This window comes from Streptomyces sp. NPDC048483, from assembly GCF_040651455.1.
In the GTDB taxonomy this organism is placed as follows: Bacteria; Actinomycetota; Actinomycetes; order Streptomycetales; family Streptomycetaceae; genus Streptomyces.
The window spans coordinates 1-55,293 of record NZ_JBEZJZ010000028.1; the positions used below are offsets into that span (position 1 = coordinate 1).

Annotated in this window: 53 protein-coding genes, 1 tRNA gene, 1 pseudogene and 1 riboswitch (1 of these 56 only partly in view); of the genes and pseudogenes, 18 read left to right on the forward strand and 37 right to left on the reverse strand. The window is 70.9% G+C overall.

The window, feature by feature from the left end:
• Nucleotides 1-74: 74 nt before the first annotated feature.
• From AB0D04_RS17025 to AB0D04_RS17035, 3 genes are all read right to left on the reverse strand, one after another.
• Complete coding sequence (locus tag AB0D04_RS17025; protein WP_362703542.1) at nt 75-929, reverse strand: fumarylacetoacetate hydrolase family protein; 855 nt, start codon at nt 927-929, stop codon at nt 75-77.
• A gap of 140 nt (nt 930-1,069) precedes the next feature.
• Nucleotides 1,070-2,098, reverse strand: a complete 1,029-nt coding sequence (yidC, locus tag AB0D04_RS17030; RefSeq protein ID WP_362703543.1) for a membrane protein insertase YidC — start codon at nt 2,096-2,098, stop codon at nt 1,070-1,072.
• Between the two features lie 99 nt (nt 2,099-2,197).
• Nucleotides 2,198-2,503, reverse strand: a complete 306-nt coding sequence (locus AB0D04_RS17035) for a DUF6412 domain-containing protein (RefSeq protein WP_362703544.1) — start codon at nt 2,501-2,503, stop codon at nt 2,198-2,200.
• Between the two features lie 154 nt (nt 2,504-2,657).
• Here AB0D04_RS17035 and AB0D04_RS17040 point away from each other — a divergent pair, with 154 nt between their 5' ends.
• The 3 genes from AB0D04_RS17040 (at nt 2,658) to AB0D04_RS17050 (ending at nt 7,058) form a co-directional block, all read left to right on the forward strand.
• The gene (locus AB0D04_RS17040) at nt 2,658-4,589 is read left to right on the forward strand and encodes an AMP-dependent synthetase/ligase (protein WP_362703546.1); all 1,932 of its coding nucleotides are present in this window, start codon (nt 2,658-2,660) and stop codon (nt 4,587-4,589) included.
• Between the two features lie 260 nt (nt 4,590-4,849).
• A complete protein-coding gene (locus AB0D04_RS17045) occupies nt 4,850-5,524 on the forward strand; it encodes a DUF4142 domain-containing protein (protein WP_362703674.1) in 675 nt (224 codons plus the stop codon).
• A gap of 79 nt (nt 5,525-5,603) precedes the next feature.
• Nucleotides 5,604-7,058 (forward strand): DUF1996 domain-containing protein, encoded by a 1,455-nt coding sequence (locus AB0D04_RS17050; protein ID WP_362703675.1) that lies wholly within the window; start codon nt 5,604-5,606, stop codon nt 7,056-7,058.
• Nucleotides 7,059-7,591: 533 nt separating this feature from the next.
• On the opposite strand, the gene AB0D04_RS17055 is transcribed toward AB0D04_RS17050, so the two are convergent.
• The gene (locus tag AB0D04_RS17055; RefSeq protein ID WP_362703548.1) at nt 7,592-8,392 is read right to left on the reverse strand and encodes a helix-turn-helix domain-containing protein; all 801 of its coding nucleotides are present in this window, start codon (nt 8,390-8,392) and stop codon (nt 7,592-7,594) included.
• Nucleotides 8,393-9,018: 626 nt separating this feature from the next.
• On the opposite strand from AB0D04_RS17055, the gene AB0D04_RS17060 reads away from it, so the two are divergent.
• The 3 genes from AB0D04_RS17060 (at nt 9,019) to AB0D04_RS17070 (ending at nt 12,531) form a co-directional block, all read left to right on the forward strand.
• Nucleotides 9,019-9,786 carry a hypothetical protein gene (locus tag AB0D04_RS17060; protein WP_362703550.1) on the forward strand — a complete coding sequence of 256 codons (768 nt, stop codon included), beginning with the start codon at nt 9,019-9,021 and terminating at the stop codon, nt 9,784-9,786.
• A gap of 70 nt (nt 9,787-9,856) precedes the next feature.
• Nucleotides 9,857-11,389: an NADH-ubiquinone oxidoreductase-F iron-sulfur binding region domain-containing protein gene (locus AB0D04_RS17065; RefSeq protein ID WP_362703552.1), complete on the forward strand. Its 1,533-nt coding sequence runs from the start codon at nt 9,857-9,859 to the stop codon at nt 11,387-11,389.
• Between the two features lie 182 nt (nt 11,390-11,571).
• On the forward strand, nt 11,572-12,531 hold the full coding sequence (locus tag AB0D04_RS17070; RefSeq protein ID WP_362703553.1) for an SCO0930 family lipoprotein: 960 nt from the start codon (nt 11,572-11,574) through the stop codon (nt 12,529-12,531).
• Here the strand turns inward: AB0D04_RS17070 and AB0D04_RS17075 are convergent.
• The 4 genes from AB0D04_RS17075 to AB0D04_RS17090 form a co-directional block, all read right to left on the reverse strand.
• Nucleotides 12,515-14,023 carry a sodium:solute symporter family protein gene (locus tag AB0D04_RS17075; protein WP_362703555.1) on the reverse strand — a complete coding sequence of 503 codons (1,509 nt, stop codon included), beginning with the start codon at nt 14,021-14,023 and terminating at the stop codon, nt 12,515-12,517. The genes AB0D04_RS17070 and AB0D04_RS17075 overlap by 17 nt on opposite strands.
• Nucleotides 14,020-14,253 (reverse strand): DUF3311 domain-containing protein, encoded by a 234-nt coding sequence (locus tag AB0D04_RS17080; RefSeq protein ID WP_362703557.1) that lies wholly within the window; start codon nt 14,251-14,253, stop codon nt 14,020-14,022. The genes AB0D04_RS17075 and AB0D04_RS17080 overlap by 4 nt, the downstream gene beginning before the upstream one ends.
• Nucleotides 14,254-14,283: 30 nt before the next feature.
• Nucleotides 14,284-15,057: a class E sortase gene (locus AB0D04_RS17085; protein ID WP_362703559.1), complete on the reverse strand. Its 774-nt coding sequence runs from the start codon at nt 15,055-15,057 to the stop codon at nt 14,284-14,286.
• A 62-nt stretch (nt 15,058-15,119) separates the two neighbouring features.
• Nucleotides 15,120-16,460 (reverse strand): DUF445 domain-containing protein, encoded by a 1,341-nt coding sequence (locus AB0D04_RS17090; RefSeq protein ID WP_362703561.1) that lies wholly within the window; start codon nt 16,458-16,460, stop codon nt 15,120-15,122.
• Between the two features lie 279 nt (nt 16,461-16,739).
• Between AB0D04_RS17090 and AB0D04_RS17095 the strand changes: the two genes are divergently transcribed.
• Complete coding sequence (locus AB0D04_RS17095) at nt 16,740-18,050, forward strand: SGNH/GDSL hydrolase family protein (protein WP_362703562.1); 1,311 nt, start codon at nt 16,740-16,742, stop codon at nt 18,048-18,050.
• Nucleotides 18,051-18,063: 13 nt separating this feature from the next.
• Here AB0D04_RS17095 and AB0D04_RS17100 read toward each other — a convergent pair whose 3' ends face one another.
• The 4 genes from AB0D04_RS17100 to AB0D04_RS17115 form a co-directional block, all read right to left on the reverse strand.
• Nucleotides 18,064-18,747 carry a DUF1707 domain-containing protein gene (locus tag AB0D04_RS17100; protein ID WP_362703564.1) on the reverse strand — a complete coding sequence of 228 codons (684 nt, stop codon included), beginning with the start codon at nt 18,745-18,747 and terminating at the stop codon, nt 18,064-18,066.
• Between the two features lie 203 nt (nt 18,748-18,950).
• Entirely contained in the window at nt 18,951-19,919 is a 969-nt protein-coding gene (locus tag AB0D04_RS17105; protein ID WP_362703565.1) for an ATP-binding cassette domain-containing protein, read from the reverse strand.
• A 10-nt stretch (nt 19,920-19,929) separates the two neighbouring features.
• Nucleotides 19,930-20,694: an ABC transporter permease gene (locus tag AB0D04_RS17110; RefSeq protein WP_362703677.1), complete on the reverse strand. Its 765-nt coding sequence runs from the start codon at nt 20,692-20,694 to the stop codon at nt 19,930-19,932.
• Between the two features lie 76 nt (nt 20,695-20,770).
• Nucleotides 20,771-21,568 (reverse strand): ABC-2 family transporter protein, encoded by a 798-nt coding sequence (locus tag AB0D04_RS17115; RefSeq protein ID WP_362703679.1) that lies wholly within the window; start codon nt 21,566-21,568, stop codon nt 20,771-20,773.
• Between the two features lie 315 nt (nt 21,569-21,883).
• On the opposite strand from AB0D04_RS17115, the gene AB0D04_RS17120 reads away from it, so the two are divergent.
• Nucleotides 21,884-24,112, forward strand: coding sequence for a transglycosylase domain-containing protein (locus AB0D04_RS17120; protein ID WP_362703567.1), 2,229 nt, complete (start codon nt 21,884-21,886; stop codon nt 24,110-24,112).
• A 30-nt stretch (nt 24,113-24,142) separates the two neighbouring features.
• Here AB0D04_RS17120 and AB0D04_RS17125 read toward each other — a convergent pair whose 3' ends face one another.
• Entirely contained in the window at nt 24,143-24,463 is a 321-nt protein-coding gene (locus AB0D04_RS17125; protein WP_362703568.1) for a multidrug efflux SMR transporter, read from the reverse strand.
• Between the two features lie 38 nt (nt 24,464-24,501).
• Nucleotides 24,502-24,566, reverse strand: a riboswitch (guanidine-III (ykkC-III) riboswitch).
• An 89-nt stretch (nt 24,567-24,655) separates the two neighbouring features.
• Nucleotides 24,656-24,958: a co-chaperone GroES gene (locus AB0D04_RS17130; protein ID WP_362703681.1), complete on the reverse strand. Its 303-nt coding sequence runs from the start codon at nt 24,956-24,958 to the stop codon at nt 24,656-24,658.
• 213 nt (nt 24,959-25,171) lie between these two features.
• Here AB0D04_RS17130 and AB0D04_RS17135 point away from each other — a divergent pair, with 213 nt between their 5' ends.
• Nucleotides 25,172-26,278: a hypothetical protein gene (locus tag AB0D04_RS17135; protein ID WP_362703569.1), complete on the forward strand. Its 1,107-nt coding sequence runs from the start codon at nt 25,172-25,174 to the stop codon at nt 26,276-26,278.
• Nucleotides 26,279-26,339: 61 nt separating this feature from the next.
• On the opposite strand, the gene AB0D04_RS17140 is transcribed toward AB0D04_RS17135, so the two are convergent.
• Nucleotides 26,340-26,660 (reverse strand): DUF3618 domain-containing protein, encoded by a 321-nt coding sequence (locus AB0D04_RS17140; RefSeq protein WP_362703571.1) that lies wholly within the window; start codon nt 26,658-26,660, stop codon nt 26,340-26,342.
• A 225-nt stretch (nt 26,661-26,885) separates the two neighbouring features.
• Here AB0D04_RS17140 and bcp point away from each other — a divergent pair, with 225 nt between their 5' ends.
• Nucleotides 26,886-27,353 carry a thioredoxin-dependent thiol peroxidase gene (bcp, locus tag AB0D04_RS17145; RefSeq protein WP_362703573.1) on the forward strand — a complete coding sequence of 156 codons (468 nt, stop codon included), beginning with the start codon at nt 26,886-26,888 and terminating at the stop codon, nt 27,351-27,353.
• Between the two features lie 211 nt (nt 27,354-27,564).
• Here bcp and AB0D04_RS17150 read toward each other — a convergent pair whose 3' ends face one another.
• Both AB0D04_RS17150 and AB0D04_RS17155 read right to left on the reverse strand, forming a co-directional pair.
• On the reverse strand, nt 27,565-28,851 hold the full coding sequence (locus AB0D04_RS17150; RefSeq protein WP_362703575.1) for a HAMP domain-containing sensor histidine kinase: 1,287 nt from the start codon (nt 28,849-28,851) through the stop codon (nt 27,565-27,567).
• A complete protein-coding gene (locus tag AB0D04_RS17155; protein ID WP_362703577.1) occupies nt 28,851-29,357 on the reverse strand; it encodes a hypothetical protein in 507 nt (168 codons plus the stop codon). Before AB0D04_RS17155 ends, AB0D04_RS17150 begins: the two co-directional genes overlap by 1 nt.
• A gap of 390 nt (nt 29,358-29,747) precedes the next feature.
• Between AB0D04_RS17155 and AB0D04_RS17160 the strand changes: the two genes are divergently transcribed.
• Both AB0D04_RS17160 and AB0D04_RS17165 read left to right on the forward strand, forming a co-directional pair.
• On the forward strand, nt 29,748-31,283 hold the full coding sequence (locus AB0D04_RS17160; RefSeq protein WP_362703578.1) for an MFS transporter: 1,536 nt from the start codon (nt 29,748-29,750) through the stop codon (nt 31,281-31,283).
• A gap of 888 nt (nt 31,284-32,171) precedes the next feature.
• Nucleotides 32,172-32,254, forward strand: a tRNA-Leu gene (locus AB0D04_RS17165).
• 40 nt (nt 32,255-32,294) lie between these two features.
• On the opposite strand, the gene rdgB is transcribed toward AB0D04_RS17165, so the two are convergent.
• From rdgB to AB0D04_RS17185, 4 genes are all read right to left on the reverse strand, one after another.
• Nucleotides 32,295-32,930 (reverse strand): RdgB/HAM1 family non-canonical purine NTP pyrophosphatase, encoded by a 636-nt coding sequence (gene rdgB / locus AB0D04_RS17170; protein WP_362703580.1) that lies wholly within the window; start codon nt 32,928-32,930, stop codon nt 32,295-32,297.
• Between the two features lie 31 nt (nt 32,931-32,961).
• Nucleotides 32,962-33,384: a hypothetical protein gene (locus AB0D04_RS17175; RefSeq protein WP_362703581.1), complete on the reverse strand. Its 423-nt coding sequence runs from the start codon at nt 33,382-33,384 to the stop codon at nt 32,962-32,964.
• A gap of 164 nt (nt 33,385-33,548) precedes the next feature.
• Nucleotides 33,549-34,280 carry a ribonuclease PH gene (rph, locus tag AB0D04_RS17180; RefSeq protein WP_362703583.1) on the reverse strand — a complete coding sequence of 244 codons (732 nt, stop codon included), beginning with the start codon at nt 34,278-34,280 and terminating at the stop codon, nt 33,549-33,551.
• A gap of 88 nt (nt 34,281-34,368) precedes the next feature.
• Nucleotides 34,369-34,728 carry a PTS glucose/sucrose transporter subunit IIB gene (locus tag AB0D04_RS17185; protein WP_362703683.1) on the reverse strand — a complete coding sequence of 120 codons (360 nt, stop codon included), beginning with the start codon at nt 34,726-34,728 and terminating at the stop codon, nt 34,369-34,371.
• A 124-nt stretch (nt 34,729-34,852) separates the two neighbouring features.
• Between AB0D04_RS17185 and AB0D04_RS17190 the strand changes: the two genes are divergently transcribed.
• Both AB0D04_RS17190 and AB0D04_RS17195 read left to right on the forward strand, forming a co-directional pair.
• A complete protein-coding gene (locus AB0D04_RS17190; protein WP_362703584.1) occupies nt 34,853-36,178 on the forward strand; it encodes a PTS transporter subunit EIIC in 1,326 nt (441 codons plus the stop codon).
• Nucleotides 36,179-36,414: 236 nt separating this feature from the next.
• Nucleotides 36,415-37,686, forward strand: coding sequence for a PTS transporter subunit EIIC (locus AB0D04_RS17195; RefSeq protein ID WP_362703585.1), 1,272 nt, complete (start codon nt 36,415-36,417; stop codon nt 37,684-37,686).
• A 75-nt stretch (nt 37,687-37,761) separates the two neighbouring features.
• Here AB0D04_RS17195 and AB0D04_RS17200 read toward each other — a convergent pair whose 3' ends face one another.
• The 9 genes from AB0D04_RS17200 to clpS form a co-directional block, all read right to left on the reverse strand.
• A complete protein-coding gene (locus AB0D04_RS17200) occupies nt 37,762-38,514 on the reverse strand; it encodes an MBL fold metallo-hydrolase (RefSeq protein WP_362703586.1) in 753 nt (250 codons plus the stop codon).
• Nucleotides 38,515-38,806: 292 nt separating this feature from the next.
• On the reverse strand, nt 38,807-38,944 hold the full coding sequence (locus AB0D04_RS17205) for a hypothetical protein (protein WP_362703587.1): 138 nt from the start codon (nt 38,942-38,944) through the stop codon (nt 38,807-38,809).
• 197 nt (nt 38,945-39,141) lie between these two features.
• Nucleotides 39,142-40,092 carry a cysteine synthase gene (locus AB0D04_RS17210; RefSeq protein ID WP_362703588.1) on the reverse strand — a complete coding sequence of 317 codons (951 nt, stop codon included), beginning with the start codon at nt 40,090-40,092 and terminating at the stop codon, nt 39,142-39,144.
• A 2-nt stretch (nt 40,093-40,094) separates the two neighbouring features.
• Complete coding sequence (locus AB0D04_RS17215) at nt 40,095-40,373, reverse strand: MoaD/ThiS family protein (RefSeq protein WP_362703590.1); 279 nt, start codon at nt 40,371-40,373, stop codon at nt 40,095-40,097.
• A gap of 135 nt (nt 40,374-40,508) precedes the next feature.
• Nucleotides 40,509-40,682, reverse strand: coding sequence for a putative leader peptide (locus AB0D04_RS17220; RefSeq protein WP_107426016.1), 174 nt, complete (start codon nt 40,680-40,682; stop codon nt 40,509-40,511).
• 107 nt (nt 40,683-40,789) lie between these two features.
• The gene (locus AB0D04_RS17225; RefSeq protein ID WP_362703592.1) at nt 40,790-41,215 is read right to left on the reverse strand and encodes a M67 family metallopeptidase; all 426 of its coding nucleotides are present in this window, start codon (nt 41,213-41,215) and stop codon (nt 40,790-40,792) included.
• Nucleotides 41,216-41,295: 80 nt separating this feature from the next.
• Entirely contained in the window at nt 41,296-42,726 is a 1,431-nt protein-coding gene (locus tag AB0D04_RS17230; protein ID WP_362703593.1) for an amino acid permease, read from the reverse strand.
• Nucleotides 42,727-43,087: 361 nt separating this feature from the next.
• The gene (locus AB0D04_RS17235) at nt 43,088-43,678 is read right to left on the reverse strand and encodes a DUF2017 domain-containing protein (protein ID WP_362703594.1); all 591 of its coding nucleotides are present in this window, start codon (nt 43,676-43,678) and stop codon (nt 43,088-43,090) included.
• Nucleotides 43,678-43,989, reverse strand: coding sequence for an ATP-dependent Clp protease adapter ClpS (gene clpS, locus AB0D04_RS17240; RefSeq protein ID WP_362703597.1), 312 nt, complete (start codon nt 43,987-43,989; stop codon nt 43,678-43,680). Before clpS ends, AB0D04_RS17235 begins: the two co-directional genes overlap by 1 nt.
• Before the next feature lie 108 nt (nt 43,990-44,097).
• Here clpS and AB0D04_RS17245 point away from each other — a divergent pair, with 108 nt between their 5' ends.
• Both AB0D04_RS17245 and AB0D04_RS17250 read left to right on the forward strand, forming a co-directional pair.
• A complete protein-coding gene (locus AB0D04_RS17245; RefSeq protein WP_362703600.1) occupies nt 44,098-45,426 on the forward strand; it encodes a nicotinate phosphoribosyltransferase in 1,329 nt (442 codons plus the stop codon).
• A gap of 198 nt (nt 45,427-45,624) precedes the next feature.
• Complete coding sequence (locus AB0D04_RS17250) at nt 45,625-46,221, forward strand: isochorismatase family protein (protein WP_362703602.1); 597 nt, start codon at nt 45,625-45,627, stop codon at nt 46,219-46,221.
• A gap of 64 nt (nt 46,222-46,285) precedes the next feature.
• Here the strand turns inward: AB0D04_RS17250 and AB0D04_RS17255 are convergent, their stop codons facing one another.
• Complete coding sequence (locus tag AB0D04_RS17255; protein WP_362703685.1) at nt 46,286-46,666, reverse strand: hypothetical protein; 381 nt, start codon at nt 46,664-46,666, stop codon at nt 46,286-46,288.
• Between the two features lie 122 nt (nt 46,667-46,788).
• A complete protein-coding gene (locus AB0D04_RS17260; protein WP_362703605.1) occupies nt 46,789-49,188 on the reverse strand; it encodes an immune inhibitor A domain-containing protein in 2,400 nt (799 codons plus the stop codon).
• Nucleotides 49,189-49,619: 431 nt separating this feature from the next.
• Here AB0D04_RS17260 and AB0D04_RS17265 point away from each other — a divergent pair, with 431 nt between their 5' ends.
• Complete coding sequence (locus tag AB0D04_RS17265) at nt 49,620-49,904, forward strand: hypothetical protein (protein WP_362703607.1); 285 nt, start codon at nt 49,620-49,622, stop codon at nt 49,902-49,904.
• A 16-nt stretch (nt 49,905-49,920) separates the two neighbouring features.
• Here AB0D04_RS17265 and AB0D04_RS17270 read toward each other — a convergent pair whose 3' ends face one another.
• Together AB0D04_RS17270 and AB0D04_RS17275 are read right to left on the reverse strand one after the other, a co-directional pair.
• Nucleotides 49,921-50,613, reverse strand: a complete 693-nt coding sequence (locus AB0D04_RS17270; protein ID WP_362703610.1) for an RDD family protein — start codon at nt 50,611-50,613, stop codon at nt 49,921-49,923.
• 151 nt (nt 50,614-50,764) lie between these two features.
• The gene (locus tag AB0D04_RS17275) at nt 50,765-52,339 is read right to left on the reverse strand and encodes an RDD family protein (protein WP_362703613.1); all 1,575 of its coding nucleotides are present in this window, start codon (nt 52,337-52,339) and stop codon (nt 50,765-50,767) included.
• A gap of 239 nt (nt 52,340-52,578) precedes the next feature.
• On the opposite strand from AB0D04_RS17275, the gene AB0D04_RS17280 reads away from it, so the two are divergent.
• Complete coding sequence (locus tag AB0D04_RS17280) at nt 52,579-53,055, forward strand: SsgA family sporulation/cell division regulator (RefSeq protein ID WP_362703615.1); 477 nt, start codon at nt 52,579-52,581, stop codon at nt 53,053-53,055.
• A gap of 12 nt (nt 53,056-53,067) precedes the next feature.
• Here the strand turns inward: AB0D04_RS17280 and AB0D04_RS17285 are convergent, their stop codons facing one another.
• The 3 genes and pseudogenes from AB0D04_RS17285 to AB0D04_RS17295 form a co-directional block, all read right to left on the reverse strand.
• Entirely contained in the window at nt 53,068-54,519 is a 1,452-nt protein-coding gene (locus AB0D04_RS17285; RefSeq protein ID WP_362703618.1) for an NAD(P)/FAD-dependent oxidoreductase, read from the reverse strand.
• A 73-nt stretch (nt 54,520-54,592) separates the two neighbouring features.
• Nucleotides 54,593-54,895, reverse strand: coding sequence for a hypothetical protein (locus AB0D04_RS17290; RefSeq protein ID WP_362703620.1), 303 nt, complete (start codon nt 54,893-54,895; stop codon nt 54,593-54,595).
• Nucleotides 54,896-54,979: 84 nt separating this feature from the next.
• Nucleotides 54,980-55,293: pseudogene (locus AB0D04_RS17295) on the reverse strand (transposase) (it continues 778 nt past the right edge of the window).

Below are 55,293 nucleotides of genomic sequence, written 5' to 3' on the forward strand. Positions count from 1 at the left end.
GCTTGACGAGTGTCCAGCGGCCGGACTCGGACGCCAGGACCGTGGCACGGCGGGAAAGCCAACAACGTGGGACGTCAGCCGTCCGCGAGGACTTGGCGCTGGCGGCCCAGCCCGTCGATCTCCAGTTCCACGACATCGCCGGCCCGCAGATACGGCTTGGGCTCCGGTCGGCCCATTGCGACGCCGGCCGGGGTGCCGGTGTTGATGACATCGCCCGGGTAGAGGGTCATGAACTGGCTGACGTAACGGACGACTTCGGCCACCGGGAAGATCTGCTCGGCGGTGGTGCCGTCCTGCTTCAGCTCGCCGTTGACCCACAGGCGGATGCCCAGGGCCTGCGGGTCGGGCACCTCGTCGGCGGTCACCAGCCAGGGGCCCAGCGGGTTGAACGTCTCGCAGTTCTTGCCCTTGTCCCACTGGCCGCCGCGCTCTATCTGGAACGCGCGCTCGGAGACGTCATGTGCCACCGCATAGCCGGCGACCGCCGCCAGCGCCTGCTCGTCGCTCTCCAGGTAGCGGGCGGTACGGCCGATGACGACCGCCAGCTCCACCTCCCAGTCGGTCTTCACGCTGCCCCGCGGTACGAGCACCGTGTCATCGGGGCCGACGACCGTGTCCGGAGCCTTCATGAAGATGATCGGCTCCTCGGGGGTCGCGGCCCCCGCCTCCTTGGCGTGGTCGTGGTAGTTCAGCCCGATGCACACGACCTTGCCGATCCCGGCCACCGGGGCGCCGGTGCGCAGCCCCGGGTCGAGTGCGGGCAGCTCACCGGACAAGGCGGCGGCGCGGATCCGCGCCAGCGCCGCCTCGTCCGCGAGCAGTGCCCCGTTGATGTCCGGGACCAGGTCCGACAGGTCCCGCAGAACCCCGGCCTGGTCGAGCAGCGCCGGGCGTTCCGCCCCCACCGTTCCGACTCGCAGCAGCTTCATCGGTACAACTCCCGTGGTCGAAGGGTCGGCCCTGGAAGGGGTCTTCCGGGGCCGGCCGATGGGGGACGGCCATCGAGCGATTTGGCTGATCGTCCAAGAATGGCGTCCAGTCCGCAAGACCCCGTTCAGGGAGTGGACCGTTACTGAGGGGTAGTAACGGTCTGCTGCGGCAGGGTGTCCCCGGGGGACGTGCCGTTGACCGCCCGCCCGGCATGGGCCCTGGCGCGTGCCGCCCGCTGCCGGGCGGCACGGGTCTTGGGGCCGCTCCGCTTCCGGGGCGCCGGCTCCTCCTTGGGCGGGGCGGCTTCGGCGACCGGCTCCGGCTTGGTCTCCTGCCCCTTCTTCCGCCCCTTCGCCTGCTCCGTTTCCGTGCCGCCGTCCCGCGTCCGGTCCCGCTTGCCTTCCCGCGTCCGGTCCCGCTTGCCTTCCCGCGTCCGGTCCCGCTTGCCTTCCCGCTTCCGGTCCCGGTGCAGCAGCGCCCGCTCGCACGCCGTCCAGATCGTCGTCGTCACCGTGTAGAGCCCGGCGGCCAGCGGCACCACGGCCACGGTGATCAGCATGCCGAACGACAGCAGCGGCATCACCTTCGCCAACCCGCCCAGGCCCGGCATCGCGGGCCCGGCGCCCGCAACCGGCTTCGGGGCGGCGGCAGCGGCGGCCCGTGCCCGGCGGAAGTTCCAGGTGGCGACCGCGGCGATCAGGGCGAACAGGGCGAGATAGACCAGGCCGTGCGGCCCGAGGACCCCGCCGTCGGCGAGCGCCTCGCTCCAGTGGCCGCCGAGCGGCGCACCCAGCAGCGTGTGGTCGAGCAAGGCGCTGCCCCCCGTGGAGAACAGGTGGTACATCAGAAAGAAGACCGGCAGTTGGAGCAGTGACGGCAGACAGCCGGCCAGCGGCGAGGCGCCGGCCTTGGCGTAGAGGTCGGCCGTCGCCTTCTGCATCCGCTCCGGGCTGCCCTTGTGCTTGCGCTGGAGTGCGGCGATCTGCGGGGCCAGCGCGGCGCGGGCCTTCTCGCCGCGGGCCGCGGCGCGGGCGAGCGGGTGCAGTGCGGCGCGTACGGCGAGGGTGAACAGGACGATGGCGGCGGCCGTCGCCGCGGTGCCGAAGAGCGGCGTGATGGCGTCGGCGCCACGCGCCAGCCCCTCGCCGAGAATGCCGAAAACGGACATGGGTGAGCCCTCCACGGGTCTCGTCGTGCCGGAAGACATGCGGATGTCGGCGTGACGAGCGGCGTGGACGCGGTGAGCAGGAAGAGGTGCCCGAGGCGTCTACGCGGCCGTCGGGAGGGGACGGCCCGGTGCTCGGGGGCGCGGCCGGCCGGCCGCGTCGGGATCGCGCTGTGGCAGGAATGCCGTACGGCGCTCGCGGTCGCGGATGGCGGTGCGGATCCGGCCCGGTGGTACGGGGCGGGCACAGTCGGCGAGGAGGAAGACGCTGCACAGGAACAGGACCGCGGCCATGGTGGCGGCGGCCGTCAGAGCGGACGTCAGACCCGTCTGGGCAAGCAGGAGTCCGGCGAGCAGGAAGAAGAGGGCACAGGTGTAGAGGCGCCAGGCTTGCGCGATGCGGTACATGCGCTCCCCTCCCCGTGCATCGTCCTTGTCGGCTTCCGCTCAAGAGTAGCCGCAGACCTGGGCAACACGGTGACGGGTGGGTAACTTGCCCTCCCTGCCGTCGGGGACGGGCGGCAGATCAGGGGGAATTCAGGGGGAACACCTAGGAGGTGCTGTGCGCGACATCAGCGTTCCGGCCCTGGCGGCGCCACTGCGGACCGGCGGACTGGCCGACTCCGTCTTCGACACCGCCGCCTACCAGCCGGACTTCGCCCAGCTCGCCCGCCGCGACGCCAGAGCCCCCGGGACCTGGCGGGAAGTGAGTGCGGCACAGTTCCGCGACGAGGTCATGGCCCTGGCCAGAGGGCTGCTGACGGACGGGATCCGGCCGGGCACACGGGTCGCGCTGATGTCCCGTACCCGCTACGAGTGGACGCTGTTCAGCTATGCCCTCTGGGCGATCGGCGCGCACCTCGTACCGGTCTATCCGACCGCCTCCGCCGAGCAGCTGCGCTGCATCCTCTCCGGGGCGCGGGTCGCGGCGATCGTCGTCGAGAACGAGGCACAGGCCATGACCGTGGCCGCCGCCTGCGACGAGACGTCACGGCTGCGGCGGCTGTGGCAGCTGGACCTGGACTGTGTCCGGCGGCTGAACGAGGAGGGCACCCGGCTGACCGACGCGGACGTCCACCGGCTGCGCCGCGCGGTCACCCCCGGCTCCATCGCCGCCATCGTGCACACCTCGGGGACCACCGGCATCCCCCGCGGCTGCGTCATCACCCACGCCAACCTCGCCGCCGAGTGCGACACCCTCTACGCCGGCTGGGGCGGCCTCCTCGCCGCCCCCGGGGAGCGCCCGTCCCTGCTGGCCTTCCTCCCTCTGGCGCACGTCTACGGGCTGATGGTGCAGGTGGCCTGCCTGCGCGGCGGCGTACTGCTCGGCCACCAGCCGGATCTGTCGACGGACGCGCTGCTGGCGGCGCTGGCCTCCTTCCGCCCCACGTTCCTCTTCGCGGTGCCGTACATCTTCGAGAAGATCTGCGACCGCGCCCGCCGGGCCGCCGAACAGGCCGGGCGGCGGCGGATGTTCGACGCCGCGATGACGGTGGCGGTGCGCTATGCGGAGGCGCTCGCGGCAGAGACACAGGGCACCGGGCGCGGTCCCGACCCGTTCCTGCGGGCCCGGCACGCGCTCCACGAACGGCTGGTGTACTCCCGTCTCAGGGAGCTGCTGGGCGGGCGGGTGCGCACCGCGGTCTCCGGCGGCTCGCCGCTGCGGCGCGAGCTGGGCCTGCTCTACGCGGGCGCCGGGATCACCGTCTACGACGGATACGGCCTGACGGAGACCACCGGGGCGGTCACCTCGCAGCCGCCGGGGCGGGTGCGGTACGGGACGGTGGGGCTGCCGCTGCCGGGGAACGCGGTGCATCTGGCGCTGGACGGCGAGGTGTGGGTGCGCGGCCCGGTGGTGTTCGCCGGCTATCTGGACGAGGCGGGCACGCCGGGCGGCGGGCTGTACGACGGCTGGCTGCCGACCGGAGACCTCGGTCATCTGGACGACGACGGCTATCTGGTCATCACCGGCCGCAAGAAGGACATCATCATCACCAGCGGCGGCAACAGCGTGGCCCCGCAGGGGCTGGAGGAGCGGCTGCGCGCCCACCCCCTGGTCTCGCAGTGCGTGGTCGTCGGCGACAACCGGCCGTATGTGACGGCCCTGATCACCCTGGACCCGGAGGCGCTGGCGCACTGGCAGCGGCTGCGCACCGGGCACGACGAGGCAGCGTGCCAGGAAGCCGCCGGGCCGGATCCGGACCGCCCGGACCCGTCGCCGGAGGAGCAGCTGCAGGCCGAGGTCCGGCGGGCGGTGGCACGGGCCAACAGCGCGGTCTCGCGCGGCGAGTCGATCCGCGCCTTCCGCATCCTGCCGGGCGAGTTCAGCCAGGAGGCCGGGCTGATGACACCGTCGCTGAAGCTGCGCCGGGCGGCGATCGTACGGGCGTATGCGGCGGAGATCGACGCCATGTACGCGCAGGGGGAGCGCGACCTGCGCGAATCCCGCGCGGAACGGCGGAGGGCGGAGGCCGTGGGGCCGTACGGGCGGTGAATTCCGCGCAGCGCACGCGGCCGTCCGGGACCCTGCGGGCGGCAGAACACGCGCAGCGCGCGCAGCCGTGTGCCCGCGCAGAGCCCGCCCGGGTCCCGCCCGCGGAACGGTAGCAGCGCCGCGCCGGGCCCGGCCGTTATTTGTCCAGGGGTGAGGACCCCGGACCACGGGCCCGGCGCGGCACTTAGCGTCCGGTGGCAGTCCGGTGGGCCCCACCCGGGGGCCCACCACGGAACGAACCGGGAGGCCACGTGCGGTCGATCGTCCGCAACTCCGCGGTATCCAGAATCGCCGCGAGGTCCGCAGGCTCCGCGGTATCCGGACGGACCATCGCCACCGGCCTGGTGGTCTGCGCCCTCGTCGCCACCCTGGCGGCGCTGCTGCTGCCGGTGCAGCTCTTCGGCGAGAGCGCGGCGGCGGCGACGAACACGGTCGCGTACGACGATGACGGCGGCGGCACGGTGAACACCCGCTACGGGCCGCTGACCCCGCTGGACCGGGACTTCGTACGCAAGGTCAGGCTGGCCGGACTGTGGGAGCTGCCGGCCGGCCGCCAGGCACAGGAACGCGGCACGACCGCCGCAATGCGCACGGCGGGCAACCATCTCGTCGCCGGGCACACCGAGCTGGACCGGCGGGCGGTGGAGGCCGGACGGGCGCTGCGCATCTCGCTGGCCAACCAGCCCAGCCCCCAGCAGCAGAGCTGGCTCGCCCAGATGAACGCCGCCCAGGGCGACGACTTCCCCCGGGTCTTCGCGGAGCTGTTGCGCCGGGCACACGGCAAGGTCTTCGGCCTGATCGCGCTGGTCCGGGACCAGACCCGCAACTCGATGGTGCGCGCGCTGGCGACCCGTACCAATGCCGTCGTGCTGGACCACATCACGGTCCTCGAGAAGACCGGACAGGTCGACTTCACCACCCTCCACAACAGCTGAACACCGGACGAAGCGAAGTGATTCCATGAGGCAAGGACAACGCCAACAGGCGCACAAACGCTCACGTTTGACGAACAGAATGGTCGTCGCCGCGGCCGCTCTCCTGCTGGGCGGCGGCGGCCTGACGGTGGTCGCCACCACCGCGCTGGCCGGGAACTCCGACACCGAGGCGGCCGCCGGCCATCAGCACACCGCCGCCGCGACCACCGTCTCCTGCCCCGACGTGGGTGACGGGCTACGGCAGGTCCCGCGCAGCGCCCGCCTCCAGGTCTCCAAGGGGCTGGCCGCGCTGGACCGTCAGGTACACGACGCCTACCACCAGATGATGAAGGATGGCGACAGCACCGTTTTGACCACGCTCAAGCGGCAGCGGGCGCGCACCATCGGCACGATGGTCACCGCCATCGACAAGGACGCCAAACGGCCCGGCTATCTGACCAAGATGAGCGGCTGCACCACCAAGCCCGTCGACGAGGGCGCGGGCGCCGACGGCTTCGACTCCACGAAGTCCACGGCGCAGGGCTGGTATCAGGGGCAGACCCCGCAGCAGGACCAGCAGCAGGGCCAGGGGGACCAGGAACAGGACCAGAGCCAGCAGCAGGGCCAGGACGGCGGACAGCAGCAGGACGCCGGGCAGCAGGGCCAGCCCGGCGGTCCCGTGCCCGACGACTTCGTCGACATCACCAGCGTCCAGCCGAACGCCGACGCACCGCCGTTCGCCGCGCCCAGGGGCGGCAACGCCACGACCGGTACCTTCACCACCGAGTGCGGCCGCAACGAGGAGGGCCACTTCAACCCCGACAACGTCATCGTCACCCCGGGCGTCAGCAACGGCGCCCACCACACCCACGACTACGTCGGCAACGAGTCCACCGACGGCTTCTCCACCGACGACTCACTCGCGGCCTCCGGCACCACCTGCGACAACGGCGATCTGTCCACGTACTACTGGCCGGTGCTGCGCAAGCTGGACGGAAACGCGGAGCAGAAGCCGGGTGCCGCGCAGGACGCCAACGTCGGCTCGGTGGTGACCCCGGCCACGGTCAACCTCACCTACCGCGGCAGCCAGGCCGGCCAGGTGACGGCGATGCCGCGCTTCCTGCGCATCATCACCGGTGACGCCAAGGCCTTCACCAACGGCACGGACAACGCCAACGCGTCCTGGAGCTGCACCGGCTTCGAGGACCGCCAGCTCAAGGACAAGTACCCGCTGTGCCCCCAGGGTTCGCAGGTCGTCCGCACCTTTGCCTTCCAGAACTGCTGGGACGGCCGCAGCACCGACAGCGCCAACCACCGTACCCATGTGACCTTCTCGGACAACAACGGCAACTGCCCCCAGGGCTTCAGGGCGATACCCCAGCTGGTGCAGCGGATCACCTACGACGTGCCGCAGGGCAACAGCTTCGCCGTGGACAGCTTCCCCGAACAACTGCACAAACCGGTGACCGACCACGGCGACTTCATCAATGTGATGCCGGAGGACCTGATGAACAAGGCCGTCGACTGCATCAACCGCGGGCAGGAGTGCACGTGAGGCCCTGAGCCCCTGACCCGGGTGCGGGCCTGAGCCCCGACTCGTGTCCTGTACGGCCCGCTCGCATCCTTTACGGTTCGCTCGCATCCCCTACGGCTTGGGAGAACAGCTCCCGTAGGGGATGCGAGCTGTTGCGCTGCCTCCTTCGACTCCCACAGCAGGACGGCCCCCCAGCTGTAGGCGTCGGGGCCGGAGACCCCCGGCGGGGCCGGAGACCCCGGCGGCGCGCCCACTGCCTTCCTGCCTGCGTCGCCCCCCGGACCGCCCAGGGTGGTGGCTGCTGGTCGCCGGCGTGCGCCGTCGCGTCGTGTCCGGCGGATCGTGGCCCACCACGCGGTGGGGCTGGGCGCCCCCGTGCCGTACGCCGGGAAGTCCCGCGCCACGCCATGGCGATTCGCCCCACACCACAGCGGCCCCGCACCGGATTTCTCCGGTGCGGGGCCGCCCCTGTGTGCCGTGAAACCGATTACCTCACGGCCGTCCGAGGCTCTGATGGTGCGGCGGTCGGGCGGAACCGATGACCCGGCGGCCCGTCAGAGGCCGTTCACCCGCGCCTCCCTCGCCATGCCGAGTGGTCGGATGGTGGAGGCGACGGCGCGGGCGCGGCGGCCGGCACGGGCGCGGTAGCTGCGGACGTGGGCCATCAGGCGGCGGCTGCGGAGGGCCATTTCCAGTTCGAAGCGGCTGCGGGGGTCACGGAGCACCGGGCCGAAGAGCTTCTCGATCTGGCGCAGGCGGTAGCGCACCGTCTGCGGGTGGACATGCAACAGCTTGGCCGCTTCGGGTGCACCGCCGCCCTCGAGCCAGGCGAGCAACGTGACCTCCAGGCGCTCGCTTTGACGGGGTGTGAGCTGATCCAGGGGGCCGAGCCATCGGGAGGTGAGGGCGTCGGCGAGGGACTCGTCCTGGAGGAGCAGCAGCGCCGAGAGATGGTCGTCGACGAACGCGGGCCGCGACTCGGGGCCGACCCGGCTGGGGCCCAGGGTCAGCAGATAACGGGCCCAACGCAGCGAGGACGCCGTGTCGGTGGACGGTACGACGTGCCCGACGGCCGACGCCCTCCCTTTGAGCGCCGCCTCGAGGCGGGGCCTGGTCTGGGTGGCGGGGTCGGGGACGAACAGACAGGTGTCGCCCTCGACCGTGCCGATGAGCGCATGGCCCAGGGCTGCGGCCAGTTGGGGCGCCTCGGCCGGCGTGGCGAGGACGACGGCCTGGACGGTTTCCGGGACCGGCCAGCCGGCCGCGCGGGCCAGCCCTGACAGGCCCTTGTCCGGCACCTCGCGCTGCCCGGCGAGTACGTCGAACAGGTCCTGGCGGGCCTTTGCGACGGGCATGGGGGTGACCACGGACGATACGGCCGGACGTTTACTCTGCGACTCTTTTTGGTACCCGAGACATGTCAGCAGGGCCTGTTCCAATGCCCATTGTGCCTCTTCTACGGGGGTATTCCCGAGAAGTGCCGACAATGCGGGAAAACCGCGTTGCAACTCCGCGACGACCTTCTCCGTGAAGTCCGGGAGTTCCATTCTCACCACGCGGCTCCACTCGCCTCGGGGGCGCGACCAGATGTGGTTCAAGAGATCAGACATCGCTACCTCGATCCTGGCGGGGATTGCGGCTGGGACAGGCGTTGAACTCCCCCGTACGCCTGAGTCGGCATCATCCGGAGTCGGTCCGGGGGACCGCGATGCCGGTGCAGGAATTTGTCACAGCGCGATAAAGCTTACGAAATCCCAAGGGCGTTCGGAGATGCTTTTGCACATCCGGATTACGGCCCTGCGTACTCGCCCGGTCACAGAATGTCTACTGTTACCGGCGGTCACCAAAAAGTGTTACCGGCGGTCACCCGCACAAAATTCCGACCCGGATACCGCCATTACCGCTAATAGCGCCAATGCCGCAGCCGGGAGATTTCAGCAAATTTGCAGCCGCGCACCCCTGCCCGCCACCAGGAGGTCCGATGCCCGCCCCTCGCCTGCAGAGCCAGCACCCGAACAACCGCCCCAGCCACCGTGCACCGCGTGCCCGGCCCTCGCCGTCCCTGCCCCGCCCCCGCCGGCCGCCCCGAGAACCCGGGCCGCCGACGAACCGCCCCGCCGGCGGCCGCCTCACCCCCACCGCAACAACCGCCGTACTGCGCCCGGCACTTCCGGCCGCGCTGCTCCTCTTCCTCGCGGTCACCGTGCACGCCGGCGCGATGGACACCGCAATGCGCTTCCTGGACTTCGGCGCCGGGGTGCTCGCCCTGGTCTCGCTGTCCGTCACGGTGCTGTGGGGGCTGGCCGCCACCGACCGCATGGTGCTGCACTCCGGCCACCGCCTGCTGGCGCAGGCCGTGCACCGCGGCACCGGCGTCGCCGGACTCGGCTTCCTCGGCCTGCACATCTGGGTGAAGGTCGCCGAGGGACACACCGGCGCACTGTCCGCCGCGGTGCCGTTCACCGACGGCGCCCGGCCCTTCCTCATCGGCCTGGGCACGCTCGCCGCCTATGTCTTCCTCGCGGTCGCGGTGACCGGCGCGGTGCGCGGCGCGTTCACCGGCATCAGCGGCTCCCGCTGGTGGCGCGCCCTGCACATGAGCGCCTACGCCGCCTGGGCGCTGGCCCTCGTCCACGGCCTCAAGGCCGGTCGCCAGGCCGCCGGTTGGGCGACCGCCGGATATGTGCTGTGCCTGGCGGCGGTGGCCGTACGCCTGGCGCTGCGGATGCGCGCCGCGCGACGCGGCTGACGCCCGGCCGGCTCACGGCGGCACGGCCGACCGCCACCCCCGCACAGAGCAGGAAACTCAGGAGAACCCCATGACCGCCCCCGCCCCCACCCGCCCGCTGCCCGTCGTCCCCGCCCCCGATCCCGTGCCGACGCTGGCGTCCCTGGGGCCGCCGCGGCTGCTGGCCGGGCTCGACGAGGCGCCGCGGCTGGACCGGGTGGCGCATCTGGCCCGGCACGGCGGCCTGCCCCCGCTCACCGCACAGGAGTTGGTGGCGCTGGCCGAGGACACCGATCTGCGCGGCCGCGGCGGCGCCGGCTTCCCCTTCGCCCGCAAGGTGACCGCCGTCCTGGACGGTATGCGGCGCTCCGACGGCAAGGCCACGGTGGTCGTCAACGGCAGTGAGGGCGAGCCCAGTTGCCTCAAGGACACCGCCCTGCTGCTGCACGTACCGCATCTGGTGCTGGACGGCGCACTGCTGGCCGCGGACGCACTGGGTGCGCAGGAGGTCGCGGTCGGGGTGACCCGGCAGGACGTGGCGGACTCGGTACGGCGCGCCATCGGCGAACGCGGCCCGGTGCGCCCGGCGTTAAGGGTGACCCTGCTGACCGAACGGTTCGTCACCGGCGAGGGGTCCGCCATGACGAACGGGCTGGGCGGCGGCCCCGGCCTGCCCTCCGGCCGCAAGATCCGCTCCAGCGAACGGGGCCTGAACGGTCTGCCGACCCTGCTGTCCAACACCGAGACCTACGCCCAGCTCGCCGTCGCCGCCCGGCTCGGCGCGCTCGGCTACCGCGCCACCGGCCTGCCCGCCGAGCCCGGCACGCTGCTGCTGACCGTCGCCGGCAGCCGGGTGGTGGAGGCCCCGTACGGCGTCCCGCTCGCCCGGGTCCTCGCGCTGTGCGGGCTGGACCAGGGGCAGGGCGTGCTGATCGGCGGCTACCACGGCACGTTCATCTCGCCGGCCGACGCGCAGACCGCGACCCTGTCCCGCGATGCGCTGGCCGCCTACGGCGCGGTCCTCGGCGCCGGGGCGGTGCTGCCGCTGCCGTACGACACCTGTCCGGCGGGCGAGACCGTACGGGTCGCGCGCTGGATGGCCGCCGAATCGGCGGGCCAGTGCGGGCCGTGCGTCCTGGGCCTGCCCGCCCTCGCCGACCAGCTCGACCTCGCCGTACGGGGTGGCGGGGACGCCGCCCTGCAAGCCGTGCAGGCCCGGATGCGCGCCGTGGAGAAGCGCGGGGCCTGCAGCCACCCGGACGGTACCGCGCGCTTCGTGGCCTCGGCTCTCGCCGCCTTCCCCGAGGAGTTCGAGCGCCATGCGCGGGGGTTCGGGTGCGGCCGCCCGGTGACCGGGGCGCTGCCGGTCACCGGGCACCAGCCGCCGCCGGCCACCGGCCCGGCACCCAAGCCGCTGCGGCCGCAGGAGAGGCTGCTGGTCGACTGGACGCTGTGCCGCGGCCACGGCCTGTGCGCCGACGTCGTACCCGGCATCGTCAAGCTCGGCCCGGACGGCTACCCGCAGCGGGCCAGCATGCCGCTGCCCGCCCGGATGCGGCGCCGGGCACAGCTGGCGGTACGGCGCTGCCCGGCGCTGGCGCTGCGCGTCCAGGACGGCAACTGACGTCCGCCGTACGGGATGTGTCACCGGAGAGAAATTTTCCCGCCCGCTGAACGCGGCACCCCCGGCGCCGCGTATCCCCGCACGACACCCCACGTGTCCCACCCACCACCGCAACCGGGCCGAGCCCAGCCGGCCCAGCCATCCAGCCACCCAGCCGAGCCACCACCGACAGAGGAGAGACCATGACCATCACCCGACGTCGCGCCGGACTTGCCGCCACCACGCTCGCCACCCTCGCGCTCACCGCCGCCTGCGGCAGCAGCGGCAACCAGAGCGCCGACACCCCCACCACCGACCTCGTCCAGCCCGCGGGCCAGGGCACCAGCGACTACGGCTCCTCCGGCTCCGGCCAGGGCGACGACGGCTACGGCGGGGAGGCGGGCGGCAACGACGGCAAGGCGGCAAAGAAGTGGCCGAGCGCGGGCACGCTCGCGCTGCGGGACGCCGACCAACTCGGCCCCGTGGTCACCGACTCCAAGGGCATGACCCTCTACCGCTTCGACAAGGACACCCCGAAGCCCCCGAAGTCCAATTGCTCCGGCTCCTGCGCCACCACCTGGCCGCCGGTCCCCGCCGAGGGCGCCGAGGCCCCCGCCGGGATCGCCAAGAGCGCGCTGGGCTCGGTCACCCGCGCCGACGGCACCGAGCAGCTCACCATCGGCGGCTGGCCCGCCTACCGCTACATCAAGGACAAGAAGGCCGGGGACACCAAGGGCCAGGGCGTCGGCGGCACGTGGAACGCGCTGGCCGCCGACGGCAAGAAGGCCGGCGCCCAGGAGTCCGGCGATGTCGGGGTCTTCAACCAGCCCGAGCTCGGCGAGATCCTCGTCGACGGCGAGGGCCGTACCCTCTACCGCTTCAACAAGGACAGCGCCTGGCCGATGAAGTTCGGCTGCAACGACGCCTGCCTGGAGACCTGGAAGCCCGCCAAGCCCGCCGACCGCTCGAAGCTGAACGGCATCGCGCCCAAGCTGATCTCCACCGTCACCCGCCCCGACGGCACCCGTCAGCTGGCCGTCGACTGCTGGCCGGTGTACTGGTTCACCGGCGACAAGCAGCCCGGTGACATCAACGGCCAGGGCAAGATGGGCCTGTGGTTCGCGGTCTCCAAGGACGGCAAGAAGATTACGACGACGCCCTGACCGGTCCCTTGTCCGCGCGGGGGAACTCGTCGTCCAGCGCCAGCACCTCGGCATCCGGCCGCTCGTCCCTCTCGCGCGGTCCCAGCCAGGTCACCAGCAGCGCCACCGCCGCATTCACGGCGAGCGAGACCAGCCCCGCGTTCATCCCCCACAGCGGGTCGTGCCCGGTGAACACCAGCACACAGACCAGCGTGAAGCCCGCCACCAGGCCGCTCACCGCGGCGTGCGCCGTCAGCCGCCGCCACACCAGCCCCAGCAGCAGCATCGGTACGAGCTGCGCCATGCCCTCGTACGAGATCAGGGACAGCCGGACGAGGGTGTTGGGGGCGGTGTAGGTCAGCAGGAGCGCCAGCGCTCCGGCGGCCACCACGACCACCTGGGACGAGAGTTTCTGGCGGTTCGCCAGGCGCGGCACCGCGCCCAGCACGCTCCTCCCCCACATCGTGCCGATGACCAGCATGAACACGGCCATCGGCACGATGGAGGAGAGCGCCGCGGCCACCCCGATCACCCCCACCGCCCAGGCCGGAAGGGAGTCCACCACCAGCTTGAACAGCGCGAGGTTGGAGTCCGCGCCGACCAGCCCCGGCACCACGAACAGCGCGGCCAGGCCCAGCAGCATCGGTACGTACAACAGCACGTTGTAGAACGGGAGATACATGGCATTACGGCGCAGCGCGTCGGCGTTGCGGGCGCCGAGGTAGCCGGCCACGGTCGTCGGGAAGATCACCACGGTGAGGGAGTTGACGAGGGTGGTGGTGAGGAACCAGCTGCCGCCCAGTCCGCCCGACGCATGGCCGGGGAAGGTCAGCCACTGCGGCTTCTCGGCGACGATGCGGTCCAGGAAGGCGCCGTAGCCGTCGAAGTAGTGCAGCGGTACATAGATGGCGAGGAAGCCGAGGGTCGCGATGACCAGGATGTCCTTCAGTACGGACACCCAGGCGCTGCCGCGCAGGCCGCTGATGACGACGAAGGCGGTGGTGACCGCGAAGGCGAGGAAATAGGCCCAGTTGAGGCTGATGGCGCCGTAGGAGATGGTGGAGACGACCACGCCCATGCCGGTGATCTGCAGCTGGATGTACGGCAGCAGACAGACGGTGGCGAGGACGGCCACGGCGGCGCCGAGCCAGGGCCGGCGGTAGCGGTGGGCGACCATGTCGGTGATGCCGACCAGGCCGTGGCGGCGGGCGTAGGCCCACAGCATCGGGCCGACGACGTACCCGATCGCATAGCCGCAGGACATGTACGCCAGGACGTAGAGCACCGGCGCGCCGAAGTTGTAGCCCCAGCCGGCCGCGCCGAGATAACTGAAGCTCGTATAGCTCTCGCCGGCCATCAGCACCCAGATGAAGACGGTGCCCAGACTGCGGCCGCCCACCGACCACTCCGTCAGTCCCCCGCCGGAGCCGCGGCCCCGTACGGCGAGCAGGCCGAGGACGACGGTGAGCGCCATGAAGCCGCCGAAGACGGCGGTGGCGACGGTCGCGTTCATGCCTGGCCCCGCTTGCGGTCACCGCGTCGCGCCAGCCACACCGACAGCGGGGTGGCCAGCGTCGCCAGCAGCATCCAGAAGAACAGGAACGGCAGCCCGAACACGGTGGGCGTCACCCGGTTCACCAGCGGCAGCGCCACCAGGAACAGCACATAGGGCAGCAGCAGCCACAGCAGCGCGGGGCGCCTTCTCGAACCCGGGGGCCGGCCACCGGAGGACTGATTTCGCACCGGGAGAGCCTAGGCCCTGGGCGGCCGCGTTCACCGTGACTGTGTCGACCGCAACACCGCCCACACCACCAGCCGGTAGGTGGAGGTGTATTCCGGCGTACAGGTCGTCAGGGTCAGGTAGGCGCCGGGGGCGGTGAAGCCGTAGGCGGGGTGGACGGTGCTGTGGGGGACGGCCGCGAGGACGGTGCCGTCGCCGGGGGTCGTCTGCGGGAGGGTGCGGCGGACGGTGTAGGTGAAGCGGGCGTCGGCGGTGTCGAGGGTCACGGTGTCGCCGGGGCGCAGCCGGTCCAGGTGCCGGAACGGCTCGCCGTGGGTGTTGCGGTGCCCGGCCAGCGCGACATTGCCGGGGCCGCCGGGCTGCGCGGTGTGCGGATAGTGCCCCGCGTACCCCTTGTTGAGGACGGCTGCCTTGCCCACGCCCTGGGCCACGGGGGCGGCGATGCCGATGCGGGGGATGCGGAGGACGGCGTAGGCGAGGTCCGGTGGGGGCGGCGGGGCGGCGGCGCCGGGCTTTTCGGGCGGCGCGGCCGCGCCGGCACCGCGCTGACCGGCGGGCGAAGGGACGGCGGCGGGCGGCTTGGGGTGTGCCTGCGGCCGCGCCGCCCACTGCCGCTCCAGCCGCGCCACCTGGTCGCGGGCCTCGTCTCGCGCCTGACGGTTCGTCCACCAGAGCTGATGGACGACGAGCAGCAGCACCACGGCGCCGAGCGTCACGGCCAGCTCCGCGCCGGTCCACAGCGCCCGCGCGGCGAGGGAGCGGCGGGTGCGCCGCCCCTGTACGACCACCGGTATCCGCTCCCGCACGGGGCGCACGGTAGGCCCTGGGAGCGGCGATCACCAGAGGTACGGAGGGGATACGAGCGGGCTCAGCCGCCGAACGTCTGTGAGACCGCGTAGATGGCAAGGCCCGCCAGGGCGCCCACCACCGTGCCGTTGATACGGATGAACTGCAGGTCACGGCCGATATGGGCCTCGATCTTCCGCGAGGTGTGCTCGGCGTCCCAGCCGGCGACGGTGTCGGTGATCAGGGAGGTGATCTCCCCCTGATAGGCCGTCACCACATAGACGGCCGCGCCTTCCAGCCAGCCGTCCACCTTGCTCTGGAGCCGCGCGTCGGAACCCATCCGCCGGCCCAGGGACAGCAGCGAGGCCCGTAGCCGCAGCCGCAGCTGGCTGCGTTCGTCCTCGGCGGCGGCCACGATCATGGCGCGTACCGAGCCCCAGGCGGAGGCGATCAGGTCCTGCACCTCGCCGCGGCCCAGCACCTCGGACTTGAGGCGTTCCACCTTGGCGCGGGTCTCCGGGTCGGCCTGGAGGTCGCCGGCGAAGTCCGTCAGGAAGCGGTCGAGGGCGCCGCGGGCCGGGTGCTCGGGCATGTCGCGCATCTCGGTGACGAAGCGGAGCAGCTCCTTGTAGACGCGGTCGCCGACCTTGCGGTCGACGAACCGGGGGGTCCAGCCGGGGGCGCCGCCGGAGACCGCCGCCATGACGGAGTCGCCGTGTTCGACGAGCCAGTCGTGGGCGCGGGTGACGACCAGGTCCACCGCCCGGGTGTGGCCGCCCTCGGCGACGACCTTCTCCAGCATGGCGCCGATGCCGGGGGCGATCTCCTGGGCGTCGGCGCGGCGGGTGATCGCCTCGCCGACGACGGCCTGGACGTCGGAGTCGCGCAGCACGGTCAGCGCACCGCGCAGCGCGGTGGACAGCTCGGCGGTGACCCGGTCGGCATTCCCCGGCTCGCCCAGCCAGCCGCCGAGCCGTCTGCCGATGCCTGCGGAGCGCAGACGGCGGCGGACGACCTCGCCGGAGAGGAAGTTCTCACCGACGAAATCACCCAGACTCTGCCCCAGTTGATCCTTTTTGGTAGGAATGATGGCGGTGTGCGGGATCGGCAGACCCATCGGCCGCTTGAACAGCGCGGTGACCGCGAACCAGTCGGCCAGCGCACCGACCATGCCCGCCTCGGCCGCCGCGGCGACGAAGCCGCTCCAGCCGCCCGCCCCGGAGGACTGAGCCCATTTCGCCAGGACATAGATCAACGCCACGGCCAGCAGCAGGCCGGTGGCCAGCGTCTTCATCCGCCGTACGCCGCGCCGCTTCTCCTCGTCGGCGGCGCTGCTGCCGAAACCGCCCAGGGGTACGGCCCGGCCCAGCGGCTCCGGCACCGCCTCCGCCCTCGTCGCCGTATCCGTCTTCGTGCGTTCCATGCGCTCCACCGTTCCCACCGATCCCCCCGCCCTCCGTACGCCGTCCGTCCGTACGGCGGCTGTCCCTACGCCGTATGTCCCACTGTGGCCTACTCCCGGAACGAACCACGAGTTCCCTGCGTCCACGTCATGAGGGGCCATCGCCAGGGCGCCGGGCGGTGTCCCGGAGGGCCGTGGGATCATGAAGAAACGATCGGACCGCAACGGTGCCGCTGGTCACTCGCTGCCCTTGCCCGCCCGGAGCGCCGCGCTCCGCCTGCCCCAGGAGAACGCTCCCGCATGAACAAAAGTGTGGGTTACGCCCTGCTCGCCGGTCTGGCGGCAGTGGTGGTGCTGGTCTCGACGGCCATATTCGTCGGCTTCGGCGGCGGCAACGGCGGCGCGGGCGGCGCCCCGCACAAGCCGCGCGACCCGGCGGCGCCGGCGGTCTCCGGGCAGTGGGTCGGCACCTGGGCGGCGGCCGCCGCGGCCGCCGAGCCCGGCACCCTGGACGGCTATGCGGGGATGTCCATACGCAACGTGGTGCACACCAGCGTCGGCGGCTCCGGCGCCCGGATCCAGCTCTCCAACCTCTACGGCACCCGCCCGCTGTCCGTCAGCCACGCCTCGCTGGCGGTCGCCAGCGCCCCCAGCAACCCCACGGCCGCGGCCGGCACCATGCGGCGGCTGACCTTCGGCGGCAAGCCCGCGGTGACCATACCGGCGGGCGGCGCGGTCACCAGCGACCCGGTCCGGCTCAAGGTCCCCGACAACGCCGACCTCCTGGTCACCACGTACTCCCCGTCCCCCTCGGGCCCGGCCACCTATCACCCGTACGCCCGCCAGACCTCCTACCTGGCGCGCGGCGACCGTACGGAGGACGCCACCGGCGCCGCCTATACGGAGCAGAGCCCGTACTGGCGCTATCTGACCGGCGTGGACGTGTGGAGCGCCGAGGCCCACGGCACGGTCGTGGCCATCGGCGACTCCATCACCGACGGCATCACCTCCACCGCGGGCGCCAACCACCGCTGGACGGACTTCCTGGCCGAGCGCCTGCGCACCGAGCGCGGTGCGCCCCGCTACGGCGTCCTCAACCAGGGCATCAGCGGCAACCGGCTCCTCGTCAACGGCAGCCGCTTCTCGCCCAACAACGGCCCCAGCGTCCTCACCCGACTGGACCGCGACGCGCTCTCGCGTACCGGGGTGAAGGCGGTCGTGGTCGAGATCGGGCTGAACGACCTGTTCAAGTCGCCGCGGCAGTGGGACCCGCGGAAGATCGTCGCGGGCATGCGGGCGATCGTGCACGAGGCGCACGACCGCGGGCTGCGCGTCACCGGCTCCACCCTGACGCCGTTCGGGGGGCACCGCGGCTACTCCACGCGGATGAACCAGGTACGCGAACAGGTCAACCGCATCATCCGGTCCGGCGCGGTCTACGACGAGGTCGTGGACTGGGACAAGACGCTGCGCGACCCGGCGGCGCCGGTGCGGCTGCGGCCCGTGTACGACTCCGGTGACCATCTGCACCCGAGCGACGAGGGCTTCCGGGCGATGGCCCATGCGCTGAACCTGGACCATCTCAAGCGGTCGGCGCCGGCCGAGCTGTAGGGCCCGGCGCCGGTCAGCCGAGTTCCTTGCGCGGCCGCTTCCCGAGCTCCACGCGCCGCGCGCGCTCCGCCTCCTTGAGCCGCTGCCGCTCGGCCTTGGTGGCCTTGCGCTGGGTGTCCACGCCGCCCTGGAAGACGAAGCCGGTGATGTTCACCACCGGGGCGCCCGGTTCGCCGGTGCCGTCCTCCGTACGGCTGAAGCGGCCCATCAGGGCGAACCCCTTGACCCGTACCTGGACGCCGGGCGGCACCACGACCTCGATGCCGCCCTGTACCGCGATACAGCGGATGGTGATCTCGGACGCCTCGAAGTCCGCCTCACGCAGGTCGATCTTGCCGCCGCCCTGGAAGGTGACCGCCGTGAACAGCCGCGGCGCGGTCCACCGCCCCTTGCGCCGGAACCCGCTCCACATCGCGAACGCACCCCGCGAGGTGGCGGTGCCGCCGATCCGCTCCGCCCAGCCGGCCGGCACACCCGTCGCGGCCGGCCGTCCGCCCGCCGAACTCTGCGTCGTCACCGGCAGATCGGCGGTCAGCGGCGTCAACTCCCCGTACGTACGGGCCCGGTAGGCCGCATCCAGCCGCTCCTCGAACTCCGTCATCTCGAGCCGCCCCTCGGCAAGGGCGTCCCGCAGGATCTCGGCCACCCGCTCACGATCGGCATCGGCGGCCCGCAACTCGGGGATTCTGTCGGTCATATGAACAGATTACGGGGACGCCGCGCCCGGCCGCTCACCTTCACCCCCACCGTCTTTTCCCCACCCCCAACGGGAGGGGGCGGACCGCAGGACGGAGTCCGGAGGTCCGGTCCCGCACCCGAACAGCCCCGCGCAGCGGCAACAACCCGCCGCAGGCGCAACGGCGGGAAACCCCCACGGCGGGCCGGCCGAAAACGTGGGGCTCAGCCCGAGCGCAGCGAATACAGCTTGGCGATGACATCCTCGATGTCCGGCTCGCGCACCGACAGATCCACCAGCGGATAGCGCTCCGCGATGGCCGTGACCAGCGGCGCCGCGCTCTGCCCCGCCGGGAACGCCAGCCACTGCCGCGGCCCCTCCACCTTGACCGTTCGGGCCCCGGGGACACCGTCGATCGGCGGCAGCTCCCGTTCCAGGTCCACCACCAGCGTCCGCTCGCCGTCCCCGGCCGCCCGCAGCCCGGCCAGCCCGCCGTCGTAGACGAGACGGCCGTGGTCGATGACCATCACCCGGCGGCACAGCTGCTCGATGTCGGTCAGGTCATGGGTGGTCAGCAGGACCGTGGTCCCGCGGTCGGCGTTCACCTCGCGCAGGAACTCCCGGACCTTCGCCTTGCTGATGACGTCCAGGCCGATGGTGGGCTCGTCCAGATAGAGCACCTCGGGGTCGTGCAGCAGCGCCGCCGCGATATCGCCGCGCATCCGCTGACCGAGCGACAGCTGCCGCACGGGGACGTCCAGCAGGGGCCCCAGGTCCAGCAGTTCGACGCAGCGGCTGAAGTTGGCGCGGTAGACGGACTCCGGGACCCGGTACATACGGCGCACCAGTTCGTACGAGTCCTTCAGCGGCAGGTCCCACCACAGGGTGGTGCGCTGGCCGAAAACCACCCCGATCCGCCGGGCCAGCCGGGTCCGTTCGCGCGCGGGGTCGATGCCGGCGATCCGCAGCCGGCCGCCGCTGGGCACCAGAATGCCCGTCAGCATCTTGATCGTGGTGGACTTCCCGGCGCCGTTCGGGCCGATGTAACCGACCATTTCGCCGCGCGGCACCCGGAAGGTGATGCCGTCCACGGCCCGTACCTCGTGCCGTACCCTCCGCAGCCGGCCCGCCTTGCGCCGTACCGAGAAGACCTTCTCGACGCCGTCCACCTCAATGAGCTGCTCTGTCGTCATATGCCGTGTCTCAACTCCCCGTACTCCGGTACGCACGCAGTCCGCAGCGCCAGGCCAGCCCCGCGGCCGCACACATCAGCGCCGCCACCGCCGGCCCCAGGAAGTCCACCCAGCCCGGCAGCCCCAGCGGGTCGGGCCGGTCCAGCAGCCGCAGCGCGGGCAGCCAGTTCACAAAGGCCAGCGGGATGATGAAGGTGACCCCGCGCACCAGGTCCCGGGCGAAGACGGTGGGCGGGTACTGGAGCATGTTGTTGCCGCCGTAGGTGAAGGCGTTCTGCACCTCGGCCGCGTCCTGCGCCCAGAACTGGAAGGCCGCCCCCGCCGTGAACACCGCCGCGAAGATGGCCGCACCGCACACCGTCATCAGCGGCACCAGCAGCACCCGGCCCGCCGTCCAGTCCACGTCCAGCCGGGTCAGCGACCAGCCCAGCACCAGCAGCGCCTGGCCGAGCCGGCCCAGCCGGCGCAGCGCGAAACGGTCCGCGGCGATCTGCGCGAAGACCGGTACGGGGCGCAGCAGCAGGGTGTCCAGGGTGCCGTCGCGCACCCGCGCCCCGAGCCGGTCCATGCTGCCGAGCGCCAGGTCCGCCAGGCCCAGCGAGAGGCTGGACGTGCCGTAGAGAAAGGCGACTTCGGGCAGCGAGAAGCCGCCGAGGACACCGGTCTGGGAGAACATCAGCAGGATGGCGACGAAGTCCAGGCCGCTGGCGGCGAAGTTGCCGACCGCCATCAGCACGAACGAGGTGCGGTAGGCGAGGGTGGAGCGGATCCACATCCCGACGATCAGGGCGTAGGCGCGCAGGCCGTGCACGAGCGCCGCCGCCCGCCCCGTCCGCTCCGTCGCCGCTTCGCTAACCACCCTGCACCACCACCTTGCGGGTGGCGGCCCGCTGCACCAGCCGGCCCAGCATCAGCAGTGCCACCGCCCACGCCGCCTGGAACGCCAGCCCCCGCAGCAGCGATCCGCCGCTGCGGGCGCCGAGCAGCACATCGGCCGGAACCTGGAGGATCGCCGCCCACGGCAGCAGCTGGGCGATCTCGGCGAAGGAGCCGGGGAAGGCCCGCAGCGGCAGCACCATCCCGGAGAAGAACAGACAGGCCAGACCGCTGATCAGGGCCAGGCCCCCGCCGTCGAGCAGCCAGAACGACGCCAGCGCGACGAGATAACGCAGCCCGAAGCTGACCAGCACCCCGAGCGCCACCGAGAACAGGAACAGCAGCCAGGTCCCCGCGTCGGCGGGCAGGGCGAGCGGGAAGCAGAGCGCGCCCACCGCCAACGGCACCACCCCGCGCCCGATCAGCTGCAGCGCGGCCCGGCCCAGGTCCGCGGACAGCCACCACAGCTGGAGGTCGGCGGGCCGGTAGAGGTCCACCGCGATGTCGCCGCTGCGGATCCGCTCCTGCAGCTCGTCGATCCCGCCGCCCTGCAGCAGTGCCGAGGCCGCCAGCAGCGCCTGCGCGGTCCATACGAACGTCAGCGCCTGGGCCTGGTCGTAGCCGCCCAGGTGCGGGCGTTCGGCCCACAGGGCGAGGTAGGTGTAGGCGAGGATGAAGCCGAAGACGGTGTTGGTGAAGACGCCCGCCGCGGTGGCGGTCCGATAGGTGGCATACCGGCGGAAGCTGCCGGCCGCCACGGCCGTGTACCACACCTCCGCGGTCCCCCAGCTCTTGTCATCCGACGGCAAAGCATCGGAGCCTAGTAGGGCAATCGCGGACCGCACCATCGATTTATCACCGGTTCGGGTGAGACGGGGGCGCCATCCGGCCGGTCAGGGAGCGGTCACAGGTGCGCGCCACCCCTCGGGACCGGGACGCATGATGCGACAGTTCTCCAACAGGACCTTCGGGATCTTCAGGTCCTTATCGGGTGAGTACGCCTTTTCCGGTTCAGCGCGTGATTCCCCGACACCCCATCAATCCGCCGCAGCACAACCTTTGGCGGCCGCCGAGGAGTCCATACAGACATGAGCGACGGTCCGGAGGACACAACGACCGCCGGGGGCAGCACCTCCCGCCCCCGGCGCACCGGCTGGCGCCGCGCCATCCCCACCTGGCGGACGGTGCTGACCGCCGTACTGCTGTTCCTGCTGGTGGTCGTGGGCGGCCTCGTCGCCGGATATCTCCTCGTCGACATCCCGCCCGCCAACAGCGCCGCCAAGGCCCAGAGCAACATCTATCTCTACTCCGACGGCTCCTTCCTGGCCCGCGACGGCGACGTCAACCGCGAGAACGTCGCGCTCAGCCAGATCCCCAAGTCCACCCAGCAGGCCGTACTGGCCGCCGAGGACCGCGACTTCTACTCCGAGTCGGCCGTCGACCCCGCCGCCATGGTCCGCGCCGCCTGGAACACCGTCACCGGCAAGGGCAAGCAGTCCGGCTCGACCATCACCCAGCAGTACGTCAAGAACTACTACCTCGGCCAGGAACAGACCGTCACCCGCAAGGCCAAGGAGTTCTTCATCGCCATCAAGCTCGACCGCGAGGAGACCAAGGACCAGATCCTCGAGGGCTATCTCAACTCCAGCTACTACGGCCGCAATGCGTACGGCATCCAGGCCGCCGCCCAGGCCTACTACGGCAAGAACTCCGAGCGGCTCACCACCGCCGAGGGCGCGTATCTCGCCACCCTCCTCAACGCCCCCAGCGCGTACGACATCACCGCCCACCCCGAGAACAAACAGCGGGCCCTGGCACGCTGGAACTACGTCCTGGACGGCATGGTCAAGAAGAAGTGGCTCGGCCGCGCCGAACGCGCCGCGATGAAGTTCCCCGAACCGGGACCGGTCAAGGCCTCCGCCGGGCTCTCCGGCCAGCGCGGCTATCTCGTCGAAGCCGTCAAGGACTATCTGACCGGCAACAAGATCATCGACGAGAACACCCTGCGGGCCGGCGGCTACCGCATCACCACCACCCTGTCCAAGAACCGCCAGGACGCCTTCGTCGACGCCGTCACCACCCGCCTGATGGACCAGCTCGACCGCTCCCGCAAGGTCGACACCTATGTCCGGGCCGGCGGCGCCTCCATCGACCCCGCCACCGGCCGGGTCGTCGCCATGTACGGCGGCATCGACTACGCCAAGCAGTACGTCAACGGCGCCACCCGCCGCGACTACCAGGTCGGCTCCACCTTCAAGCCGATCGTCTTCGCCTCGGCCGTACAGAACCGCGCAACGACCCAGGACGGCATGCGGATCACTCCCGAGACCGTCTACGACGGCACCAACAAACGCATGACGCTCAGCCACGGCTCCCCCACCGGCTTCGCTCCGGCCAACGAGGACGACCGCTCCTACGGCCCGATCACCGTCACCGAGGCCACCGACAAGTCCGTCAACGCCGTCTACGCCCAGATGGGCATCGACGTCGGCCCCACCAAGGTCAAAAACACCGCCGTGGACCTGGGCATCCCCGCCGACACCCCCAGCCTTTCCTCGTCCCAGGGCGCCATCTCGCTGGGCACCGCCACCCCCAGCGTGCTGGAGATGACGCAGGTGTACGCCGGCTTCGCCCACCACGGCAGACAGCGCCCGTACACCCTCGTCGACAAGGTCGCCAAGAGCGGCGGGACCCTCCCGCTGCCCGAACGCGCCGAGCACGCCGCCCTCGACCGCAGCGCCGCCGACACCACCACCTCGGTCCTGCGCAGCGTCGTCGACGGCGGCACCGGCACCGCCGCCCAGGACGCCGGACGCCCGGCGGCCGGCAAAACCGGCACCGCGGAGAACGACAAGGCCGCCTGGTTCGCCGGCTACACCCCCGAACTCGCCACCGTGGTCGCCGTATTGGGCCAGAACCCCAAGAGCGCCGCACAGGAGCCGCTGTACGGGGCGGCGGGCCTGCCGCGCATCAACGGCGGCGGCTTCCCCGCCCAGATCTGGGCCGACTACACCGCCGCCGCCCTGGAGGGCCATCCGGTCACCGACTTCGACCTCCGGCTGGAGACGGGCGCCGGCCCCCCGCCGAGCGCGCCCACGACCTCGGGCCCGCCGCCCGCATCGCCCGGCGAATCCGGCTCGCCGACCACCGGACCGACGACCGCACCCCCCACCTCCGGCCCGCCGACCGGCATCCCCACCACACCGACCGTCGAACCGCCCACCCCCACCTTCCCGACCGAGCCACCGCAGCCCACCACCGAGCCCACGGAGGACTTCCCGACCGTGGGCCCCGAAGGGGCGTGGTGGGTGGGGTGAGCGGGGCCCGCGGGGTGCCGGCCCCGCCGGTCAGTGCCCCGACGTCGCCTTGAGACCCACCACCGCCACCAGCAACAGACCGATGAAGAAGATCCGGGCCGCGGTCACCGGCTCCCCGAGGACCGCCATCCCCACCACCGCCGCACCGGCCGCCCCGATGCCGACCCACACGCCATAGGCCGTACCGATCGGCAGGCTCCGGGCCGCATACGAGAGCAGCAGCATGCTGGCGACGATGCCCGCGCCGGTGAACACGCTGGGCCACAACCGGGTGAACCCCTCGGTGAACTTCATCCCGACCGACCAGCCGACCTCCAGGGCACCGGCGACGACCAGCAGAATCCATGCCATGACGGCACCTCCGTAAACGCTGCAAGAGCTTCAACAGGGGTGCGTCGTCTTGTCGTGACCCGGTACGGCGCGTCTCGTCGGGTGCTTACGAGGCTAGCAAGCGGCGGACCGGCTCCAGACGGAACGGGCGGTGACCTCGGTCACCGCCCGTCAGGGACAACAGCTTCAAGGGACCGGCGCAGGCCCCGGGGGCTAGAGGTAGAGCCCCGTCGAATCGTCCGCGCCCTCCAGCCGCTCCGCGGCCACCGCATGCAGATCCCGCTCCCGCATCAGCACATACGCCACACCGCGCACCTCGACCTCGGCACGGTCCTCCGGGTCGTAGAGCACCCGGTCCCCCACCTCGACGGTCCGCACGTTCTGCCCGACCGCGACCACCTCGGCCCAGGCCAGGCGGCGGCCGACCGCCGCGGTCGCCGGAATGACGATGCCCCCGGTCGAGCGCCGCTCGCCCTCGGGGATGTCCGTCCGGACCAGCACACGGTCGTGCAGCATCCGGATCGGCAGCTTGTCGTGGGTGTCCTTGGTGTTATTCGGGCTCACGGCATGACCGTACCTGCCCGGCGGCGCACACCACGCACCGACGGCCGACGACGGACCGCCCGGGGCCCTTCCGGCGCCGGCGGGGGCATCCCGGGCAGGGACCGCGGAGGTAACAGAACGGGCAAGCGGGACCGTTTCTTGATCGTTCTGTCTAGTCTCCGGAGCATGGGCGGAATCGATGTTGCCAATGGAGTGCTCGGCGCTGTCATCGGCATGGTGTTGGCCACGCTGTTCCAACAGCCGCTGCAGGACGCCTGGTTCAAGATCCGTAGGCGCTCGGCGTATGCGCTGCGCACCCTGCGAAGGCATCCGGAGGAGCCCGCCAGCACCTGGACGACCTTCTCCCTGGGGCCGCTGCACACCGCCGCCTTGATCGTGGAGGGCGACGGTGAGTCGGCGATCACTCCCGAGGCGATCCACATCCAGGTGCTGGACGAGGAGATAGCCCTGCCGGCGGAGATGGCCGACTGGCATCAGGAGATCGCGGAAGAGAGCGCTCAGCTCCAGGCGGAGGGCCGCACTCCGGTGTGGAACGGCCTGCGGTACGCCGTCGAGTCGTTCGATATCTCCAGAACCGCCCTCGACGAACAGCCGGAAGTCCATCTGAGGCTGCGGCCCACGGACTACTACACGTTCCTCGCCGCCCAGCAACTCGACCGGCGCCTGCCCAGCGGCACCACCCCGCGGTCCCGCTACCTCGACCCGGACCGCCCGCTGGCCGCCCCGGCCTTCCTGCAGTGCAGCTTCGCCGTCAACGTTGCCGTGGTGACCGCCGACGACATGCTCGTCGTCACCCGGCGCAGTGACCGGGTACGGATGGCGCCGGGCGTGTGGAACTCCTCCGTGAACGAGGGGCTCTCCCGGCACATCGACTCATCCGGCAGGAACGCACCGGACCTGTACGCGGTGGCCCGGCGCGGTATGCGCGAAGAGCTGTCGCTCGAACCGCACGAGTCCCAGCTCACCCTGCTGGCGTTCGTGCTCGATGTGGAGCGGCGCCATTGGAGCGCCCACTTCTACGCGAGGCTGACGGAGCTGACCCGCGATGGCCTCCAGGCGCGTATGAGCAGAGGTGTCGCCGACAGATGGGAACACCAGACGGTCGACCATGTGCCCTTCCGCCCCGCGGAGGTGGCCCGCTACCTCCTGCGTACGGACCGCATCCACCGGTGGGCTCCACTGGCCCCGGCGCTGTTCCACCTCGCGCTCGTCCATGTCCACGGCCGTACCGCGGTCGAGCGGGCGGAGGCACAGGCCGTCCGACGCCTCTAGCGGTGTCGGCCCCGTCCGGGCCCCACACCGCCGGCCCCCGTCCGGCCCCGGCCCACACACTTTAGGAGCGGCGCCGCTTGGCGGTCAGCGCCAGCAGGCCCACCACGGCCACACCGATCATGGCCACCGGAACGATCCGCTCCAGCCGCGGCGCCCCTTCCTCCGACACCAGCTGGGTCCGCACACCCGACACCGCACGGTGCGCGGCCACATACGCCCGCCCCGCCGTCCGGTCCACCGCCGCCGCGGTCGCCGCCTTCGCATCGCCGATGATCGTCCTCGGGTGCAGCCGCACACCGATCTCGTCGAGCGTCACGGCGAGCTCCTGCCGCCTGCGGGCGATGTCCGCCTCGATCTGCGCAGGGGTCCTGGCTTCCGACACCGCGCTGCCTCCGTCGTCTCGGGCCGATGCGTACGAGGACGGGACAAGTCCCCGTACGGAACCGGCCGCCTTGCTCCATGCCGATTCGTGATGGACAGTCTGTCAGCTCGCACCCGCCCGCGCCCCACAGCACCCCCGTTTCGGGCAGCCGCGGCGCCCGCGCCCCCCCTTGCCCGCCCCACCTGGTTAGTGTCGGGGCATACGGATCCACGTAGGAGGAGAACCATGACCGAGCGACTGCAGCCCGGCGACACCGCCCCCGCCTTCACCCTGCCCGACGCCGACGGCAAGCAGGTCTCGCTCGCCGACCACAAGGGCCGCAAGGTCATCGTCTACTTCTACCCGGCCGCCCTGACCCCCGGCTGCACCAAGCAGGCCTGCGACTTCACCGACAACCTCGACTTCCTCGCCGGCCACGGCTACGACGTCATCGGCATCTCCCCCGACAAGCCGGAGAAGCTCGCCAAGTTCCGCGAGAAGGAAGACCTCAAGGTCACGCTCCTCGGCGACCCCGACAAGGCGGTCCTGGAGGCATACGGCGCCTTCGGCGAGAAGAAGCTCTACGGCAAGACCGTCACCGGCGTCATCCGCTCCACCGTCGTCCTCGACGAGGAGGGCAAGGTCGAGCGCGCCCTCTACAACGTCAAGGCCACCGGCCACGTCGCCAAGATCATCAAGGATCTGGCGCTTTAACCGGCCCGGGGCCAGGCCCCGCGCGGCGCCCCGCGCCGGGGCGGCCCGGGGCAGGAGCCGTTGTCGACTGCGGTGAACGGCATACCGGTACCCGGCAGCTGCAGCACGGCCGGCGCCCCGCGTCAGGGTGACCCCGGGCAGGAGCCGTTGTCGGCTGCAGTGAGCGGCATACCGGTACCCGGCAGCCCCAGCACAGCTTCGGCACCCCGCGTCAGGACGACCCCGGGCAGGAGCCGTTGTCGGCTGCAGTGAGCGGCATACCGGTACCCGGCAGCTCCAGCACGGCTTCGGCGCCGCCCTCCGTGGCGGCGCCGAAGTCCAGCCGCGCCCCCAGCACATCCGCCTGGCCGACCGCGATCGTCAGCCCCAGCCCGTGCCCGGTCCCCCGCTCCGGCGCCGCCGTACGGAACCGCCGCGGCCCCTCCGCGCACAACTCCGCCGGATACCCCGGACCGTGATCGCGCACCACGATCCGCGTCCCCTGCACCACGACCTCGATCGGCGGCCGCCCGTGCTTCGCCGCGTTCGCCAGCAGATTCACCAGCACCCGCTCCACCCGGCGCCGGTCCGTCTCCACGATCACCGGCTCGCCCTCGACGGACACCGACACCTCGTCAACCCCCCGCTGCCGCGCCGCCCGCCGCACAATGCCCCGCACCAGCGACGGCAGCTCACAGGCATCCAGATCCGCCCGCTCCACCCCCGCATCCAGCCGCGAGACCTCCAGCAGATCCTCCACCAGCCGCCGCATCGCCTGCGCCCGGTCCTGCACCATCTCCACCGCCCGCGGCTGCGGCAACAGCTCCGCCGCCGCCACCAGCCCGGCCACCGGCGTCCGCAGCTCATGTGCCACATCCGCGGTGAACTCCCGCTCCGCCTGCGCCTGGGCCGCCAGCGACATCGCCATGTGATGCACACTGCGGCCCAGCTCGGCCACCTCGTCCCGGCCATTACTGGCCAGCGCATCCGCATCCGGTGCGGCCCCCGCCGCGATCCGCCGCGCCGCCGCCGCACTCAACCGCAGCCGCCGGGACAGCCGCTGCGCCACGAACCACGACACCGCCGCCATCAGCGCGACCGTGCCGAACCCCGCGATCACCAGCGCCCGGTCCAGCGCCACCTGCGCCGGATCGTCGTCCGGATACGCCGCCGACACCGACAACGACCGCTTCGGGCGGCCCCCGCCACCGTCACCGACCCCGGTCGCCGCCCACACCCGCGGATCCTCGCCGCCGCTGACATACGTCCCCGACCGGTTCTTGAACACCGCCTCCCGCAGCGGCAACGGCAAGGCCGCATCGTCCAGCTGCGCTCCCAGCGCCCGCTTCCCGTCCCGCTCGTAGATCTGCAGCGCACTGCTCAGCCGGTCGTCCTGATAGGCCCGCGCCGACCGTTCCCGCTCCGCGTCCGCTATGTGGTGCACGGCAAAGCCGAGCACCACCACGGCCAGCGCCGTCATACACGAAATGGCCAGCGCGATCCGGCCTCTGATGCCCATCACGCGAGGTTGTACATCTCCGTCGTGTCCCCGAGCGGCGTCGAGCCCTCGTACGTCACCTCGAGCCCCGTGAAGGCCCGCGCGCCGTCGACCGTCTTGGCGCCGTAGAGCCGGAACGTCGCCGGGAACCCGGCATCCGCCCCCACGCCCGCGGCCGTCTTCACCACCTGCACCACGCCGGTGCCCTCCGCCTCCTCGGATCCGTACCGGTCCCAGGTGATCGCGGTCGCCACCATCCCCGCATCCGCGCAGGCCAGCGTGATCACCTGCGGCTTGACCGCCGGAGCCCCGATCCCGCAGTCCCGCACGCCCGGCAGACCGCCGGACTCCCTGCCGTCCTCCTTGACGTCCCGCGCCGCCGCCGTCTTCGGCGCCACATCCACCGCCGACGCGCGGTCCGAGGCCTGGCTGAACCACACCCCTCCGGCCGCCAGCGCCGTCACCACGGCAAACGTCGCCAGAGCGGTACGCCCACGGGCCCAGCGGGACCCCGCGCGCTCGGTCATCACGTTCTCCTCCCGGGGCTCCCACCCCGTACCCCCACCAGCACACACCGGCGCGCCCGCACCCACCGAAGAGGAGCCGACGCACAGCGCCACACGCTACGAAAGAGCGGTTTCCGGACCGCCACGTTCCCCTCTCACCCCCACAAGCTGATTGCCCGCACGCTTCAACGACCGCGCGGCTGTGTACCAGTCCTGTAACAGACCCGCCGATCCCCTGACTCACGGCACCGCGCCCCGCCCGCCTGCTCTGCCACCCCTGACCCACCTCGCCGATGACGTGGATTTCGGCCAAAGTGGTTTGGATCCGCCTTCCACCGCGCAGGCGCACCTGTCGTATCTGTCGTATCCCCACCGCGCATCACCGCGCCGACCGACCGAGAGGACCGCCTCGTGGCCAACGGGAGCACCGCAGCAGAGCACGTACCCGAGGACAAGGAAGCCCTCCGCCGGCACCGTGTCCTCTTCCGCGCCATCGCCCGGCGCAAAAACCCCAGGCTGCGGCGCACCGATATCACCATCACCGACGAAAAGGTGGTCCGGCGGGCCGTAAAGGCGGCCGCCCTCGGTAATGCCATGGAATGGTTCGACTTCGGGATCTACAGCTATCTCGCGATCACCCTCGGCCAGGTCTTCTTCCCCGGCGGCAGCGACACCACCAGCCTGCTGTCCTCGTTCGCCACCTTCGCCGTCGCCTTTCTCGTACGGCCTCTCGGCGGCGCCTACTTCGGCCCGCTCGGCGACCGTATCGGCCGCAAGAAGGTCCTCGCCCTCACCATGATCATGATGGCGCTGGGCACCCTCTGCATCGGCCTGATCCCCTCCTACGCGGCCATCGGCTTCTGGTCCCCGGTCCTGCTCATCCTCTTCCGCCTCGTCCAGGGCTTCTCCACCGGCGGCGAATACGGCGGTGCCTCCACCTTCATCGCCGAATACGCCCCCGACAAAAAGCGCGGCTATTTCGGCAGCTTCCTCGAAATGGGCACCCTCATCGGCTACACGGGAGCGGCCGGCATCGTCCTGCTCCTCAACACCACCTTGGGCGCCGACGCCATGTCCGCCTGGGGCTGGCGCCTGCCGTTCCTGATCGCCGGCCCGCTCGGCCTCATCGGCCTCTACCTCCGGGTCAAGCTCGACGAAACCCCCGCTTTCCAGAAACTGGAAGCGGCGCAGACCCACACCACCACCGACTCCGTCGTGGAAACCGAAGCCGCGTTCTCCCACCTCTCGGAAAACGCCCCCAAGAAAAAACTGGGCGAAATCTTCGCCCAGCAGTGGCCCACGCTCATCCTCTGTATCGCGCTGGTCGGTGCCTACAACATCACCGACTACATGCTGCTCTCCTACATGCCGACGTATTTGACCGACACCCTCAAATACAAGGAGTCGCACGGCCTCCTGATTCTCCTCGGCATCATGGTCGTCCTGATGTGCCTCATCAGCACCATCGGCAAACTCAACGACCACTACGGCCGCAAGCCCCTCCTGATGACCGGCATGCTCGGCTTCTTCATCACCGCCATCCCCGCCTTCCTCCTGGTCAAGCAGGGCAGCATGGCCGCGGTCATCGGCGGCATGACCCTCCTGGGCCTCTCCCTGGTCTGCCTCCTGGGGACCATGTCCGCCGCCCTCCCCGCCCTCTTCCCCACCAACGTCCGCTACGGCTCGCTCTCCATCGGCTACAACATCGCCGTATCCGTCTTCGGCGGCACCACCCCCCTGGTGATCACCGCCCTCATGGACGTCTTCGACAAGAACGTCATGGTCCCCGCCTACTACACGATGGGTGCCGCCCTGGTGGGCGTCATCGCCGTGGCCTGCATGAAGGAAACGGCCCAGCAGCCCCTGGAGGGCTCACCGCCTTCGGTCGCCACGAAGGAAGAGGCCGTGGAAATGATCACGGCACAGACCGCGGAGCCGCGCTTCTGAGACAGCTGTGGCCGGTGGGGCCTTGGGGTTTTTCTCCCCCGAGGCCCCTTTCCCTTTCCCTTTCCCCCTTCCGGACGTAACCGACTCCACGTTCGATCGTTGATGTGTTCGGGAGGACGGGAATGCGCCGGGGGTGGTCCCGGCGCACGGGACGAGGGGGAAGCATGCCGGTCAGTCCGTACACCCGGGAGCGACTGGAGGCCGCGGCGTCCTCGTCGCGGACGCTGTCGGAGGCGTGGGCGAAGGTGGGGGTGGATCCGCGGAGATGTGCGAAGTCCTGCGCCCTCTCGGGGTTGAGGTCGTCGGTGGGCACCACACGCACCTCAGCCGCCGCATCAAGGCGTACGGGATCGACACCTCGCACTTCCGCCCCTGCGGAAGGACTCCCCGGCCCACCCCCGATGAGTGGCGAGTGGCGGTCGCCGAGTCGGTGTCCATCGCCGAGGTACTGCACCGCCTGAGCCGGACGAACACTGGTGGGCAACGCGCCATGTTGCGCAGGTGGATCGCCGACGACCATCTGACGACTGAGCACTTCCTCGGTCAGGCTCATCAGCGGGGAAAGCCAGGCACGAACGCCAAAAACGGCCGGAAGACGTTCTGGTACGGCACAGCGGCCGTCACCGGATCGCCACCAAGCGCCTGCGCCGTGCGCTCCGCGAAGTCGGCGTGCCTGAGCGCTGCGCCAGGTGCAAAGTCGGCCCGAGTGGCTCGGCAAGCCCATGACGCGGGAGATCGGTCACGTCAGCGGGGACTGGCACGACAACCGACGGGAGAACCTGCGGTTGCTGTGCCCCAACTGCCACGCAATCACGAGCACGTGGTGCAGAGGCGGAAGCCGACATCGCGTGAAGACAAGGCTCACCTACCGGTAGCATTGGCGGATACGCGGCCGTTGCTGAATGGTATAAGCAGAGGTTTTAGGTGCCTCGGGGCATTTGCCCATGTGGGTTCGACTCCCATCGGCCGCACACACAGGGGCCACCCGCCGGGTGGCCCCTCTTGCGTTCCTCAGCCCATCAACTCCCTCACCACCGGCACCAACGCCCGGAACGCCTGCCCCCGGTGGCTGATGGCGTTCTTCTCGGCGGGGGTCAGTTCGGCGCAGGTACGGGACTCCCCCAGGGGCTGGAGGACCGGGTCGTAGCCGAAGCCGCCGGTGCCCGAGGGGGTGTGGCGGAGGGTGCCCTTGAGCCGGCCCTCGACGACTCGCTCGGTGCCGTCGGGGAGGGCGAGGGCCGCGGCGCAGGCGAAGTGGGCGGCGCGGTGGTCGTCGGAGATGTCGGCGAGCTGGGCCAGGAGGAGAGAAAGGTTGGCCTGGTCGTCGCCGTGGGTGCCGGACCAGCGGGCGGAGAAGATGCCCGGCGCGCCACCGAGGACGTCGACGCAGAGGCCGGAGTCGTCGGCGACGGCCGGGTGGCCGGTGGCCTGGGCCAGGGCGTGGGCCTTGAGGAGGGCGTTCTCGGCGAAGGTGACGCCGGTTTCCTTGACGTCCGGGACGTCGGGGTAGGCGTCGGCGCCGACGAGTTCGACGCCGAGCTCGGCCGCGTCCAGGATGGCCCGGAGTTCGGTGATCTTGCCGGCGTTCCGGGTGGCGAGGATGAGGCGGGAGCGGGATGCGGGGCGCCCGCTGGTTCGAGGCTGCATAGGGAGTGATTATCCCGGTGCGCGGGAGCGGTCAGCCCGGGGTGCAGACCTTGGTCATTTCGCCGGCGGCATCGGAGATGGGCTCGAGGTTGGGCGCCTTGGCGTCCTTGATGTCCTTGCGGGCGTCCTTGATGCCGGCGTTCATCTTGTCGACGGCGGCGGCGAGGTCGGGGTCGCTCGACTCGTCGCGGACCTTCTTGAGCTTCCGGTCGATGGAGTCGAGGGTCTGCTCGGCCAACTGGGGGTCGTCGAGGGAGTCCCCGACGGCTCGCTGAAGCTTGTCGACGGAGTCGACGACGGCACCGGCCGTATTGGCGCAGTCCATCGCCTTGTTGACGGCGCTGCAGGCGGAGAGTGCCGGTATCGCGAGGGCGGCGGCGGTCAGCACGGCGAGGGCGGTGGCGACGGGACGGCGGGTGCGGCGGGTGGTCGGGCTGGTCTCACGCGGGGACATGGAGTGGATTCCTCCCTTGGGTCATGGGGGTCATGAGCGGGCAACGGAAGAAACGCGTGGCGCCCCGCTTTGGTTGCCGGGGCGGGAGGAAATGGGCGGGAAAGGGGAAGGAAGGGGAGGCCGAGGAGGGGGCGGGGCGGGGCCCCACCCCGGCCCCCGCTGCCTCAGAGTTCCCGTGCCAGCGCCTCCCGCTGGGCCGTGTCGAGGTCGCGGCAGCCCGCGACGGCGAGGTCGAGGAGGGCGTTGAGTTCGTCGCGGGCGAAGGGTTCGGCCTCGGCGGTGCCCTGGACCTCGACGAAGCGGCCGTCGCCGGTGCAGACGACGTTCATGTCGGTCTCGGCGCGGACGTCCTCCTCGTAGCAGAGGTCGAGGAGCGGGACGCCGGCCACGATGCCGACGCTGACGGCGGAGACGGTGCCGGTCAGCGGCTGGCGGTTGTGCTTGATGAGCTTCTTGCCCTGGGCCCAGGCGATGGCGTCGGCGAGGGCGACATAGGCGCCGGTGATGGCGGCGGTGCGGGTGCCGCCGTCGGCCTGGAGGACGTCGCAGTCGAGAACGATGGTGTTCTCGCCGAGGGCCTTGAAGTCGATGACGGCGCGCAGTGAGCGGCCGATGAGGCGGCTGATTTCGTGCGTGCGGCCGCCGATCTTGCCGCGTACGGATTCGCGGTCGCCGCGGGTGTTGGTGGAGCGGGGCAGCATCGAGTACTCGGCGGTGACCCAGCCTTCGCCACTGCCCTTGCGCCAGCGCGGGACGCCCTCGGTCACGGAGGCGGTGCAGAAGACCTTGGTGTCGCCGAAGGAGATGAGCACGGAGCCTTCGGCGTGCTTGCTCCAGCCGCGTTCGATGGTGACCGGGCGGAGCTGTTCGGGGGTGCGGCCGTCGATGCGAGACATGGCGTAGACCCTATCGGGAATGGCGAGGGCCCCGTTCCGGTACGGACGTATGCACCGGGCGGGGCCCTGGGTGAGCGCTGGGCTCAGCTCACATCATGTCTTCGATTTCGCCGGCGATGGGGTCGGCGTCGGTGCCGATGACGACCTGGATCGCGGTGCCCATCTTGACGACGCCGTGGGCGCCGGCGGCCTTGAGGGCGGCCTCGTCGACGAGGGAGGCGTCGCTGACTTCGGTGCGGAGGCGGGTGATGCAGCCCTCGACCTCTTCGATGTTGTCGAGTCCGCCGAGCCCGGCGACGATCTTCTCAGCCTTGCTGGCCATGTCCACTCCTGCTTGTCTCGGCCGTCGGCGGCTCCGCCGAGCGGTTTTTCCACCGCAGAGCACGCGGAGGAGCGTTCTGTGCGGCTGTGCACGTTCAGCCCAACTATGGGGGCGGTCGGGTGCCATCTGGCGAAGGATGGCGATCACCCGGGGTGTGTGCCGGGCGTCCGACGCACACCCCCAGTGGTCTACACCATCAGTATGCGGTACGCGCCGGTCGGCGCACCGGCCGGCGGGAGGGAGGAAGCCGATGAGTTCGGACGCAGCGGCGGCGGCGCCGGGGAAGAGGCCGGTGAAGTCGCGGGCGTCGGCCGTCTTCCAGGGGATGCAGAAGCTGGGCCGCAGCCTTCAGCTGCCGATTGCCGTGCTACCTGCCGCGGGCATTCTCAATCGCCTGGGCCAGCCGGATGTGTTCGGCGCGGACGGGCTGGGCTGGGACGACGTCGCCAAGGTGTTCGCGGGGGCGGGCGGCGCGCTGCTGGATTCGGGGCTGGGGCTGCCGCTGCTGTTCTGTATCGGTGTCGCGATCGGGATGGCGAAGAAGGCGGACGGGTCGACGGCGCTGGCCGCGGTGGCGGGTTTTCTCGTCTATTACGCGGTGCTGCATCAGTTCCCGGCGATCTGCGGTCCGGGGCAGACGTTCACGCAGGCGGGGCCTTGGGGCGGGGTGTGCGTCGACAAGGGCGGGAACGCCGCCCAGGCGACATTCCAGAATCCGGGGGTTTTCGGCGGCATTGTGATGGGCTTTCTGTCCGCCTGGTTCTGGCAGCGGCTGCACCGGGTGAAGCTGGTCGACTGGCTGGGGTTCTTCAACGGCCGCCGGCTGGTACCGATCGTGATGGCCTTCATCGGCCTGGTCTTCGCGGTGGCGTGCCTGTGGGTCTGGCCGCCGATCGGTGACGCGCTGACCGCCTTCAGTAAGTGGCTGACCGATCTGGACTGGCTCGGTTCGGGGCTTTTCGGTGTCGCCAACCGTGCGCTGCTGGTGATCGGGCTGCACCAGTTCCTGAACACCTTTGTGTGGTTCCAGTTCGGCAGTTATACGGAGCCGGACGGCACGGTCGTCCACGGTGACATCAACCGGTTCCTGGCGGGCGATCCGACCGCGGGTCAGTTCACCACCGGCTTTTTCCCGATCATGATGTTCGCGCTGCCGGCGGCGGCGCTGGCCATTGCGCACTGCGCCAAGCCGCACCGCCGTAAAGAGATCTCCGGGATGATGCTGTCCGTCGGGCTCACCTCGTTCGTGACCGGGGTCACCGAGCCCATCGAGTATTCGTTCCTTTTCGTCGCGCCGCTGCTGTATGTGCTGCATGCGCTGCTGACGGGTGTGTCGATGGCGGTGAGCTGGGCGCTGGGCGTGCACGACAGCTTCAGTTTCTCGGCGGGGCTGATCGACTACGTCATCAACTGGGGGCTGGCGACCAAGCCCTGGCTGATCATTCCGATCGGGGCGTGTTTCGCGGTCGTCTATTACGCCGTCTTCCGTTTCGTGATCACGAAATTCAACCTGCCGACGCCGGGACGCGAGCCGGACGAGGTGGGGGACGCCATGGAGGAGGCGAACATCAAGTAGGCGGGCGGCGCTTCGTCGCGAAAGGCTCACGGACCTCCGGGCCCGTGGGCCTTCGTCGTGTGGTCCACGCCACTTGGGACAGCGGATTCCATTGCACCGGGACGGCATGCTAAGAATGGTCTAAACCACCAGTGGTGTAGACCAAGGTGTAGACCAAGGTCGAGACCAGGACCAGGGTAGACCAACCAGCGGGCCGTCCCCCTCTTCCGAGTGCCCGCCTCACCAGGAGGAATCCGATGAGTTCGGCCACCGCGAAGGCGGATCCCGGCAAGAAGAGCCGCGGCTCCGCAGCCATGGCAGTGGGTCAGCGCATCGGCCGCAGCCTCATGCTGCCGATCGCCACCCTGCCCGCCGCCGCGCTGATGGTCCGCCTCGGCCAGCCGGACCTGCTCGGCCGGGAAGGGTTTCCCGCCTTCTTGAACAAGCTCGCCGAGTTCATGGCGGCGGGCGGCGGCGCCCTGCTCGACAACATGCCCCTGCTGTTCGCGGTCGGCATCGCCATCGGCTTCGCCAAGAAGGCGGACGGCTCGACGGCACTCGCGGCCGTCGTCGGCTACCTGGTCTTCAGCAAGGTGCTGGGCACCTTCACCGACAGCAATCTGCCCAAGGTCCCCCAGGTCGTCGACGGGAAGATAGTCCAGGTGGCGCCGCCGGTGAACGCCGGCGTCCTCGGCGGCGTGGTGATCGGCATCGTGGTCGCCCTGCTCTACCAGCGCTACAGCCGCAAGAAGCTGCCCGACTGGCTCGGGTTCTTCAGCGGCCGGCGCCTGGTCCCCATCCTTGCCTCGTTCGCCGGCCTGCTCATCGGCATCGCCTTCGGATACATCTGGCCGGTCCTCGGTACGGTCCTGCACAACTTCGGTGAATGGCTGGTCGGTTCGGGCGCCGTGGGCGCCGGCATCTTCGGCGTGGCCAACCGGGCGCTGATCCCGGTCGGCATGCACCACCTGCTCAACTCGTTCCCGTGGCTCCAGGCGGGCGACTTTGCGGGCAAGCACGGTGACATCGCGCGCTTCCTGGCCAAGGACCCGAGCGCCGGCCAGTTCCTCACCGGCTTCTTCCCGATCATGATGTTCGCGCTGCCCGCCGCCTGCCTGGCCATCACACACTGTGCCCGTCCCGAGCGGCGCAAGGTCGTGGGCGGCATGATGGTCTCGCTCGCGCTGACCGCCTTCGTGACCGGCGTGACCGAGCCCATCGAGTTCACCTTCATGTTCATCGCGCCGGTGCTGTACGCGATCCACGCGGTGCTCACCGGTGTGTCCATGGCCCTGACCTGGGCGCTGGGCATGAAGGACGGGTTCGGCTTCTCGGCCGGCGCCATCGACTTCGTACTCAACCTCGGGATCGCGACCAAGCCGTGGCTGCTGGTGCTGGTCGGCCTGTGCTTTGCCGTCGCCTACTACGCGATCTTCCGGTTCGCCATCATCAAGTTCAACCTGCCGACGCCGGGACGCGAACCGGAAGAGGACGTGCAGGAAAAGGAGAAGGAGAAGGTGGCGGCGTAGCACGCGCCTGCTCCACCGGAACAGCGGCGGCCGCCCTCGTGTCAGCACGAGGGCGGCCGCTGTTGCCGGGCGGGTTCAGATCTCGTACACCGCGCCCGCCTTGGCGACCTCAACCGGGCCGTCGTACACCTTCTGCGCATCGCGGATGTTGATGTCCGGGTCGGTCCACGGGGGGATGTGGGTCAGGACCAGGCGGCCGGCGCCGGCGCGGCGGGCGTGTTCGCCGGCCTCGCGGCCGTTGAGGTGCAGGTCCGGGATTTCTTCCTTGCCGTGGGTGAAGGACGCCTCGCACAGGAAGAAGTCGGTGCCCGCGGCGAGGGTGTCCAGCGCGTCGCAGGGGCCGGTGTCGCCGGAGTACGTCAGGGACCGGCCGCCGTTCTCGATGCGGAAGCCGAACGCCTCCACCGGGTGGCTGACCCGTTCCGTACGGATCGTGAACGGCCCGATGGCCTGGGTGCCGGGCGTGAGCGTACGGAAGTCGAAGACCTCGCTCATCGCACCGTCGTACGGCAGATCGGCGTGCGCGACGGTCAGCCGGCGCTCGGTGCCGGCCGGCCCGTAGACCGGCATCGGCGCACAACGGCCGCCGTCCGGGCGGTAGTAGCGCACGACGAAATAGCCGCACAGGTCGATGCAGTGGTCGGCGTGCAGATGCGACAGCAGTACGGCGTCCAGGTCGTAGAGACCGATGTGGCGCTGCATCTCGCCAAGGGCGCCATTGCCCATGTCGATGAGCAGCCTGAAGCCGTCGGCCTCCAGGAGGTAGCTCGAGCAGGCCGATTCCGTGGAAGGGAACGACCCCGAGCATCCGACGACAGTGAGCTTCATGCGGGCGTGAACCTCCGTGGGCGGGGGCGGCGGGATCGGGGGCTCCCCTGCTCATCGGGTCCTTCTGCTCGCGAGGTCGAGAGCTTGGGGGAGCCGTTGAGAGCTCGGGGACGGGTCCATGCGGGTGTCTCGGCGGGTCGTTGCCGGTATGTGCCGGGTCATGGGTGGTCTGTGCGGTGCCCCCGAGCGTAAGGCGCAAAGGGTCCTGTGGCGCCTCCGGCGGGGCGAGCTGTGGGCGGAATCACCAGTCCGGGTGGGGCCGTACGTCCCGGTTTCTCCGGTCTTCGATTCCTCACCGCTGCGGCGCGGCGTCGCGGCGCCGGGGAACGCTCCTGCGGGGGCGCGCTCGGCGCTCACCGGCCGTCAGCGCCGCCGCGGACGGACCCTCCGAGGCGACCCCGCACCCGCCGTGGTCACTGTCGGCGGACATGCCTGGATTCTCACCGCACGGTGCGATCGCCGCGATGGCGGACATGTGTTCCACGGGGCACACCGGGAACCTGCCGTGGCGGCCGGAGAAGGACCCCGCCGCCACGGCGGCGAGGGGCCGGGGGATCTCCCGGCGCCGGCCGGGAGAAACAGCCGGCGGCCGCCCGCACACCGTGCGGCGGCCGCCCAGAACGCCGGCTAGGCCCAGAGCTGACCCTGCAGCGCAGCGATCGCGGCCTCGGTCGATTCGGCGGTGTAGACGCCGGTCGAGAGGTATTTCCAGCCGCCGTCGGCCACGACGAAGACGATGTCGGCGGCCTGTCCGGCCCGTACCGCCTTCTTGCCGACGCCGATGGCGGCGTGCAGGGCCGCGCCGGTGGAGACACCCGCGAAGATGCCTTCCTCGGCGAGGAGTTCGCGGGTGCGGCGGACCGCGTCCGCGGAGCCGACCGAGAAGCGGGTGGTCAGGACGGACTCGTCGTAGAGCTCGGGGATGAAGCCCTCGTCGAGGTTGCGCAGCCCGTAGACGACGTCGTCGTAGCGGGGCTCGGCGGCGACGATCTGGACGCCGGGGACGTGCTCGCGCAGATAGCGGCCGACGCCCATCAGGGTGCCGGTGGTGCCCAGGCCCGCCACGAAGTGGGTGACGGAGGGGAGGTCGGCGAGGATCTCCGGGCCGGTGGTGGCGTAGTGCGCACCCGCGTTGTCGGGGTTGCCGTACTGGTAGAGCATGACCCAGTCGGGGTGCTCGGCGGCCAGCTCCTTGGCAACGCGGACGGCGGTGTTGGAGCCGCCGGCCGCGGGCGAGGAAATGATCTCGGCGCCCCACATGGCGAGCAGTTCGCGGCGCTCGGAGGAGGTGTTCTCCGGCATGACGCACACGATGCGGTAGCCCTTGAGCTTGGCCGCCATGGCGAGCGAGATGCCGGTGTTGCCGCTGGTCGGCTCGAGGATCGTGCAGCCGGGGGTGAGCCGGCCGTCCTTCTCGGCCTGCTCGACCATGTGCAGCGCGGGCCGGTCCTTGACCGAGCCCGTGGGGTTGCGGTCCTCCAGCTTGGCCCAGATGCGGACGTCGTCGGAGGGCGAGAGGCGCGGGAGGCGGACGAGAGGGGTGTTCCCGACCGCCGCCAGCGGGGAGTCGTACCGCACTGTCAGACCATTCCGCCGGCGACGGCCGGGAGGATCGTGACGCTGTCGCCGTCGGCCAGCTTGGTGGAGATGCCCTCGAGGAAGCGCACGTCCTCGTCGTTGAGGTAGACGTTCACAAAGCGGCGCAGCTGCTCGCCGTCGACCAGGCGCTCGCGGATTCCGGAGTGCCGGGTCTCCAGGTCGGTGAAGAGGTCGGCGAGGGTGTCGCCGCTGCCCTTCACGGCCTTCTCGCCGTCGGTGTAGGTGCGCAGGATGGTCGGGATTCGGACCTCGATGGCCATGGGAGTGCTCCAGTCGGAGTGAGTGGCGGGTGCTGTGCGTCCCGGGTGCACGGCGGTACGGCGTGTGCCGGGGGCGTCGGGTGACGCGGGAGGTGCGGGGGTGCCGGGCGGGCCGCCCGGACGGGGTGTGCCGGGTCAGGCGGCAGCGCAGCGCGGACAGATCGCGCTGGAAAGGCGGCACAGATCGACGTGCAGCCGTGCGGCTCCGCAGCCGAACGCGCCCAGCAGGGCAGATGCGGAGCGACGCGTGGCGAGCGGAGCGAGCAGCAGCATGCCCGGCCTCTTCTCGCTCACGTCGTGGTCAACCATGCGGTCATCGTATCGATTCCCGGTCCGGGTATTGGAACCTCGTCCCATGATGCGGACGATCGGTGTACAGCAGGTGGGACGCGATCATGAACGGGCCCCGCGGCCGCTCAGGAGTAAGCCGCCACGACCTCGACGTCTTCCTCGGTGACCGCGCCCTCGACGATCCGGAACGAGCGGAACTGGAAGGGTCCGGCGTCGTCGGTGTCGGCAGTGGAAACCAGGACATAGTGGGCGCCGGGCTCGTTGGCGTACGAGAGGTCGGTGCGTGAGGGGTAGGCCTCGGTGGCGGTGTGCGAGTGGTAGATGATCACCGGCTCCTCGTCCCGGTCGTCCATCTCGCGGTAGAGCCGGAGCAGGTCGGAGGAGTCGAATTCGTAGAACGTGGGCGACCGGGCGGCGTTCAGCATCGGGATGAACCGCTCGGGGCGGCCACTGCCGGCCGGCCCCGCGACCACGCCGCAGGCCTCGTCGGGGTGGTCCTGGCGGGCGTGCTCGACGATCTGGTCGTAGAGGGCCTTGGTGAGGGTCAGCATGCGGCCAAGGATAAGCAAGGGGCCCGCACGTACCGAAGAGTGGTACGTGCGGGCCCGCATGCTGGACAGAACGGCCTGGCTCAGTCCTTCTTGGCCAGGGCGGCCGCCGCGTCCCGGCGCTTGATGGCCAGGTAGCCGACGCCCAGGATGAGCGCCCACACCGGGGCCGCGTAGAGCGAGATCCGGGCAGCGGGGTCGATGCCCATCATCACGATCACCATGCCGATGAAGGCCAGCGCGAAGATCGAGGTGTAGGGGGCGCCGGGAGCCTTGAACTCGGACTCCGGCAGGACGCCGCGGTTCGCAAGGGTCCGGTAGCGCAGCTGCGAGGCGAGGATGACGATCCAGGCCCACATACCGGAGATGGTCGCGAACGAGACGACGTAGTTGAACGCCTCGCCCGGCCACTGGTAGTTGATGTACACACCGAACAGCATCATCGCGACCGAGACGCCGGTGCCCCAGGTGGGCAGGCCGTTCTTGCTGAGCTTGGTGAAGAACTTCGGGCCCTGCCCGTTGAGGGCGAGGTCACGCAGCATCCGGCCGGTGGAGTACATACCGGAGTTGGCGGAGGACAGCGCGGCGGTCAGCACGACGAAGTTCACGATGCCCGCGCCGGCCGGCAGGCCGATCTGCTGGAAGGCGGCGACGAACGGGCTGACACCCGGCTTGAAGGCCGTCCAGCTGACGACCGACAGGATGATGATGAGCGCACCGATGTAGAAGAGGCCGATCCGCCACGGCACGGTGTTGATGGCCTTGGGCAGGACCTTCTTCGGGTTGGTCGCCTCGCCCGCGGTGACGCCGACGAGCTCGACGGCGAGGAAGGCGAACATCACGATCTGCAGCGTCATCAGCGTGCCGCCGATGCCCTTGGGGAAGAAGCCGCCGTCGGACCACAGGAGCGAGAAGGAGGCGGTGTCACCGGCGTCGGAGAAGCCGAGGGTGATCACGCCGAGGCCGATCAGGATCATGCCGATGATCGCGGTGACCTTGACCATCGAGAACCAGAATTCCAGCTCACCGAAGAGCTTTACGGAGATCAGGTTGATACCGAAGAGCGCGACGGTGAAGACCAGTGCCGAGGCCCATTGCGGTATGCCCTCGTTCCAGTACTGCACATAGGTGGCCGCGGCGGTCACTTCCGTGATGCCGGTGACGACCCAGAAAAGCCAGTAGGTCCAGCCGGTCACGAAACCGATGAACGGGCCCAGGAATTCCCGGCCGTACTCGGAGAAGGAGCCGGAGACGGGCCGGTACATGAGCAGTTCGCCCAGGGCCCGCATGATGAAGAAGATGACCAGCCCGACGATGGCATAGGCAAGGATGATGCTCGGCCCGGCCATGGAGATTGCCTTGCCTGCTCCGAGGAACAGGCCGGTGCCGATGGCGCCACCAATGGCAATCATCTGGATCTGGCGGTTTCCCAGACCCCGCTGATAGCCCTCTTCGGGAGCATTTTCAGCGGCCTCGTTGCCGTCGTGCTGCTTGTCGACCTGCACAGAGGTCATGAGTGGTGCGCCTTTCTCCATACCGACCCGGTCTGTCCGGATCGGGTCCCGATCCCCCGGATGGAGTCCTGTTTCGCCGACGGTCGGCCGGCTAGCGCTCCCGCGGCGACAGGGGTGGCGTCACGCGCGGCAGGTCGTGAACATTTATCACGGTCCTACGGAGATCAACTACTCTCGGCGTGGGCCAGTTCACAGAAAAATGGGGACAAAGGGCAAGAGGTGCCGCAAGGCGCACCCGCCAGGTGACGCGATCGTTATCCGGATTTGAGCATCCGCTGAGCGAACACTGGGCAAACATCCGGGGTGATACGGGCGGATATGCCGCCGCATTTCCGCCATCGACACCGATGGCGTCACGCCCTCACCCCGTCAACGACTCGACCAGGGTCTCCTGCAGCCCGCCCAGCCAGAGGTAGGCCATCACCATCGGCTTGCGCGGGTCGGTGTCGGGCAGCCGCAGGAGTTCGCCGCCGTCCTCCTCGTCGGTGACCTCCAGGCGGGTGCCGATGGCGAGCCGGAGGTCGTTGAGGGCGCCGAGCCACCGGCGGCACTCGTCGGGCTTCAGGCGCAGCACCGCGCCCTGGTCGATGCCGGGGCTCAGTGCGTCCAGCGCGCGGACCAGCGCGAGCGCGTCCTCGCGCTTGCGGGTGCGCATGTCGTTCTCGGTGTAGCGGCGGAATTCGGCGGCCGCGGCGCGGACGTCGTCGTCGGGGACGAGGTCGGGGCCGCCGTAGGCGTCGGGGAAGAGGCGGGCCAGGACCGGGTCGGCGGGCGGCTCGCTGGGGCCGTCGTTGAAGATCGAGGCGAGCGGGTCCTCGGACTCGTCGCTCTCGTCCCCCGGGCCGATCAGTTCCATCAGCTGGACGGCGAGGCTGCGCAGGATGGAGATCTCGACCTCGTCGAGGGCGACGGCGGCACCGCCGTCGGGCAGGGGCTCGAAGTGGCCGGCCATCAGCGGCGGTCCTGCTGAAGGGTCGCCCACAGGCCGTAGCCGTGCATCGCCTGCACGTCGCGCTCCATTTCCTCGCGGCTGCCGCTGGAGACGACCGCGCGGCCCTTGTGATGAACGTCGAGCATCAGCTGATGGGCCTTGTCCTTGGAGTAGCCGAAGTACGACTGGAAGACGTACGAGACATAGCTCATGAGGTTCACGGGGTCGTTGTGGACGATCGTCACCCATGGGACGTCGGGTTCGGGAACCTCGAACGGTGCCTCGCTCGACTCGGGACGCTCGATCTCCACTGGGACACTCACACGCCCCATGCTGCCACCCGGGGGCGGGCGGCGCACAAACACCCCTCGGGCGGGTCGCGTCGGGCACCCGCCAGTGAAATCGTCAAAGTGACGAGTAATGGGGGTAGCATCGCTCCCATGAACACAGCAGACCTGGGGCTGCCGGTGGCCGTGCCGTCGACTGCGCTCTTCACCGACCAGTACGAACTCACCATGCTGCAGGCCGCGTTGCGGGCCGGAACCGCGGACCGCCGCTCCGTCTTCGAGGTCTTCACCCGCCGGCTGCCCGAGGGCCGCCGCTACGGCGTGGTCGCCGGCACCGGGCGGGTGCTGGACGCGGTGGAGAACTTCCGCTTCGACGAGACCATCCTCGGCTTTCTGCGCGAGCGCGGCATCCTGGACGAGCCGACGCTCGCATGGCTGGCCGACTACCGCTTCCGCGGGGACATCTGGGGCTACCCGGAGGGCGAGGTCTACTTCCCCGGCTCGCCGATCATGCGGGTCGAGGGCACCTTCGCCGAGGCGGTCCTCCTGGAGACGGTGATCCTCTCGATCCTCAACCACGATTCGGCGGTGGCCGCGGCGGCCTCCCGGATGGCGGTGGCGGCCGGCGGCCGGCCGCTGGTGGAGATGGGCGCCCGCCGCACCCACGAGCTGTCGGCGGTGGCCGCGGCCCGCGCCGCGTACGTCGGCGGCTTCGACACCACCTCGGACCTGGCGGCCGGCTTCCGCTACAACATCCCCACCGTCGGCACCAGCGCGCACGCCTTCACCCTGCTGCACGACAACGAGCGGGACGCCTTCACCGCCCAGGTGGACACCCTGGGCCGCGGCACCACGCTGCTGGTGGACACCTTCGACGTCACCGAGGCGGTCCGCACGGCCGTGGAGGTGGCGGGACCGGGCCTGGGCGCCGTACGGATCGACTCCGGCGACCTGCTGCTGGTCGCCCACCGGGTGCGCCACCAGCTCGACGAACTCGGCGCCAAGAAGACCAGGATCGTGGTGACCAGCGATCTGGACGAGTACGCCATCGCCTCGCTGGCCGCCGCCCCCGTGGACGCGTACGGCGTCGGCACCCAGCTGGTGACCGGCAGCGGCCACCCGACCTGCTCGATGGTCTACAAACTGGTCGCCCGCGCCGACAGCGATGCGCCGGACGCCCCGCTGCGGCCGGTGGCGAAGAAGTCGGTGGGCGGCAAGGTGTCCGTGGGCGGCCGCAAGTGGGCGGCCCGGCGGCTGGACGAGGACGGGGTGGCGGAGGCCGAGGTCCTGGGCACCGGGCCGGTGCCGGACGCGCTGGCCGACCGGCAGCTGCTGGTGCCGTTGGTGCGCGGGGGCGAGGTGGTGGCCCGCGAGCCGCTGGACACCGCCCGCGAGCGGCACATCACCGCCCGCGCCGGGCTGCCGCTCTCGGCGACCCAGCTCTCGCGCGGCGAGGCGGTCATTCCCACCGAGTACGCGTGAAGCGTCGTCCCGTACGTGTGAGCGTCCGGGGCCGGCGGGGGTAAGCCGTTCGGGGCCGGCGGGGGTAGCCGCTCCGCCGGGTGCGGGTGCCGCGCAGCGGTGCGGTCACCCACTCCCGTAATCCGCGTCGAGTGGCTACCCTCGGTCACACCATCACTCCGCGCCCCTCCCCCGATTCCCAGCCGGAAGGCACGCACCATGCACCGGGCATTGATCGTCGTTGATGTGCAGAACGACTTCTGCGAGGGCGGCAGCCTCGCGGTGACGGGAGGTGCGGATGTCGCGGCGGCCATCACCGATCTGGTGGGGCAGGCCGCCGGCGGCTGTTACCGGCACGTGGTGGCCACCCGGGACCATCACATCGACCCGGGTGACCACTTCTCCGACCGCCCCGACTACGTCCACTCCTGGCCGGTGCACTGTGTGGCGGGCACCGAGGGAAGCGGCTTCCATCCGAATTTCGCGCCGGCCGTCGCCTCGGGTGCCGTCGACGCGGTCTTCGACAAGGGCGCCTACACCGCCGCGTACAGCGGTTTCGAGGGTGCGGACGAGAACGGCACCGCGCTGGCGGACTGGCTGCGCGAGCGGGCGGTCACCGAGGTGGACGTGGTCGGTATCGCCACCGACCACTGCGTGCGCGCCACCGCCCTGGACGCGCTCGGCGCCGGGCTGCGCACTCACGTCCTGCTGGATCTGACCGCAGGTGTGGCCGCGGAGACCACCGAGCGGGCACTGGAGGAGCTGCGGGCGGCGGGCGCGGAGCTGACCGGCAAGCCGGTGGTCGGCGGCGGCTGACCGCCCCTGCGGGGCGGCCCGTCCGCGCACGCCGGCCCGCCCGCACCCCGCGGCCCGCGCCCCCTCACACCCCGGAACCGCTGAGTTCTGCCGTCCCGGAACCGCTGAGCTCCGCCGTCGGCGCCCGGAGCAGGGCCCGTATCGGATGCCACGACTCCGTATCGTCCTCCGGGGCCGCGCGCCAGACCAGGCCGTCCGGGTGGTGGAGTACGGCCGTGACCTCGTCCTGGGTCGGTGGCACGGAATTGCCGCGGAGGTAGACGGCCCGCAGTCCGTGGTTGCGCAGCCTGGTCAGGGCGCGCGGGCGGTTTGCGGCGTGGACCAGGACCCGTACGCGGCAGCCGCAGTCGTACGGGCCCGAGAGCGCGCCGTGAGGCGGTCTGGGCAGCGAGAGGGCGACCACCACGCTTCCGCCTGGAAGCCTGATGAAGCCGCCGCCGGTCATTGTCATATCTCCCCCGTGAGACTTCGCGTCAACAAGGAACTCGTAGGACGCATCTAAACGCGAACGGCCGCCACCCGCCAAGGGGTAACGGCCAATTCGCCTCTGACCTGGGGTTTTACCGTTTACTTACCTGCGGGGCCCACTCGGAGCGTCACCCAGGAGCCGTCCTCGCCCTCCTTGGCGATCTTGATCCGGGTGTTGGTGTCAGGAACGATCACGCCGCCGGTCGGGTTCGCCTCGTCGTAGTAGTCACCGTGCCGGTCGTCGAAGAGCGTCACGCCGCGCTTGGACTTGATCTTCGCCTTCTTGCCGTCCTTGTGGAGGGTGAGCGCGTCGGTCCGGTAGCGGGTGAAGGTCGAGTCGTACGACTGGAAGCGGTTGCGCATCAGCTTGCCGTCGGCCCACCGCTCGGCCTTGGGGTGCGCGTCGACGGGGAGGATCTGGCCGTGGCCGGGGTGCTTGCCGACGTTGTTGTCCGGCTGCGAGGTGTCCCAGAGCCAGATCAACACGCCGTTCTGGTACGGGAAGTGCTCGACCCAGCCCGGCTTGGCCGTGGTCCAGCCGAAGTTGTACGGGCCGGACCTGAGGGTCTTGTCGTACGACACGTACTGGCGGTTCTCGACGATGTAGTACTGCGGGTAGTCCTTGGTGAAGGACTCGCCGACGCGCGAAAAGCCGTTGGCGGACCAGCCGTTGTCGCCGTCCTCGGCGTTGTCGGTGAACAGCGGTGTGCCGTCGGCGACCACGCTCAGGCTGTCGGCCGCGAAGCCCTTCTGGGCGGCGCCGCCGTCGGTCTGGTAGCGGAAGCGGACGTCGATCTTCTTGCCCGCGTAGGCGTCCAGCGGGTAGACGAGGTCCTGGTAGGCGGTGACGGTGCCGGTCAGGGCGGGCTTGTCGCCGCCGTCGCGGGGGATGGCCTTGCCGCCCGCGGTGCCGTCGAGGGGCGTCCAGTCCTTGCCGCCGTCGGTGGAGACCTCGGCGTAGAGGTAGTCGTAGTCCTTCTCGATGTCCCACCAGCCCTTGAGGTTCAGGGACGCCTTGGACTTGCCGGTCAGGTCCACGGGCCGGGCGAGGGTGTTCTTGAGGTCGTTGCCCATGCCGCTCCACCACTGGCGGGTGCCTTCGGCGGGCCGGACGATCTCGGTCGTCACCGGCTTGGCGGGCAGTTCGACGACCACGGCCTGCTTGTGGCGGGTGTGGTACTCGGCGACGCCCAGTACGTGGCGGGACTTGGTCGCGGCCTTCGCCTTGCCGTACGTGAGCCAGCCCAGCTGGAGCTTGTCCCAGGCGCTCATGTCGCCGGGCCGGTCGCCGATGGCGTGCTTGCCGGTGCCCAGCCAGGAGCCGGCCGACATCAACGACCAGAAGTCCACGGCGGACTCGCCGGCGCCGGTGGTGTCGTACTCGTCCGGAAGGCCCAGGTCATGGCCGTATTCGTGGGCGAAGACGCCGAGTCCGCCGTTCTCCGGCTGCATGGTGTAGTCGCCGACCCAGATGCCGGTGTCGCCGATCTGCGTGCCGCCGGCCTTGTTCTCGCCGGGTCCGGTTTTGCCGGCGTCGGTGCCGTACGCGTACCAGCGGTGCGCCCAGATGGCGTTGGTCTTCTGGGCGCCGCCGCCCGCGGACTCGTCCTCGCCGGCGTGCACGATCTGGAAGTGGTCGATATAGCCGTCGGGCTCGTTGAAGTTGCCGTCGCCGTCGTGGTCGTAGCGGTCCCACCGGTCGTACTTGGCGAGGTCCGTCCTGATCTCGGCGTCGGTGCGGCCCTTGGCCTTCTGGTCCTTGGCCCACTGGTTGACGCCGTCGCGGATCAGGTCCCAGGCGTTGGCGCAGTTGGTCTGGCCGCAGTAGTTGGAGCCGTAGCGGGCCTCGTTCGCGTCGACCTTGACCCAGTCGGAGACCTCGCCCTCGACGGAGTAGCGGCCCGAGGACTGCCTCTCGTAGTACTTGGCCAGCGACTGCTTCTTCTTGTCGTGCGAGAAGTAGAGGTCCTGGAAGTGCCGTCGGCTGAAGTCCTTCTGCCAGGCCGTGCTGTTGTCCTTGCTGCGGTCCGGCTCGGCTATCCGGTTGTGCGCAGGACCGGGCTCGCCGCCGTACTTCTTCACCGGCGGCTGGGGGCCGTCGCCGTCCGGGTCGAACATCGTGGTGTCGTCGACCGTGTCGCCGAAGTCCACGAGGATCGTGAAGATCTTGTCGGTCTTCTGCCGGGCGAGTTCGACGTAGGTGCCGCGCTCCAGTTGGACGACCTTGGAGCCGCCGCGTTCGGCCGGGCGGGCGCGGCCGGACAGGACCTGTTCGAGTGCCTCCTTGCGCCGGGCCGCCTGCTTGTCGCTGAACGGGCCCTTGAGGTCGTGGTCGACGGCCCGTTCGGGGGCCGGGTCGTGGTTCCTGGTGGCGCGCGTCGGCGGCTGCGGTCCCGGTGTGCCGGCCGCGGCCACCCCGGAAGACAGAACGGCCGCCCCGATCGCGGCGACTGCCGTGGCCAGGGCGGCCGGTCTGAACACCCCTCTGTGGTCTCTCACTTGGCGCTGTCCTCCCCTTCGAGCGGTCACTGTTCGAGGGCATTCGACCGGAAGCGCGGTGAAAAAGACAGATCTTGACTTGCCCATATACGAGAAGTACGTTAACCGGTCCGCAAGTTGTGGCTATCGGACACCGGACGGCGGGGCGGCGCGGCCGCACGGGGAGTCGTTCCGGTCATCGTGCGTCTCTCCTCCGCTCGTTGGTGCATATGCCTCACAGACATGCGCCCCCACCCCGGCCAGGCCCGACGCCCGTCCTTCCGGCTCCTCGCGTAAACCCCGGGCAACTCCGTGCGCCCCCTTGCGCTTCGGTCCCGTGGGTTAGGTCACGCTTACTTGTCGTTCCGCTCGGGCAGTAAGAACCGTAGGCTCGTGTGATGGCGCGCCCTTGACCTCCACCTCCTGCCGACCCTCCGAGGACGGATTCCGCCATGCCTCGTCCGACCGCCGCACAGCTCGTCTACGGTTCGGCCACCGTCTTTCTCTCCACTCTCGCGATGCTGCTGCTGTCGCAGACGGGCACCGGAATCGGGGTCGCGGTCATCGCCCTCGCCGGGCTCGGGCTCGGCCTTCTGGTCGCCATGACGGTCCCGATGCCGGGCATGTCGCGGGTGGTACGCCGCCCCGCCGTACGGGCCGGGGCGCCGGATGCGCCCGCTCCGCTGCGTGCGCTGCCGACGCCGGTCGAGGCCCGTATCAGCGAGCACTCGAGCTGAGCGGACACCGCTGCCCTCAGGCCGTCGAGACCACCACGGTCTTGGCGGCCTTGTCGTGCAGACACTGCTGATACGGCTTGTCCCAGGTGCACCACAGGACGTTGACCAGCCAGAAGACGAAACCGCAGCACGGGATGACCAGCGGCAGCGTATAGACCGCGGCCCGGATCCAGCCCGCCTGGCCGGCCGGCACCGCGCCGTTCGCGAGCATGCCGACCCGGATCTTCATCGCCATTTTGCCGACGGTCTGGCCGCGGCTGGTGAGCATCAGCCCCTCGTAGAGGAGATACGCCAGCATCGTGACGCCCGAGACGGTCGCCTGTTTGCCGGTCTCGACGCTGCTGGTGCTGGTGTAGTCCACCCAGCCGACGATCACGTTCATGATCAGGCTGACCGGTACACCGATGAGGAGCGCATCGATGATCCGCGCGAGGAGCCGGAAGCCGCGGTTGGCCAGCGGCGGCATCCCGGCCAGCGGGTCGGCCGCGCCGTACTCGCCGCCGTACGGGTTGTCGGCGTACGGACTCCCGGACTGCGGGCCGCCGCCCTGGCCGGCCGTACCGGCGTCGCGGGGCGCACCGTAGTGCGGAGAGCCGTTGTAGGGGCCGCCGCCTTCCAGCGGCTCCTGCGGCTCCGATGGTTTCTTCCGGAACGGATCGTTCTCCGGCGGTTCGCCGGAGCCGGGGCCGGGAGGCTGATCGCTGCTCATGGCCCGAGTCGACCTTCTTGGGCGGCCCGCCGCATCCGGCGAAGTCCGTTCGGGGGACGCCCGCCGTGAACAGACCTCGGACGGGCCACGGGGGCGCGTCCGTTCGCCGGACGCGGGTGGTGGCGGGCGACGGCGGGCGGGTGAGGCTCCGTCAGTCCGAGTCGTCCGCCGCGTCCGTGGCCACGAAGGTCCGCGCGATCTTGTCGTGCCAGCACTGCCGCCAGGGCCTGTCGAACACGCACCAGACGGCGTTGAGGATCCCGATCGCCAGGACGCCCAGCACGCTGTAGACGCACCAGCGCTTGACGGCCGCGCCGAGGGTCGGGGTGTCATGGCCCTCGATGTCCAGCACCCGCACCCCGCACACCTTCTTGCCGAGGGTGCGGCCCCACTTGAGGGTCGGCAGGATCTCGTAGAGGCCGCCGCCGATGAGCAGGACGGCCAGCACGGCGGCGAAGACCGGGGTGGTGGTGCCGTCGAGCAGATAGACCGTCACCTGGCGGCCGGACTGCTTGGCCGCCTCCACCTTGGCGTCGAGGTGGTCCGTGACGGTGCCCCACAGGGGGACGGCCACGGCGGCGGTGACCGCGCCGATCACCGCGGAGTCGATCAGCCGGGCGGCGAGGCGGCGGCCCAGTCCGGCCGGGCGCCCCTCGGCCGCCTGCGCGGCCGCGAAGAAGACATCGGCGGCCGGCGGCTTCCAGGGGATGACGCCGTCGGCACCGGGTGCGGCGCCGCCCTGCGGCGGGAAGCCGGCGGGCGGGGCGGACGCCTGCGGGGGCAGGCCCTGGCCGGGGAATCCCTGCTGGGCGGGCGGCTGCTGGGCCGGTCCGCCGTGCTGGGGGGCGTTCTGCTGCGGGACGTTCTGCTGGGGGGCGCCCTGCTGGCGGCCGACGGACGGCAGGGCCTGCGGGGCGGCGTTCCCCGGAGCGGCGGACGGCGCGGCGCCGCCCGGCGGCAGGCGGAACGCCATGGTCTCGTTGCCCTTGGCGGGGGTGCCGGGGCCGGCGGGGTTTCCGCGGCCGCCGGGGTTTCCCGCGTCCGGCCGTACCGCACGGATCGCGGTGGTGCCCTGGTCGGCGGGGGCCCCGCGGCCCGGCTTGACGGCGCGGATCGCGGTGGTGCCCTGGTCGGCGGCGGTCCCGCGGCCGCCCGGCTTGACGGCGCGGATGGCGACCGTCCCGTCGGCGGGTGCCTCGGGCGCGGCGGGCTGGTCGCCGGACTCCGGGGCGCCCTGGTCCCGCTGGGGCGGCACCGCGGCCCAGGAGGCCCCGCCGGAGGGCGTACCGGCGGGAGCCTGGCCGGACTCGGGGGAACCCCAGGAGACCCGGTGGTCGCTCTCGGCGCCGAAGCCGCTCTGCCGGGAGGCGTCGGCCTGCCAGGCGGAGGCCGGTTCCGGGCTCGTGCCGTGCAGCCGCGCGGGGTCGTCCCAGCTCGCGACGGCGGGCTCGGCCGCGAGCTCACTGCTCTGGCGTACGGCCGGTACGGAGGCGCCGCCGGTGTCCTCGTCGAAGAAGACCGGGCCGGTCTCCTCGACGGCGGGCGGCGCGGGGGCCACGCCGGGCGGCGGTGCGGGCATCGCCTCGCCCTCGGCCGGGGCCGGCCGGCTGGTGCCCGGCACCCATGCGGCACCGTTCCAGTACCGGATGTAGCCGGGAATGGACGGGTCCGGGTAGAAGCCTGGCGTAGGGCTGCCGCCGGCGGATCCTGAGGTAGGGGCGCTCATGTCCGAAGTCCCGTATCTGTGCTCGGCCTGGTGGGTGTGGGGTGCAGTCTGCCGCAACGCGGCGTCCACATCTATCAGACCCCGGGGTGCAGCGGTACGGATGCCCGCCCACGACCACCTGGAAGAGGCCCGCGAAAAAAGTTGTGCGAAGTCGTGTAAGCGTCCGGCGGATGGCGCCTCTCTCCCTGTACGGGTGCCGTACCGGACCCGTACAGGGAGCGAAGAGAGGCGAACGCGCAATGCACACCGTGGTGGAACGAGAACTCGAACTGGGTCTGGTCCTGTCGCCGGAGCGCAGCATTCCGGTGCCGGCCCGGCTGACGTACCGGACCGATGACCCCTATGCCGTCCATGTCACCTTTCACGTCGGATCGGATGAGCCCGTCCACTGGACGTTCGCCCGCGAACTGCTCGTCGAGGGCGTCTTCCGGCCGTGCGGCCAGGGGGATGTGCGGGTGTGGCCCATGAAGTCGGCCGGCCGCAGCCTGGTCTGTATGGCGCTGACCTCGCCGGACGGCGATGCGCTGCTGGAGGCCTCGGCCGCGGCGGTCTCGGCGTGGCTGGAGCGGACCCTGCGGGTGGTGCCGCCCGGCTCCGAGCAGGGGCATCTGGGCATCGACAAAGGGCTGAGCGAACTGCTGGCCATGGCGCCGCGGGACGAGGCGGGGCGGGGCGATGCGTGGGTGTCGGAGGAGTTTCCCGAGGCGGGGGCGTAGCGGGTGCCGGGTTCAGCCCCGGTACGCCTCCAGCAGCCGCAGCCACACCTCGCTGATCGTCGGGTAGGCGGGCACCGCGTGCCAGAGCCGCTCGACGGGGACCTCGGCGACGACGGCGACCGTTGCCGAGTGGAGGAGTTCGCCGACGCCGGGGCCGACGAAGGTGGCGCCGAGCAGGACCTCGCGGTCCAGGTCGACGATGATGCGGGCGCGGCCGCGGTAGCCGTCGGCGTACAGGGAGGCGCCGGCGACGGCGCCCAGGTTCTGGTCGATGACGCGGATGCGGTGGCCGGCGCGTTCGGCCTCGGCGGCGGTCGGGCCGACGGAGGCGGCTTCGGGGTCGCTGAAGACGACCTGGGGGACGGCGGCGGTGTCGGCGGTGGCGGCGTGGGCGCCCCAGGGGCCGTGGTCGAGGAGGGGGACCTTGCGGGCGCGGGCGACGATGGCGGCGCCGGCGATGCGGGCCTGGTATTTGCCCTGGTGGGTCAGGAGGGCGCGGTGGTTGACGTCGCCGACGCCGTAGAGCCAGTCGCCCGGTACGTCACTCACCCGGCAGCTGTCGTCGACCTGGAGCCAGGAGCCGGGTTCGAGGCCGATGGTGCCCAGGCCCAGGTCGTCGGTGCGCGGGGCGCGGCCGGTGGCGATGAGCAGTTCGTCGGCGATGATCTCGTCGCCGCTGTCCAGGAGGACGGTCACGGGGCCGCCGGGTGCCTCACGGCGGACCTCGGTGACTTCGACCCCCGTCCGCAGGAACACGCCCGCCTCGGCGAGCGATTCGGCGACGAGGTGCCCGGCGAACGGCTCCATACGGGGCAGCAGTCCGTCGCCGCGGACGAGGAGCGTCACCGAGGCGCCCAGGGCCCGCCAGGCGGTGGCCATCTCCACGCCCACGACGCCGCCGCCGACGACCACGAGGCGGCCCGGCACGGTCTTGGCGCTGGTGGCGTTGCGGCTGGTCCAGGGCTTGGCGTCGGCCAGTCCGGGGATGGCAGGGAGGACCGGGCGGCTGCCGGTGCACACCGCGACCGCGTGCCGCGCGCCGAGGATCCGGCCGTCGACGGACACCCGGCGGGGGCCGGCCAGCCGGCCATGCCCCCGTACGAGATCGATACCGGCCGACTCCAGCCAGCGGACCTGCCCGTCGTCCTTCCAGTACGAGGCGAAGGCATCGCGGTGGGCGAGGACGGCGGGTGCGTCGAGGGGGCCGGCCGCCGCGTCGGCGAGGCCGGGGACGCGGCGCGCCTCGGAGCGGGCGGTGACCGGGCGCAGCAGGGCCTTGCTGGGCATACAGGCCCAGTAGGAGCATTCGCCGCCGACCAGTTCGCTCTCCACGATGGCCACGCTCAGTCCGGCGGCGTGGGCGCGGTCGGCGACGTTCTCGCCGGTGGGCCCTGCCCCCAGCACCAGGACGTCGTAGGTCGCGTCGGCGGCTTCGCCGGCTCGGGTCGCTTCGGTGGCTGCCATCGGCTCGTCGCTCTCCGTGCGTGGGCGGGACGGCCCGGCGGGCCCTTGGAGCCATCCTCGGCCCGGCGGGCCGTCAGCGCATCCGGCGTTCGACCGCTTCCTTGGCCTCGGCGAGCCCGGCGCCGGTCAGTTCGCGGTACACCTTGATCGCGTGGATGGTCTTGCCCTGGGCCAGCAGCTCGTCGATCTCCTTGAAGGCGGCGTTGCCGACCGGGTCGGCCGGGTCCTCGACACGGTGGTGCTCCAGCAGCAGGTCGACCTTGCGCTCCAGGCGCTGGAGCCGGCGGTCCACGGCCTTGGAGCGGCGGTCGGTGGCCGAGGCGACCATGCCGATGGCGAGCACGACGAGGGCTATTCCGGGGATGAGGGATTCCACAGCGGAATCCTACAGAAGCGGTGCGAGAGCTGTGCCGGGCTGCTGCCCGCCGCTCCTGCCGCCGCCGGCCGTCCCGTCACCCCGTCAGGGATGAGGGATTCCGTGACTCCACCCGCTCGTAGACGCGCGGGCTTCCTGGTTCGCCGGCCATGCAGCGTCGCAGCGGACCAGCCCGGCCCTGTGCAGCACGTTCAGTGCGCCGACGTGGTCCGCGTTCGCGAGGAACCCGCACTTGACACAAGCGAATTGCGCTTGGGTGATGCGGTTCTCCTTCGCGACGTGCCCGCAGTCGGGGCATGTGCGGGAAGTGTTGCGGGCGTCCACGGGGATCACTCGGCGACCGGCGCTCTCAGCCTTGTTCGCCAGGATTCCCAGGAACAGCCCCCAACCCGCATCCA

Excerpts from the sequence above, each read along its gene's own strand:
- AB0D04_RS17025 (WP_362703542.1), bottom strand. The coding sequence starts at position 929 with ATGAAGCTGCTGCGAGTCGGAACGGTGGGGGCGGAACGCCCGGCGCTG.
- yidC (WP_362703543.1), bottom strand. The coding sequence starts at position 2,098 with ATGTCCGTTTTCGGCATTCTCGGCGAGGGGCTGGCGCGTGGCGCCGAC.
- AB0D04_RS17035 (WP_362703544.1), bottom strand. The coding sequence starts at position 2,503 with ATGTACCGCATCGCGCAAGCCTGGCGCCTCTACACCTGTGCCCTCTTC.
- AB0D04_RS17050 (WP_362703675.1), top strand. The coding sequence starts at position 5,604 with ATGGTCGTCGCCGCGGCCGCTCTCCTGCTGGGCGGCGGCGGCCTGACG.
- AB0D04_RS17055 (WP_362703548.1), bottom strand. The coding sequence starts at position 8,392 with ATGCCCGTCGCAAAGGCCCGCCAGGACCTGTTCGACGTACTCGCCGGG.
- AB0D04_RS17060 (WP_362703550.1), top strand. The coding sequence starts at position 9,019 with ATGCCCGCCCCTCGCCTGCAGAGCCAGCACCCGAACAACCGCCCCAGC.
- AB0D04_RS17065 (WP_362703552.1), top strand. The coding sequence starts at position 9,857 with ATGACCGCCCCCGCCCCCACCCGCCCGCTGCCCGTCGTCCCCGCCCCC.
- AB0D04_RS17070 (WP_362703553.1), top strand. The coding sequence starts at position 11,572 with ATGACCATCACCCGACGTCGCGCCGGACTTGCCGCCACCACGCTCGCC.
- AB0D04_RS17075 (WP_362703555.1), bottom strand. The coding sequence starts at position 14,023 with ATGAACGCGACCGTCGCCACCGCCGTCTTCGGCGGCTTCATGGCGCTC.
- AB0D04_RS17090 (WP_362703561.1), bottom strand. The coding sequence starts at position 16,460 with ATGGAACGCACGAAGACGGATACGGCGACGAGGGCGGAGGCGGTGCCG.
- AB0D04_RS17095 (WP_362703562.1), top strand. The coding sequence starts at position 16,740 with ATGAACAAAAGTGTGGGTTACGCCCTGCTCGCCGGTCTGGCGGCAGTG.
- AB0D04_RS17100 (WP_362703564.1), bottom strand. The coding sequence starts at position 18,747 with ATGACCGACAGAATCCCCGAGTTGCGGGCCGCCGATGCCGATCGTGAG.
- AB0D04_RS17105 (WP_362703565.1), bottom strand. The coding sequence starts at position 19,919 with ATGACGACAGAGCAGCTCATTGAGGTGGACGGCGTCGAGAAGGTCTTC.
- AB0D04_RS17110 (WP_362703677.1), bottom strand. The coding sequence starts at position 20,694 with ATGTGGATCCGCTCCACCCTCGCCTACCGCACCTCGTTCGTGCTGATG.
- AB0D04_RS17120 (WP_362703567.1), top strand. The coding sequence starts at position 21,884 with ATGAGCGACGGTCCGGAGGACACAACGACCGCCGGGGGCAGCACCTCC.
- AB0D04_RS17125 (WP_362703568.1), bottom strand. The coding sequence starts at position 24,463 with ATGGCATGGATTCTGCTGGTCGTCGCCGGTGCCCTGGAGGTCGGCTGG.
- AB0D04_RS17130 (WP_362703681.1), bottom strand. The coding sequence starts at position 24,958 with ATGCTGCACGACCGTGTGCTGGTCCGGACGGACATCCCCGAGGGCGAG.
- AB0D04_RS17135 (WP_362703569.1), top strand. The coding sequence starts at position 25,172 with ATGGGCGGAATCGATGTTGCCAATGGAGTGCTCGGCGCTGTCATCGGC.
- bcp (WP_362703573.1), top strand. The coding sequence starts at position 26,886 with ATGACCGAGCGACTGCAGCCCGGCGACACCGCCCCCGCCTTCACCCTG.
- AB0D04_RS17150 (WP_362703575.1), bottom strand. The coding sequence starts at position 28,851 with ATGGGCATCAGAGGCCGGATCGCGCTGGCCATTTCGTGTATGACGGCG.
- AB0D04_RS17155 (WP_362703577.1), bottom strand. The coding sequence starts at position 29,357 with ATGACCGAGCGCGCGGGGTCCCGCTGGGCCCGTGGGCGTACCGCTCTG.
- rdgB (WP_362703580.1), bottom strand. The coding sequence starts at position 32,930 with ATGCAGCCTCGAACCAGCGGGCGCCCCGCATCCCGCTCCCGCCTCATC.
- AB0D04_RS17175 (WP_362703581.1), bottom strand. The coding sequence starts at position 33,384 with ATGTCCCCGCGTGAGACCAGCCCGACCACCCGCCGCACCCGCCGTCCC.
- rph (WP_362703583.1), bottom strand. The coding sequence starts at position 34,280 with ATGTCTCGCATCGACGGCCGCACCCCCGAACAGCTCCGCCCGGTCACC.
- AB0D04_RS17185 (WP_362703683.1), bottom strand. The coding sequence starts at position 34,728 with ATGGCACCCGACCGCCCCCATAGTTGGGCTGAACGTGCACAGCCGCAC.
- AB0D04_RS17190 (WP_362703584.1), top strand. The coding sequence starts at position 34,853 with ATGAGTTCGGACGCAGCGGCGGCGGCGCCGGGGAAGAGGCCGGTGAAG.
- AB0D04_RS17195 (WP_362703585.1), top strand. The coding sequence starts at position 36,415 with ATGAGTTCGGCCACCGCGAAGGCGGATCCCGGCAAGAAGAGCCGCGGC.
- AB0D04_RS17200 (WP_362703586.1), bottom strand. The coding sequence starts at position 38,514 with ATGAAGCTCACTGTCGTCGGATGCTCGGGGTCGTTCCCTTCCACGGAA.
- AB0D04_RS17205 (WP_362703587.1), bottom strand. The coding sequence starts at position 38,944 with ATGTCCGCCGACAGTGACCACGGCGGGTGCGGGGTCGCCTCGGAGGGT.
- AB0D04_RS17215 (WP_362703590.1), bottom strand. The coding sequence starts at position 40,373 with ATGGCCATCGAGGTCCGAATCCCGACCATCCTGCGCACCTACACCGAC.
- AB0D04_RS17220 (WP_107426016.1), bottom strand. The coding sequence starts at position 40,682 with ATGGTTGACCACGACGTGAGCGAGAAGAGGCCGGGCATGCTGCTGCTC.
- AB0D04_RS17225 (WP_362703592.1), bottom strand. The coding sequence starts at position 41,215 with ATGCTGACCCTCACCAAGGCCCTCTACGACCAGATCGTCGAGCACGCC.
- AB0D04_RS17230 (WP_362703593.1), bottom strand. The coding sequence starts at position 42,726 with ATGACCTCTGTGCAGGTCGACAAGCAGCACGACGGCAACGAGGCCGCT.
- AB0D04_RS17235 (WP_362703594.1), bottom strand. The coding sequence starts at position 43,678 with ATGGCCGGCCACTTCGAGCCCCTGCCCGACGGCGGTGCCGCCGTCGCC.
- clpS (WP_362703597.1), bottom strand. The coding sequence starts at position 43,989 with ATGGGGCGTGTGAGTGTCCCAGTGGAGATCGAGCGTCCCGAGTCGAGC.
- AB0D04_RS17245 (WP_362703600.1), top strand. The coding sequence starts at position 44,098 with ATGAACACAGCAGACCTGGGGCTGCCGGTGGCCGTGCCGTCGACTGCG.
- AB0D04_RS17250 (WP_362703602.1), top strand. The coding sequence starts at position 45,625 with ATGCACCGGGCATTGATCGTCGTTGATGTGCAGAACGACTTCTGCGAG.
- AB0D04_RS17255 (WP_362703685.1), bottom strand. The coding sequence starts at position 46,666 with ATGACCGGCGGCGGCTTCATCAGGCTTCCAGGCGGAAGCGTGGTGGTC.
- AB0D04_RS17265 (WP_362703607.1), top strand. The coding sequence starts at position 49,620 with ATGCCTCGTCCGACCGCCGCACAGCTCGTCTACGGTTCGGCCACCGTC.
- AB0D04_RS17270 (WP_362703610.1), bottom strand. The coding sequence starts at position 50,613 with ATGAGCAGCGATCAGCCTCCCGGCCCCGGCTCCGGCGAACCGCCGGAG.
- AB0D04_RS17275 (WP_362703613.1), bottom strand. The coding sequence starts at position 52,339 with ATGAGCGCCCCTACCTCAGGATCCGCCGGCGGCAGCCCTACGCCAGGC.
- AB0D04_RS17280 (WP_362703615.1), top strand. The coding sequence starts at position 52,579 with ATGCACACCGTGGTGGAACGAGAACTCGAACTGGGTCTGGTCCTGTCG.
- AB0D04_RS17285 (WP_362703618.1), bottom strand. The coding sequence starts at position 54,519 with ATGGCAGCCACCGAAGCGACCCGAGCCGGCGAAGCCGCCGACGCGACC.